The following is a 56412-nucleotide window of genomic DNA, read 5'->3' on the forward strand; positions in this document are numbered from 1 at the left end:
CGCGGCAGGCAGAGAACGGTGAAGTCGACATCGGGACGTGCAAAATGGAGTGTTGCGGTGCGCCTGGCACGTGCATAACGCTCAAGTCGACGACGGGACACTTGCTGGCGACTTGTTCAGACCATCCCTAGAAGAATTATGCCAGTCATGTCAAGTCATTGCGTAAGAAGCGATTAATGTGGTATTACTTAGCCTCCAAGTGTTCTGTCCTGCTTGTTATACCAATCGAGCGCTGTATCTATATGTTTTATATCAAAATCAGGCCAATATTCATCTCTGATATAGAAATCCGCATATACAGATTGAACGGGAAGAAAACCACTTAGTCTCCGCCCTCCTCCCCAACGCACGATCAGATCTATGCGTGAAACGTCACTTGAGCGCAGGCAGCCACAAACAAGGCCAGCCAAATCCCATTCCCAGCCATAGTTGACAAGAAAATTCACTTTCATCCCAGAACCGTGGCGCTGCCGGAATTCCCTTAATTCATCGGGAAATTGTACCGATGTCTCATCACCGACAACAAGTAACGCCGCGCCGCGCCGTGCAATTTCAAAGGCAAATTTAACGCATGCCTCTCTGAATGCCACCGTCTGGATTGCGACACGCTTAGTGTTGTCCTGGGTAAACCCGTAGATAGACACTTCGCTGATTCCATACTCTTTGCATCTCTCGAACAGCAGTAGCCCAGGGTTCACGCCGTGAGCATATCCAGCTTCTTTCCGTAGGCCTTGACTTGTGGCCCATCGGCGGTTCCCATCCGGGATGAATCCAATATGCTTCGGAATATTTCTTTTCATCATGAATTCTACCTTGTTTATCCGGTTAACACCCAGCATCTGTTATCACTCCACGATGGGCCAGATGTGCGCGGAAGACTGCATCAAGTGCCAGGAGTCCCGATTTGACGACTGATGTTTATCACGTAATTATCGTGTAACTATTCACGAGGGGTACTGTTATTCCAGCGTGGGCTGCGGAGCTTTACCATCTGAAAAGATTGGGCCAAGACGTGCGGCCGGTCGGCGGCCCTGCTTGCGTAGGATTTCCAGCTAGGGAGTGTAAGCCGGAACCTCAGAAAATTCCGTCACGCATACCCGGATTGTCGGGGGACAGCTGCTTTACGACAGGCGCCGTTCAGTCGCCAAAATCGTTCGTACACGCCGCGAAATATTGCGCGGAAAACGATACGGCTATGGTATAGCATAGGAAAATTATTGAGCCGCTGGTTTTCCGCACATGCTTGTCGTCTACGTGCGCGTATTCTTCGACCCCGATCAACAAAAGGCCCTGCGTACAGCACGATGCGCTGCTGGCCGCTGGCGTCGCTGCGCCCAACCTGTTCGAGGATCGCGCATCTGGCGCCAAGGATGATCGCGCTGGCCTGGCCTTGGTGCTGGCGTTCGTTCAATCTGGCGGCGTGCTGGTTGTCTGGAAGCTGGATCGGCTCGGCCGATCGCTGTCGTAGCTGCTGACCATCGTCAATACGTTGCGTGAGCGACATGTCGCGTTCCGATCTTTGACCGAAGGCATGGACACCACAACGCAATCGGGTGAACTGCTGTTCCACGTGTTCGGCGCGCTCGCACAGTATGAACGTGTCCTGACCCGAGAAAGGGCAATTGCCGGGCTTGCTGCCGCCAAACGGCACGGCCGACATGGCGGCCGGCCTCCTGCGATCACCGGTGAGAAGCTGGAGGCAGTCATCGCCGCGCTGGAAGCACGGCATGTCCAAGGCGGCTGTGGGGCGCAATTCCGGCGTCCAGCGCACCACGCTGATCGAAACGCTCGCGAGAGTAGGGTGGCCGGCCGCACGGGGTATGCCACAACGATGATCAGCAAGAAGAAGCTGTTAACCAATAGGGAGTTCCCCCGGCTCCCGGAGAGGCAGTAGAAATTTGACGTTTGCTGGAGTCCATCGGTGAAACTGCAGCTTGTGAGCCGCCAAGCACACGAGAGGAGAATCCGCCGATGGACGAGTACGAGAGCTTAAACCACACGCAATGGGAGTGCCTGTCCCATGGCGTGACAGAATTTTCTGGGGTTCCGGCTTACACACACCTCCAATACCGTTGTGGATGGTAGAGAATTCGGTGAGCAACGCCATTGATTCACCGGCCTAAATTTCACTGGTGAAATAATTTTCAACATTGTGTTGACGTGTCGTCAAGTGCGGTGCTCAGCGCGGATCGCTGGACAAGCCGAACAGACGGCAGGCGTTGTCACGCGTGGCGGCGGCGAGTTCTTCCGGGTCTTGTCCGCGCAGCGCGGCGATTTCCTCAAGGATGCGCGGCAGGCGCGCCGGTTCGTTGCGCTGTCCGCGCCAGTCGTTGTCGGGTTGATCGGGGCTGTCGGTTTCCAGCAGCAGGTACTGCAGCGGCATGCGCGCGACGATGCCACGCAGGCGTTGCGCGCGTGCATGGGTCACCGGACCGCCGATGCCGAGCATGAAGCCGCGATCCCACAGTTGCGCCGCTTGCTGCGCGCTGCCGGAGAAGCTGTGCACCACGCCGCGCAGACCGGGGTGGCGACGCAGGCTGGCGAGCACGGCATCCAGCGCGCGACGTGCATGCACGATCACCGGCAGATGTCGCTGCACGGCGATGGCGAGTTGCGCATCGAAAAAAAACTGCTGTCGTGCGCGGTCGAGACCGGGCATGAAATAGTCCAGTCCGCATTCGCCCACGGCCACGCAATGCGCGCCACTGGCGAGCAGCACTTCGAGCGCATCCAGATGCCGTGGTTCGTGCGCGGCGAGAAACATCGGGTGCAAGCCATAGGCCGGATGCAGCGACGGCTGCGCGGCGCACAGTACACGCAGTGCGGGCCAGCTCGCGGCGGTGATTGCCGGCACGATCTGCGCGATCACCCCTGCGGCGGTGGCGCGCGTCAGCACGTGCGCGCGATCAGCGTCGAATTCGCGGGCATCAAGATGGCTGTGGCTGTCGATCAGGCGCGGCATGGCGCGACGATAAGACACTTTGCACAGCCATACGTGCCGCGACGTGATGGACATGCGTGACAGGTGCGGCAGGGCGCCACGCATGTCATCCTCTAAGCTTGGATTCAGTCAGGCATTGCTGCAATTCGGTGAGGGGACGGTAGGCGCGCACGGCGCGCGCAGGCTGCGATACCCCGGTCAAGTGTTCGAGGAGTCGATCATGCGTGTGCGTATGCAAACAGTGGCAAGCCTGATGATGGTCGCAGCGCTGGGTGTGGGCCTGGCCGGTTGCGCGCAGCAGCCTTACCGCAATGGCTACGGTCCGCAGGGCTACGCGCAAGGGCAAGTGTGCGCGGATTGCGGCGTGGTGCAGCACGTCGAGCAGGTCTACGTCGAAAAGAACGACAGCACGCTGGGCACCGTGCTGGGGGCGGTGATCGGCGGTGCGTTGGGCAATCAGTTGGGGCATGGACGCGGACGCGCCGCGACGACGATCGTCGGTGCGGTGGCCGGTGGCGCGGTGGGCAACGCCATGTCGCAGCAGAACGGCAATCAGGTGCCGGCATGGCGCATCTGGATGCGCATGAGTGATGGTCGCGACGTGAGCTTGATCCAGCGCCAATATCCGAATGTGCGCCCTGGCGATGCGGTGGTCATCCACGACGGTCGCGTGTATCCGCGTTGGCGCGGCGAGCACTGAACCGCATGCGCGCGGATCACGCGCCGCGTGATCCGCTCATGCCGCAACGCTGCGCTGGGCGTGGCGTCTCTCTCGGTGGCTCAATTCACCGCGTAGAAACGGTGGTCGCCGATCACCGCCAGCGGTGATCCCGTGGCCCAGGACGGTGCCGGAATATCCGCGCTGTAAAAACTCATCGCGTGCGGCACCACGTAGCGACGCTTGTCGCGCGGTAGCGACCACGTGTGCAGCGCCTCGCCGGCGATATTCCATGCGAGTTGCCACGACTGCAGGTTGTCCAGCGACGTGCCGGGTGGCACCAGGCTCGGCGCGAACTGCTTCGGTGCGGTGACGACCTCGCACACATGCTTGCCCCATAGCCCCATCTCGCGACGACGCAAGGCAACTTCGGCGACCGCGGCCTGACCGATTTGCGGTTCGCCACGGGCTTCCAGATACACCGTGGTCGCCAGACAAGTCTGGCTGGCCAGATGCGGCGCAACGGGCGCCATCCACGACGCCATCCACAACAACCAGGCGAGTTTCATCGCACGACTCCTTGGTGGGCGCCCGTGATTGCGGCGCACGCATGGGGAGGAAGCCCGCTCGTCCCGGGCTTCCGTCAACGGCATCGCGTTCAGTCGCGGTGTCGCACATGGGGTACAGGCCAGCACCAGCGGGTGCGGCCGAGTGTCGGGGGCGCCTTGGGCGCCGCGCCCGACGCCTGCGTGATGCAGGCGGGCGTGTCGGTGGCCTTATGCAGGCCATGCACGCTGCGATGCGGAGCTTCCGGATCGCCGCGCGCAGGACCGCGGCTGTGATGCCGCTGTCCCGGAAAGGCTGGCGCAAGGTACGGATCGCGCGGGTCTTGCGCAAGTGCCCAGGTGATCTCGTTCAGTTTCGAGGGTTGTGCCTGACGCGCACGCCGCGCTTGCGCGCGCTGCGCGTCAGGCCGGATAGCGCGCGACGATCAGCGCTGTGTAGGCGCTTGCAGCAGCGCTGCTGGTGTTCAAGACGCCGAGCATCTCGATGCTGTCGTCGGCACGGTCGCGGTGCATGAGCAAAACTTGCAACGCCTCGGGCGTGGTGCGCAACAGTTCTTCGATTGCGTGTGTGGTGCCACGCAGGCGCACCAATTCGCGCTTGTTGCCGCCGCGAAAGTGCAGGCGCGCGGCGATTTCCTGCCCGGGATAGCAGCCCTTGTCGAAGCGCACGGCGCCGAGATGTTCCAGCCCCAGCGCAGGCGGCAACAGCGCATCCAGCGCGGCATCGGGTAACCACGGCCAGCCGGCGCGCAGTTCGTGCAGCCAGACAGTTGCGCGCGGCGCATCCTCAGTGGTGTTGGACGGCGGCGCGGATCCGGCCTGCGCATCGCTCAGCATCCAACTGTACGTGTCCATGCCCAGGACAATCGCGTGTTCCTGCAACTGCACTTCGTTCATGGCGAGCGCTGCGCCGGGCAGTAATCGCATCTGCTGTGCCGTCAGTCGCAGCTTGTCGCGCAACAGGAAACGGCCGAGTGCAGTGGCCAATGCGTGTGCATCACCGCCACGCAGCAGCGCGAGGAAGTGCGTGTCCGCGATGCGTGCCAGTTGCAGCAGTGCATGCACGCGACCCTGTGCATCGAGCCATGCGCTCCATTGCCAGCGCTGCACTGGCAGCGCACGCACGTCCGAGGCGAATTGCGCGTGCGTGAAACGCTCGGCATCGGCGCCCTGCAAATGCAGAACCGCAGCCTCGCGTGGCGCTTCGGAAAACACGTTTTGCATGCACGGATAGCGCGAAAATTCACGCTTGAGCTTGAGCCAAGGTGGGGCAAGGTTATATCCTTGTCTCTTGAAATTTATGTCTGACTCCCATCCGCCACGTTCTGCAACTGCGCCCGAGCCCGATCTTCACGGCAAGCCCTCGCCGCCGCAGACCCCATCGTCAGCCCCCCCTGTGTCGCGCCCGCCGCTGGATCCCACGCGTTACGGCGATTGGGAGAAGAACGGCCGCTGCATCGATTTTTGATCTGTTCTTTAAGTCTGCACTCAATCGATCCCTCGCCAGGAACCCGCCATGGATCATTTGCGACGCCCGCTTTCTCCGCACCTCGGTATTTATCGCTGGCAAGTGCAGATGGTCTCCTCGATCCTGCATCGCGCGACCGGCATCGCGCTTGCCGTGGGTACGCTGCTGCTGCTGGGCGGGCTGCTGACGCTGGCGGACGGAAGCGCGGCCTTCGCGGCCTATCGATCATTTCTGGCTATGCCCCTGCTGCAGATACTGCTGATTGGCTGGACATGGGCCTTTGCCTATCACTTGTGCAACGGCGTGCGCCATCTGCTGCAGGACGCCGGCTTCGGCTTCGCCAAGCCGGTGTTCGTGCGCAATAGCTGGATCGTGGTGCTGCTGTCGCTGCTGCTGACGATTCTGGCCTGGGCCTGGATCGCGCTGGCCGGAGGTGCGCCATGAACGACCTGCGCAATCCGCTGCAGCATGCCCTCGGACTGGGTTCGGCCAAGGAGGGCGTGAATCACTGGTGGCGGCAGCGCATCACCGCGGTGGCGCTGTTTTTTCTCGGACTGTGGTTCATGGCGCTGGTGCTGATGCTGATGCATGGCGACTACACGTCCGTGCGCGCGGCGCTGGCCGATCCACTCAATGCCGTGCTGATGCTGGTGTTCAGCATCGCGTTGTTCTGGCACATGCAGTTGGGGCTGCAGGTGGTGATCGAGGATTACGTGCACACGCGCTGGCTCGGGGTCGTGCTGCAGATCGCGGTGCGCTTCTACGCCGTGCTGGCCGCGTTGCTGGCGGCGCTCGCCGTGCTGCGCATCGCTTTGGGACGTTGAGACCATGGAAAGCTACAAGATCCAGCAACACCAGTTCGATGTCGTCGTCGTCGGCGCCGGGGGTTCGGGGCTGCGCGCCACATTTGGCATGGCCGCCAAGGGTTTGAACACGGCCTGCATCAGCAAGGTATTTCCAACGCGCTCGCACACCGTGGCGGCGCAGGGTGGCATCGCCTCGGCGCTGGGCAACATGGGCGAGGACGACTGGCGCTTTCATTTCTACGACACCATCAAGGGTTCCGACTGGCTGGCCGACCAGGACGCCGTCGAGTACATGTGTCGCGAGGCCATTCCCGCGGTGATCGAGCTGGAGCATTATGGTGTTCCGTTCTCGCGCACCGAGGACGGCAAGATCTATCAGCGTCCGTTCGGCGGCATGACCACGCATTACGGCAAGGGCACCGCGCAGCGTACCTGCGCCGCTGCCGACCGCACCGGCCACGCCATGCTGCACACGCTGTACCAGCAGGCGCTGAAGCATCAGGCGCAGTTCTTCGTCGAGTACTTCGCGCTGGATCTGGTGTTCGACAGCGAAGGCGTGTGCCGCGGCGTGCTGGCCTGGGATCTGAACGACGGCACGCTGCACCTGTTCCGCGGTCACGCCGTGGTGCTGGCCACCGGCGGCTATGGCCGCACCTATTTTTCCTGCACCTCGGCCCACACCTGCACCGGCGATGGCGGCGGCATGGTGCTGCGCGCGGGCCTCGCGCTGCAGGACATGGAGTTCGTGCAGTTCCATCCCACCGGAATTTATGGCGCGGGCTGCCTGATCACCGAGGGCGTGCGCGGCGAGGGCGGCTATCTGACCAACAGCAAGGGCGAGCGCTTCATGGAGCGCTACGCGCCCAGCGCCAAGGATCTGGCCTCGCGCGATGTGGTCAGCCGCGCCATGACGATCGAGATTCGCGAGGGCCGCGGCATCGGCGAGCACAAGGATCACATGCACCTGAACCTGCAGCACCTGGGTGCCGATGTGATCCACGAGCGCCTGCCCGGCATCGCCGAAACGGCGCGCATCTTTTCCGGCGTCGATGTGACCAAGCAGCCGATCCCGGTGCTGCCGACCGCGCACTACAACATGGGCGGCATTCCCACCAACTTCCATGGTGAGGTCGTGCAGAGGAAAGGCGACGACAACGACGCCGTGGTTCCGGGCCTGTTCGCCATCGGCGAGGCGGCCTGCGTGTCGGTGCATGGCGCCAACCGCCTGGGCTCGAACTCGCTACTGGATCTGGTCGTGTTCGGCCGCGCCGCGGCCAACCGCTGTGCTGAACTGATCGGGCCGCATACGCCGCATCCCGATCTGCCGGCCAGCAGGCTGGATACCGCGCTGGCACGCTTCGACGGCCTGCGCCACGCCAAGGGCGCCACGCCCACCGCCAAGCTGCGCGTTGACATGCAGCGCACCATGCAGCGCGACGCGGCGGTATTCCGCACTGGCGAGACGCTCAAGGAAGGCTGCGCCAACATCAGTCGCGTCAACGACAATTTTGCCGATGTCGGCGTCAGTGATCGCTCGTTGGTGTGGAACTCGGACCTGGTGGAAACGCTGGAGCTGTCCAACCTGCTCGGCCAGGCGGTGGCGACCATGCATTCCGCCGCGCAGCGCACCGAGAGCCGTGGCGGGCACGCGCGCGAGGATTTCCCAGATCGTGATGACGCCAACTGGCAAAAGCACACGCTGGTGTGGGTGGACGCCGCTGGCAAATCGCGCTTCGACTATCGCCCGGTGCACATGTACACGATGAGCAAGGATGTGGACGTGGTGCCGCCGAAAAAGCGCGTCTACTGAGTCGCCGGCAGGGCGTGAAAACACCCGCAACCTGCTCAATCAAGGAATCGTAGTCATGGCCGAATTCTCCCTGCCGAAGAACTCCAAGGTGCAGAAGGGCACGCACCATCCCGCGCCAGGTGGCGCGAAGAATGTGCGCACCTTCCGCATTTATCGCTGGACGCCGGACGATGGCCAGAACCCGCGCCTGGACAGCTTCGATCTCGACGTGTCCAACTGCCCGATGGTGCTGGACGCGCTGCTCAAGATCAAAAACGAGATCGATGCCACGCTGACCCTGCGCCGTTCCTGTCGCGAGGGCATCTGCGGCTCCTGCGCGATGAACATCAACGGCGTCAACACACTGGCCTGCACCACAGGTCTGGATGAGTGCAAGGGCGACATCAGCATCTACCCGCTGCCGCACATGCCGGTGGTCAAGGATCTGGTTCCGGACCTCACCCACTTCTATGCCCAGCACGCCGCGGTGCGGCCATGGTTGCGCACCGAAAGCGCGGCGCCGGACCGTGAGCGTCTGCAATCGCCCGAGGATCGCAAGCAGCTCGATGGTTTGTACGAGTGCATTCTGTGCGCGTGCTGCAGCACCTCGTGTCCGAGCTACTGGTGGAACGGCGACCGTTACCTCGGTCCGGCCATCTTGCTGCAGGCCTACCGCTGGATCGTGGACAGCCGCGACGAGGACACGGGCACGCGTCTGGACGAACTGGAAGACCCATTCCGCCTGTACCGCTGCCACACCATCATGAATTGCACGCGCACCTGTCCCAAGGGCCTCAACCCGGCGCTGGCCATCGCCGAGATCAAGAAGCTCATCGTCGCGCGGCGCGGCTGAGGTGGGTGATGCGGTGGCCGACGCTGCGCAACTCGGGCGCCTGCGCTGGCGCTGTCGGCGCGGCATGCGCGAGCTGGACGTGCTGCTTGGCGGCTGGCTGGATGCGCATTGGCTCAGCGCGAGCGCGTCGCAACGCGCGGCGTTCGCCGAACTGCTCGAGCAGCAGGACCCGGATTTGTGGGCGTGGTGCACGGGCCGCAGCCCGGTACCGCGGTGCGACTGGCAGGCGCTGATCGATGATTTCCGCGCCCGCGCTGCGCATTGAGTTGCGCGCATCGCCCAGCCTGCTGCTGGCGCTGGCGCTGATTGCGTCGCTGGCCGTGCTGTCGCTGCTGCTGGCGGATATTCCCGGGTCGCTGCGCGGCACCGGTATCGGGCTGATTGTGGTGCTGGCTGCGGTCGCTGCAAGGCGTTTGCTGAGGCCGCCAATCAGCGGCTTCGAGTTGAGCCGCGATGCCGCGCGCATCTGGCGCGGTGAAGATGCCGAGCCGGCGCAGTTGCGCCATACGCGCGTGTTCGGCCCGTTGCTGATGCTGCGCCTCGCCTGGAGCGATGGCCCGCGCCCGCATGCCGTCACGCTGTGGCTGCTGCCGGACAATCTCGACGAAGTGCAGCACCGGCGTCTGCGCATGCTGCTGTCGGCGCATGCCCACACGCGCTGAGGCCGCGCCGCGCTTGTCGGCGCCGCGGGCTTGGTGCACGCTGCGCGCCCTGCCGGCGCAATTTTCCGCATCCTCCGAGATACTCCGATGAGCCGTCCATGTTTCGTCCTCTGAGTCTGTTCATCGGCTTGCGCTACACGCGCGCCAAGCGCCGCAACCGCTTCATCTCCTTTATCTCGCTGGTGTCGATGCTGGGCATCGCGGTGGGCGTGACCGCGCTGATCGCGGTGATCTCGGTGATGAACGGTTTCGACCACGAGCTGCGTGACCGCATCCTCGGCATGGTCGCCGAGACCACGATTTCCGGCGTGGACGGAAGCGTGCGCGACTGGCCGCACGCGGTACGCGTGGCCGAGGCCATGCCGCATGTGATCGCCGCGGCGCCATACGTCGAACACGAGGCGTATCTGCGCGGCCAGCGTTCGCAGGGCGCGGTGATCCGCGGTATCGAGCCGGCGTATGAAAACAAGGTCACCAGCATCGGTCAGCGCATGGTACAGGGCAGCCTATCCAGCTTGACCCCGGGCAGTTGGAACATCGTGCTGGGGCGCGACCTGGCCTTGAACCTGGGTGTGACCGTGGGCGATCACGTGGTGGTGTTCGTGCCTGAGATCACCGCCACGCCAATCGGCGCGATCCCGCGCCTGCGCAGCTTTACCGTCAGCGGCATCTTCGGTGCGGGTATCGAGCAGTACGACGCCGGGCTGGCCGAGATCAACATGCAGGACGCGCAGAAGCTGTACCAGCAATCCGGGCCCACCGGCATCCGCCTGAAGTTGGATCATCCCTTTCTTGCCTACCAGGTTGGCCGCGAGCTTGCGCAAAAACTGGGCGGGCTGTACGCGGTGTCGACGTGGATGGACAGCCACTCCAACTTCTTCAAGGCCATCGCCATGGAGAAGAAAGTCATGTTCATCATTCTTTCGCTGATCGTCGCGGTGGCGGCGTTCAATCTGGTCTCGACGCTGGTGATGCTGGTCACCGACAAGCAGGCCGACATCGCCATCCTGCGTACCATGGGCGCCGCGCCGCGCACGGTGATGGGCGTGTTCGTGGTGCAGGGCATGATCAGCGGCCTGATCGGCATCGGTCTGGGTGTGCTCGGCGGCGTGTTGCTGGCGATCAACCTGCCGGCGATCGTGGACGGCATCCAGACCCTATTCCACGTGCAGTTCCTGTCGCCGGACGTGTACTACATCAGCAATCTGCCCTCGCGCCTGGAATGGCGCGACGTGGGTTGGATCGCGCTGCTGGCGTTCGTGTTCTCAGTGCTGGCCACGCTGTATCCGGCGTGGCGCGCCTCGCGCACGCAGCCGGCGGAGGCACTGCGCTATGAATGATCTCACTCGGGACTCGGGACTCGGGACTCGGGACTCGGCAACAGCCATCCAGGGCACGGTCGTGGATGCCGTGCTGCGTGCCGAAGGCCTGACCAAGACGTACCAGGATGGCAAGCTTCGCGCCGAAGTGCTGCTGGGCATCGATTTAGTCGTGCGCCGCGGCGAGAGTGTCGCCGTGATCGGCGCCTCGGGCGCGGGCAAGAGCACGCTGCTGCACCTGCTCGGCGGACTGGACACGCCCACTTCCGGCGAAGTGGTGCTGGCTGGGCGCAAGTTTTCCGCGCTGGGCGATGCCGCGCGCGGGCGCCTGCGCAACGAGGCGCTGGGTTTCATCTACCAGTTCCACCATCTGCTGCCCGAGTTCAGCGCGCTGGAGAACGTCGCGTTTCCGCTGCTGATTCGCGGCAACGCGGTCAGCGATGCGCGCGATCAGGCCGCGGCGCTGCTGCAGCGCGTGGGTCTGGGGCATCGCCTGCAGCACAAGCCGGGCGAGTTGTCCGGCGGCGAGCGTCAGCGCTGCGCGGTGGCGCGCGCGCTGGTCACCAAGCCGTTGTGCGTGCTCGGCGACGAGCCCACCGGCAATCTCGACGAGCGCACCGCGCGCGGCGTGTACGAGCTGATGCTGGAGTTGAATCGCGAATCGGGCACGGCGCTGGTGCTGGCCACGCACGACAGTCGCCTCGCCGCGCACATGGACCGCGTGCTGGAAATGAGCGGCGGACGCCTCGCCGAAACACGCACGGACTAGCGCCATGCTGCAGGGAGGCACCCGCGTCGCACGGATCACGACGATGGCAGCCGCCCGCGCGGCTTGGTGTTGCACATGGGGCGCATGGGCGCGCTGGGCGCGGACGCAGCACAGCGGTGGTATCGGCGCCACGCATGCCCTGGCGGCTCTGACCGGCGTGGTCGGTGCGGCGCTGTTGCCGCGCTTGCCGCCGCCGTGGATGTTGCTGGCCTGCGCACTGCTGGCGCTGGTGCTGCTGCTGCGCATTGCGCGACTGCGCTTGATCGGCGTGCTGCTGCTGGCTTTCGCCTGGACTGCCGGCATGGCCACGCAGGTGTTGCATGCGCGCCTGCCGCCGGCCTTGCAGGGACAGGATTTGCGCATCGAGGGTCGTGTCGTCGGTCTGCCCGAAGCCGGTGCCGATGCGCAACGTTTCGATTTCGCACTGGAGCGCGCCAGCCGCGACGGCCAGCCCCTGGCGCTGCGCGGGCAGGTGCGATTGAGCTGGTTCGGTGCCACACCGGTACTGGCGCCGTGTCAGCGCTGGCAGTTGACGGCACGGTTCAAGCGCCCGCACGGGCAGGTCAATCCGGGCGGTTACGACAGCGAACGTCAGGCGGCACTCAACGGGCTGATCGCCACCGGCTACGTGCGCGGTGCAAGCACGGCGCGCAGTTTGGGTACGTCGGCACCGTGTGTCGATGCGCTGCGTGCGCGCATCGCTCGCGCCATCGCCACCGCACTGCCAGCGAGCGATGCCGCCACGCCGCTGCTGCAGGCGCTGGCGGTGGGCGATCAGCGCGGCTTGAGCGAGGCGCACTGGCGCGTGCTGCGCGCCACCGGCGTCGGCCATCTGATCGCGATCTCGGGGCTGCATGTCGGCTTGGCCGGCATCGCTGGCGCGTTGCTGGTCTACGCGTTCACCTGGCTGTGGCCGCAGGTGTTGCTGCGTTGGCCGCGGCGCGTGCTGGCTGCACCGGTGGCGTTGGGCGCGGCCTGGGCCTATGGCGCGCTGGCCGGCTATGGCCTGCCCACAGTACGTACGCTGCTGATGATCGCCGTGGTGGCCTGGGCGAGCACGCGTCGGCGTGGCGTGGGCGGCATGCAGACACTGGCGCTGGCGCTGCTCGCGGTGCTGCTGTTCGATCCACTGGCCGTGCTGGGCGCCGGCTTCTGGCTGTCCTTCGCCGGGGTGGCGCTGCTGGTGTACGCGCTGCAGCCGGGGCGCGGCTGGCGCGCGTGGCTGGCCGAGTTGGGGCTGGCGCAGGGCGTGATGGCGTTGGCGCTGCTGCCGCTGACCGTGCTGCTGTTTGGCCAGGCCTCGCGCGTGGGCCCACTGGCCAATCTGGTGGCGGTGCCGCTGATGGGCTTCGTGATCGTGCCGCTGACCCTGCTGGCCAGCCTGATGCTGGTGGCAGGCCTGCCCGGTGGCGTGGCGGCGACGCGGTTCGCCGCGTGGTTGATGCGTGCGCAGTGGGATCTGCTGCAGCACATGGCGGCCTGGCCGTGGGCGCTGGCGTGGCTGCCGTGGGCGGGCGCGGCCGCATTCATGCTGGCTTGCGTTGGCGTGCTGTGGGTGCTGGCGCCGCGCGGCGTGCCGGCGCGACTGCTCGGGTTGCCGCTGCTGTTGCCGCTGCTGTGGCCGCAGCAACAGCGCCCCGCAGCGGGTGAGTTTCAGGCATGGGTGCTGGATGTGGGGCAGGGCTCGGCGGTGCTGGTGCGCACCGCGCGACATGCGCTGTTGTATGACGCCGGGCCGCGCTATCGCTCGGGTTTCGATCTGGGCGAGGCCGCGGTAGTGCCCAGCCTGCAGGCGCTGGGTGTGCGTCACCTCGATCGCCTGCTGCTGGGCCACGGTGATGCCGATCATGCCGGTGGCGCGGCAGCCGTGCTGGCGGCATATCCCGCCACGCTGCTGCAGGGCAGCGAGCCCGAACGCACTGGGCTGCCGCTGTTGCCGTGCGTACGCGGCCAACGCTGGTACTGGGATGGGGTCGAGTTCAGCGTGCTGCACCCGGGGATTGGCGATGCCGTCAGCGGCAACGAATCCTCGTGCGTGCTGGCGGTGCGCGGTCGCGGCGGCACGCTGCTGCTGAGCGGCGATATTGGCGCGCGCAGCGAGCGCGCCGTGGCCCGGGATTGGGCCGCGAATCATCAGGCCGGCGCGCAGCCGTTGGTGTTGCTGCTGGCGCACCACGGCAGTCGATTCAGCAGCAGCGATATGCTGCTGGACGCATTGCGCCCGCGTCTGGCGCTGGTATCGGCGGGTTACCGCAGCAGCTACGGACATCCGCATGCGGACGTGCTGGCGCGTCTGCAAGCACGCGGCGTGCCCTTGTTCAACACCGCGGATCATGGCGCCCTGCGCGTGGACATGCGCGGCAACGGCCCGCGCCTGACGCTGGGCCGCGAACAGGCGCCGCGCTGGTGGCGCGAGTGAGCGGCCCGCCACGGAAGCGCCGCGCCGCGCTGCTATCATCCGGCCCGCCTGTTGTTGCGCGAGAACCGCGAGCGTGTTCGATATCCTGATTGCCGGCGGCTGGCCGATGCTGCCGATCCTGCTGACCTCGGCGCTGGCCCTGGCCATCATCCTCGAGCGGTTCTGGACGCTGCGTCGTGGCGCCGTGCTGCCGCCCGATCTGGGCGCGCAGGTGCGCGTGTGGGCGCGCGCCAGCAAACTGGATCCGGCGCACATCGACGCGCTGGCCGCTGGCTCGCCGCTGGGCCAGTTGCTGGCCGCGGCGGTGCGCGTGCGCGGCAAGCCGCGCGAGCTGATCAAGGAGCGCCTGGAGGACACCGGGCGTCACGTCGTGCATCGCATGGGGCGTTATCTCAATACCCTGGGCACGATCGCGCTGATCGCGCCGCTGCTGGGCCTGCTGGGCACGGTCATCGGCCTGATCAGGATGTTTCTGGCGGTGATGGTGCATGGCGCCGGCGATCCGACCAAGATGGCCGGCGGCATCGGCGAGGCGCTGATTTGCACCGCCACCGGTCTGGTGGTGGCGATCCCGGCGTACGTGTTTCATCGCTATTTCCGCAGCCGCATCGATGGCTACGCGGTGAGCATGGAGCAGGAAGCCGCGCGTCTGCTCGATGAACTCGACTCACCCGGCGCGCCGCCTGCGGTCACGCCGTCGCCCACTGCGGCAGCCAGCGCCACGCACGCGCCCGCCAGGCCCGACGCGCGACCGCGTGCCATGCCCGCACCGGCGGAGCGCTAAGCGATGCGCATCACCGCGGCGCGCCGCCACGACGATTTCGAGATCAACGTGATCTCCCTGATCGACGTGCTGCTGACCTTGCTGATGTTCTTCGTGCTGACCACGACCTTCGTGCAGCAGACGCACATGAAGGTCAGCCTGCCCACGTCCAGCGCCACGCCCAGCGCACCCAGCGCGGATGCGCTGGTGATCGTGATCGATCGCGCCGGTCATTACGCCATCGGCAACACGCCGGTGCAGGGCGAGGGCGAGCGCGCGCTGCAGCAGGCCATCGTCGAGGCCGTGGGCAGCAACCGTTCGCGCAGCGTGATCCTGCGCGCCGACGCCGAATCGCCCAACCAGTCGGTGGTGACCGCCATGGATGCGCTGGGTCGCCTTGGCTTCAGCCATCTGGCGCTGGCCACCACGCCGCGCCAAGGCGCGCACTGAATGGCGCGGCAAGAATCCAGCAAGGCCACCGCGTGGCCTACTTATCGGCGCCTGCTCGGCTATCTCCGGCCTTACCGCCCGGTGGCGTTTGTGGTTGTTCTGGGCATGGTGATCGATGCGGCTGCGCTGGGCGCATTCGCATTCTTGGTGCGGCCACTCATCGACAAGGTTTTCATTACCCGCAGCGAAGAAGCCATCTTCTGGCTGCCGATCATCATCGTGGCGATCTTTCTGCTGCGCGCGGTGGCCACCTTTGTCACCAGTTACGGCATGGCCTATATCGGCCGCGGCGTGGTGCAAACCATGCGCGAGCAGGTGCTCGGCCGTTATCTGGCGCTGCCTGCGGTATTTTTCGGACGCGAGGCTTCGGGACATCAGGTTGCACGCATCACCTATACCGCGGATCAACTAGCACAAGCGACTACCGAGGCCGTGCGCGTGTCGATCATCGACAGTCTCACCGTCATGGCGCTGGTCGGGGTGATGCTGTGGAACAGTTGGCGATTGACCCTGGTGCTGCTGGTGATGGTACCGACGATCGCGGCGGTGGTGTATTTCGTCAGCAAGCGCTATCGACTCATCAGCCGCGGATTGCAGAGATCGATGGGCAACATCACCGGCGTGGTCGATGAAATCGTCAGCGCATGGCGCGAGGTGCGCATTTACGGCGGACAAAAGTACGAGTCCGGTCGCTTTCACGCGGTTGCTGACAACAACCGCTTGCTCAATGTGAAGATCAGCGCGACCAATGCGATCTCCACCGCGCTGGTGCAGCTCCTTGCCGCTTCGGCGTTGGCCGGCATCGTGTTCACGGCCACACGCCCCGCCTTCTTGAATAGCATGACGCCGGGCAAGTTCATGTCGATCTTCATTGCGATGGCCGGGATCCTGCCCCCGCTGAAGCGCATGACCAACGTGCAGTCGCTGCTGCAGCGGGGTATCGCCGCCGCGCAGGATGTGTTTGCAGTGCTCGATGAGCCGTGCGAGCCCGACCCAGGCGCACGCCCGCTGCAGGGCTTGCAGCAAGGCATCGAGTTTCGCGATGTCACCATGCGCTACGCGCCCGGCACGCCGCCGGCGCTGCGCGCGGCCAGCTTCACTTGTGCGGCCGGCAAGGTCACCGCCGTGGTGGGGCGTTCGGGCAGCGGCAAGACCACGGTGGCGCACCTGATTCCGCGCTTCTACGAACCCGAATCCGGCAGCATTCTTATCGACAACCATGCGCTGGGCGAGTATCAGTTGGCCAGCCTGCGCCGCCAAATCAGTTGGGTCGGCCAGGACGTGGTGATCTTCAATGGCAGCGTGGCCGAGAACATCGCCTATGGCGAGATGGCGGGCGCGCGCGAGGAAGACATCATCGCCGCGGCGCGCGCGGCCAACGCCTGGGATTTCATCTCGCAGATGCCGCGCGGTTTGCATAGTCCAATCGGGCAGCGCGGTTTCATGGTCTCCGGCGGCCAGCGTCAGCGTATCGCCATCGCGCGCGCGATCTTGAAGAACGCGCCAATCCTGATTCTGGACGAGGCCACCAGCGCGCTGGATACCGAGTCCGAGCGGCTGATCCAGGAAGCGTTGACGCGGCTGATGCGGGACCGCACCACGCTGGTCATCGCGCATCGCCTGTCCACCGTCGAGCACGCGCACCGCATCATCGTGCTCGATCAGGGCCGGGTACTGGAGCAGGGCAGTCACGAGGAATTGCTGACGCGCGCGGACGGCGCTTACGCACTGTTGCATCGGATGCAATTCAGCGCACCGCGCGGCGACTGAGCCGTGCCGCGCGGGCAGGCCCCGACATTCTGGCATGGCATGCAGCCGGTACCGCGCTGGGCACGGGTGCTGGTGCCGCTGTATCGCCTGCTGCGCCTGATCGATCGCGCGCGTTACGCGATTGGTTTGCGCCGCGTACAACACCTGCCGGTGCCGGTGATCGTGATCGGCAATCTCACGGTGGGCGGCAGCGGCAAGACACCGCTGACGCTGGCCCTGATCGAGGCGCTGCGCGCGGCCGGCTGGCACCCTGGCGTGGTCAGTCGCGGCTACGGCGGCACGCAGCGCGAGCCGGACCTGGTCACGACCGCTGACAGCGCGCTGCGCGTGGGCGATGAGCCAGTGCTGCTGCAGCGTCTGGGACAAGTGCCGGTGGCGGTAGGCGCGCATCGCGCGGATGCCGCGCGCCTGCTGCTGCCGCTGGGCGTGGACGTGATCCTCGGCGACGATGGCCTGCAGCACCGCGCGCTGGGGCGCGACATCGAGATTTGCGTGATCGACGGCGTGCGTCGTTTCGGCAACGGACGTCTGCTGCCAGCCGGCCCGCTGCGCGAGCCGCTCGCGCGGCTGGTCAGCGTCGATTTCGTGGTGTGCAATGGTGGCGTGGCGCGGCCGGGCGAAGTGCCGATGTCGTTGCAGCCGGGCGCACCGCGTGCGCTGGTCCCCGTCACGACTGCGCCGCCGCCAGCGCCCGGCGCCGAGGTGCATGCCGTCGCCGGCATTGGCGATCCGACGCGCTTTTTCGTCTCACTGCGTGCGCTGGGCTATCGCGTGCGCGAGCACGCCTTCGCCGACCATCACGCCTATACGCGCGCGGATTTTGCCTTTGATGACGCCACGCTGCCGCTGCTGATGACCGAAAAGGACGCGGTCAAGTGCGCTGCCCTCGCGCATCCGCATTGGTGGGCGCTGCCGGTGCGCGCGCAGTTGCCGCCGCAGTTCCTCGCCGCGCTGCAGGCGCGACTGAACGCTGCCGCATCGCCGTCGTTGCCTCGTACTGGCGCGCGTCGCTAAACTTCGCGCGCCTTGGTAGCAGAGCGTTCACACGCGTGGATCCTGGTAATCGGCTCACTTTCCTGTTGTTGTCCCCGCGCGATTGAGCCGGTTTCCGCCCGCCCTCCCGCACGGGATGAGTCATGGCGGAGTCAAAATCCTGACGACTCCGTAGCGCGGCTGTGTTGCAGCCGCGTGTTTGCGTATGCGGAGGCAGCATGTTTGCAAAGTGGTCTTTGCTCGGTCTGATCCCTGAGCGCAACGGCGCGCGAGGCAAGTCCTCCTCAGCGCAGAGCCAGGCTCAGGCGCGGCACCTGCTGGAACTGGCGCGGCTGGAAGTCGACGCCGCGCTGGCCGCCGGCGACAGCCGCATCGAGGGCCTCGACGCCGAGCAGGTCGAGGCGCGCCTGGAGACTTTCGGGCGCAACATCGTCGGTAGTGAAGCCAGGACACCGTGGTTTGTCGAGATCGCGCGGCGCGTGGTCAATCCGCTCAATCTGCTGCTGCTGGCACTGGCGGTGGTTTCGATCCTGACATCCGATCCCGTTGGCGCCAGCATCATGACGGTGATGGTCGCGGTGGCGGTGATCGTGGGCTACGTGCAGGAGAGCAAATCCTCGCGAGCGGTCGCGGCGCTGCGCAGCATGGTCAGCAACACCGCGCTGGTGCGCCGGCGTCAGCATGCCAACGGTCGTGGTGAGTTGCCGATCGAGGATCTGGTGCCGGGCGATGTGGTGCATCTCGCCGCGGGCGACATGATCCCCGCCGATCTGCGCCTGCTCGCGGCCAAGGATTTGTTCATCAACCAGTCCAGCCTCACCGGTGAATCGATGCCGGTGGAAAAGTTCTCCGGTCCCGATGCGCAATGCAGCGCGCCGATGGAGTCACGCAACCTGTGTTTCATGGGCTCGAACGTGATCAGCGGCAGCGCGCTGGGCCTGGTGGTCGCGACCGGACGCGACACTACTTTCGGCGCGCTGGCCAGTGCGCTGGCCACGCCGCGCGCGCCATCGACCAGCTTTGACCGCGGTCTGCGCCGTTTCGTCGGCCTGATGCTGCGTTTCATCGCGGTGATGGTGCCGCTGGTGTTCCTGATCAACGGCGTGCTCAAGGACGACTGGCTGGAGGCGTTGATGTTCTCGATCGCGGTCGCGGTCGGCTTGACGCCGGAAATGCTGCCAGCCATCGTCACCTTCAATCTCGCCAAGGGCGCGCTGGCGATGGCGCGCAAGGATGTCATCGTCAAGCGCCTGCCGGCGATCCAGAATTTCGGCGCCATCGACGTGCTGTGCACCGACAAGACCGGCACGCTCACCCAGGACAAGGTGATTCTCGAGCGCCATGTCGATGCCGCGGGCGGTGATGATGCGCGCGTGCTGGAGCTGGCCTTCCTCAACAGCCACTATCAGACCGGCTTGCGCAACCTGCTCGACAACGCCGTGCTGACCGCGGTGGACCCCGAGCAGACCCAGCGCCTCGCCGCAGAGTTCGCGCTGGTCGACGAGATGCCGTTCGATTTCGAGCGCCGACGCATGTCCGTGGTGGTGCGTGACATGGAGGGTCGCCACATGCTGATCAGCAAGGGCGCGGTGGCCGAGATGCTGGCGATGTGCACGCACGTGCAGACCGCGCAGGGTCCGCTTGAGTTCGATGCCGACCGCCAGGCCGAGGTGCGCCAAGTCGCGCACGATCTCAACGCCGACGGTTTTCGCGTGATCGCCGTGGGCATGCGCGAGATGACGCCGCCGCGCAGCCAGTATGCGCGCGAGGACGAGCGCGAACTGACCCTGTTCGGTTTCATGGCGTTCCTCGATCCGCCCAAGGAGAGCGCCGCCGAAGCCATCGCCGCGCTGACCCAGCACGGCATCGCGGTGAAAATCCTCACCGGCGACAACGACGTGGTCGCGCGCCATGTCTGCCGTCACGTCGGCATCGACCTCGAACACGTGCTCACCGGCCCCGAGCTGGACGCGCTGGACGACGCGCAGTTGACCGCCGCGCTGTCCGAGACGCAGTTGTTCGCGCGCCTCAATCCGCAGCAGAAGGTGCGCGTGATCGAGGCGCTGCGCGCGCAAGGCCACGTGGTGGGTTTTCTCGGCGACGGCATCAACGATGGTCCGGCGCTGCGCGCCGCCGATGTCGGCATCTCGGTGGACAGCGCCGTGGACATCGCCAAGGAGTCGGCCGACATCATCCTGCTGGAAAAAAGCCTGACCGTGCTGGAGGAGGGCGTGCAGGAAGGTCGCCGCGTGTTTGGCAACATTCTCAAGTACATCAAGATGACGGCCAGCTCCAACTTCGGCAATGTGTTCAGCGTGATTGGCGCCAGTGCTCTGCTGCCGTTCCTGCCGATGGCGCCGATCCAGTTGCTGATCAACAACCTGATGTACGACTTGTCGATGACCACTATTGCCACCGACAACGTGGACGATGATTTCGTCGCCACGCCGCGGCGCTGGGAGATGGGCAACATCGCGCGTTACATGTTCGTGTTCGGCCCGGTCAGTTCCCTGTTCGATTACGTCACTTTCGGCGTGATGTGGTTTTTTCTCGGCCTCTCGCAGCATCCGGTGCTGTTCCAGACCGGCTGGTTCGTTGAGTCCTTGCTGTCGCAGACGCTGATCGTGTACGTGATCCGCACCGCGCGCGTGCCGTTCCTGCAGTCCAATCCCAGCCTGCCGTTGCTGGTCAGCACGCTGGGCTTCTGCTTGCTCGGTATTCTCTTGCCGATTTCGCCACTGGCCGGGTTGTTCGGATTCGCCGCCCTGCCGCATCTGTACTGGCTCTATCTGATTGGCATACTCGTGGTTTACATGCTGCTGGCGCAGGGCGTGAAAATGATGCTGATCCGTCGCATCGGGCTGAATTGACCCGGTCTTGACGTTGGCGTCGCCACGACCGCGCCTGCGCGAGCACGGCATCGACCGGGGAGGTGACGGATGCGCAATCGGGTGGTGGTGTCGGGTGATCAGTTTGATCGTGGTGCGGCCGCGCCGCGCGATTGCGATCCCGTGCAAGATGCGCTGTGGATGGCCGAGGTGGGCACCTTGGCGCGCGCACTATCGCGCACTGGGCAAGCACGGTGCCGAGACGCTGGCAACCGCGCTCGCCTGCGATCTTGCCGTGCTGCGACCGCAGCGTTGATCCGGCAGCGTCCCGGCGAGTGGCGTGGGCGCACCGACCTTCTTCCGGCGGGAGAATGCCTCTCCCCTGCTTGTCATGCGCGCGGCTTGCGCGGGGCACTGAATCCGTCCTTGCGCGGCGCGGCGTCAGAACGCGCGCCGAAGGGTTTGCGTGGACGCGCGCTGTGCGCCGCCTCATTGTCATCGGCGCGGCGCAGTTGCAGGCGCTCGCCGCCGACACGCGCCTTGGCCAGTGCGTGCAACGTGGCCGCGGGCAGATCGGCGGGCAGATCAACGAAGCTGTGATCGCCCTGCAGCGCGATGCTGCCGATCTGGCTGTTGTCGAGGCCGCCCTCGTTGGCGATGGCGCCGACCAGATTGCCGACCTTGACCCCGTGGCGGCGGCCGACTTCGACGCGATACGTGACCAGCGGCCCGGATGTGCCGCCGCTGGTCGCGCGCGCGCCGCGTGCGGCGCCAGAGTGCGCAGGCCGCTCGCCACGCTCATGGCGCTCACCGCGCGCATCCGGTGCGAATTCGCGCGCGTGCGCGCTGGGCGCATCACTGAGCAGCAGCGGCTTGTCGCCCTGCACCATGCGCGCCAGCGCGGCGGCAATTTCAATCGCAGGCACGTTCTGTTCCTGTTCGTAGCGTTCCAGCAAACGCTGGAATTCATCGGTACCTTCGCGCGCGCGCGCCTCGGTGATGCGCTCCATGAAGCGCGCGATGCGGCGATCGTTGACCGCCTCGGCGCCCGGCAACTGCATCGGCGTGATCGGCTGGCGCGTGGAGCGTTCGATGGCGCGCAGCAGGTGACGCTCGCGTGGCGTCACGAACAGGATCGCATCGCCGCTGCGTCCGGCGCGGCCGGTACGGCCGATGCGATGCACGTAACTCTCTGTATCGGTGGGAATGTCGTAATTGAGCACGTGGCTGACGCGCTCCACATCCAGCCCGCGCGCGGCGACGTCGGTCGCCACCAGGATGTCGATTTGCGCATCCTTGAAGCGCTGCACGATGCGCTCACGCAGCGCCTGCGGCACATCGCCATTGAGCGCGGCGGCGGAAAAACCGCGCGCGGAGAGCTTCTCGGCCAATTCGTCGGTGGCCTGTTTGGTGCGCGCGAACACGATCATGCCGTCGAACGTTTCGACTTCGAGGATGCGCGTCAGCGCGTCGAGCTTGTGCAGGCCGCTGACCAGCCAGTAGCGCTGCTGCACTTCCGCGACAGTCGTGGTTTTTCCCTTGATGGTGATCTCGACCGGGTCGCGCAGATAAGTTTGCGCGATGCGCCGGATCGCCTGCGGCATGGTTGCCGAGAACAACGCGACCTGACGCCGCGGCGGGGTTTTCTTGAGGATGCTTTCAACATCGTCGATGAAGCCCATGCGCAGCATTTCATCGGCCTCATCCAGTACCAGATGCGCCAGCGCGTCGAGTTTCAGCGTGCCGCGCTCCAGATGATCGATCACGCGCCCCGGTGTGCCCACGATGACGTGCGCGCCGCGACGCAGCGCGTGCAACTGCGGGCCGTAGCCCTGACCGCCATAGATCGGCAGCACGTGGAAACCGGGCAATTGCGCCGCGTAGCGCGAAAACGCCTCGGCGACCTGGATCGCCAGCTCGCGCGTGGGCGCCAGCACCAGCGCCTGCGGCTCGGCGCGGGTCAGATCGATGCGCGCCAGGATCGGCAGCGCGAACGCGGCGGTCTTGCCGGTGCCGGTCTGCGCCTGACCGAGCAAGTCCTTGCCGGCCAGCAGCGGCGGGATGGTCGCGGCCTGGATGGGTGAGGGTGTTTCGTAGCCGACGGCTTGCAGCGCGCGCAGCAGCGGCTCAGGCAAGCCCAGCGCCGAGAAGTTGGCGAGGGTCGGCTCGGCAGCCGTGGAATGGGGATCGCTGTGGGACATGGAAAACCTCGGATCGCATCAGGCTGCGGACTCCGCTGCCGGGGAAAAGGAATGCGCATGAATGCACATGACGTACTGCTGCATGCAGCGCGCGGGTACGCAATGGCAGTGTGAATGAGCGCAGGCACGTCGCACGCGCGGGGCGCATCGGCGGATAGTGTAGCCGCGGCGCAGCATCGGCGTGGCCGCGCTCTGCGTCGGCGTTCAGACCGCCGTGTCGCGCCGCATACTGATCTGGCCCGCGAGTAGCGCGCCCAATCCCTGCCGGAACCCCGGCACGCGCGCGGCGGCGCGCAGCAAGGCGTGGCGTGCGATGCGCGCCGGCGCGCGCTCGCGCGTGTACAAATCGACAATACCCTGGGTAGCCAGATACAGCGGCAGGCAACGCGCGTGGTGCGCGCGCGCATAGCGTGCCAGCAGCGTTGCTGCACCGATGTCCGCACCGCGTGCGGCGGCGTTGCGCAGCAGCGCAGCCAGATGCGCCGCGCCAGCCAGTCCGAGATTGAAACCGTGCGCGGTGACCGGATGCATGCCCACCGCGGCATCGCCCAGCAAGGCGAATCGCGTGGTGCTGAAGCGCCGCGCATACACGCCAACCAGCGCATAGGCATGGCGCGTGCTGGTCAGATGCATCGCACCGACACGACCGTGGAAGCGCAGTTGCATCTGCGCATCGAAGTCGGTCACGGACATCTCCAGCAGCGGCGCGATTTGCATCTGCGGCAGGGTGAGCACCACCGAGGCCTGATCCGCATGCAGGGGCAGCAGCGCCAAGGTTTGATCGTGATCGAACCACTCCCAGGCCTGACCAGGACATGGCTGCTCGAGACGCATGCGGCACACCAGCATGCTGCGTCCGAAATCGCGCATATGCGCGCCGATGCCCACAGCGCGGCGCGTTTGCGAATGACGGCTGTCGGCGGCGATCAGCAAGCGGCTGCACAGGCGCCGGCCATCGTTCAGCACGACCTCGGCCCTTGCGGCATCGAGGCGCACGTCCTGCACGCGGCACCCATCCAGCACCGTGGCGGCGTGACTGGCCTGCAGGGCTTCCCATGACGCGCGGCGGATGGCGTGATTGGATGCCAGCCAGCCCAGCGGTTGCGCATCGCCCGACGCCGCGCGCACCTGCAGTGGCACAGTATCGGCGCCATCGAACACGAGGGCTTCGTGCAGCGGCGCGCGGTGCTCGATGGCGATGCGTGACCACACATCCTGCGTGCCCAGCAGCGCCACCGAGTGCCGCGTCAGCGCGATCTCACGGCCGTCGTAGTCTGGCGCGGACAGTTGCGTCGACGTCTGCGGCTCCACCAGCGCCACGCGCAAACCGCTGCCTGCCAGCCCATTCGCCATGGCCAGACCCGCCGGGCCCGCGCCCACAATCAGCACATCGAAGTCCATGGAATACCCGCTGACGATGAAGCAGCGCGCAGGCTAGCCTGGCGCCAGACGCATGGGCTTGATCTAGATCAGATGCATGGCATCGGCAATGAGCGGATGCCCGCTCGGCACAACCGGGCAGGCGTCGATGACGGTGTCCTGGCTGCGCTGGTGGACCCTCTGCGGCTTGATCGATTTCCGGGGCCAAGGCTCCAGTCCTTTATGGCGCGTCGCGGACTTGATTGCGCGATGCGCGCGAGCGCGCGCTGAAGATGGGATCGAGCACCAGCCTGATCAAACCCTGCCGCGTGCATCGGGCGCGACGATCAGGCTGATGTCGCCATCCACAAGCCGCGCGCGCAATGCTTGTCCGGGCTGCGGAGTGCGCGCCGTGCGCACGATGCCGCCTTCGGCATCGAACACGATGGCGTAGCCACGCTCCAGCGTGGCCAGTGGGCTGACCGCGTGCAAGGCGCGGCGCAGCACTTCAAGCTGTGCCTGGCGCTGGCGCAGAAGTGTACGCAGCGCCTGTTGCTGGCGTGCTTGCAGCGCGGCGAGGCGCGCGCGCTCGGTATCGAGGCGATTGCGCAACGTGACGCCATGCAGATGGCCGCGCAGTTGCTGCGCGCGGGCACGCAGCAGAGCCAGGCGCGCCGGCAGCAGCGCGTGCAGGCGCGCATGCAGGGCTTGCAGGCGTTCGCGCGCGCGCGCCAGACGTCGCGCCGGATGCTGGTTGTGCAACCGCGCCTGCCACGCATCCAGTCGCTGCGCCAGTTGTTGCAGTGCCTGCGCGACGCGGTGCTGCAATTGTGTGTGCAGGCGCGTCAAGCGCGTGCGCAGCAGGGCGGCATCGGGCACCAGCAGTTCGGCCGCGGCCGAAGGCGTCGGCGCGCGCAGATCGGCGGCAAAATCCACCAGGGTGAAGTCGATCTCGTGGCCGACCGCGGCGACCACCGGCACCGCGCACGCCGCCACGCCGCGCACCACGGCCTCGTCGTTGAACGCGGCAAGGTCTTCATTGGCGCCGCCGCCGCGCGTCAGCAGGAGTACGTCGTAACGGCCGCTGCGGCAGGCGCGCTGCAGCATCGCCGCGATCGCCGCGGGCGCTTCCTTGCCCTGCACCGGCACCGGCAGCAATTCGACCTCGATCAGTGCAAAGCGCCGCCGCAACACGCTCAGCACATCGCGGATGGCGGCGCCGCTGGCCGAGGTGATCACGCCGATGCGGCGCGGATACGCCGGCAGCGCGCGCTTGCGCGCGGCGTCGAACAAACCCTCGACGGCCAGTCGTGCCTTGAGTTCCTCCTGTGCGCGCGCCAGCGCGCCGGCGCCGGCGTCTTCCATGTGCTCGACGATGAGTTGGTAGTCGCCGCGCGGCTCGTACAGGGTCACGCGCGCGCGCAGCAGCACGCGCTGGCCGTCGCCGGGCACGAAACGCAGCGACTGGCTGCGCGGGCGAAACATGGCGCAGCGCACCTGCGCCTGCGCGTCCTTGAGCGTGAAATACACATGTCCTGAAGCGGGCCGCGCGAGGTTGGACAATTCACCCTCGACCCACAGCAGCGCCATGGCGTCTTCCAGCAGCCCGCGCACCAGGCGATTGAGACTGCTCGGGCTGAGCACGTCGCGCGTGGTCGGGGGCGGGACACTGGCGTTCATCGGTCGGCCAGACTAACAGACGCGGCGCGTGTTTCGCGGCTGGATCGGGGCGGTTCGTGAGCGGGTTGCAGAGCGTGCGCGTGGGCATGCGCTGCATGAACGGTTGCGAACCGCAATCGCTCAATGGGGTGCATCGGCGCGGACGCGGGGTTACGGTGCGTACGCAGCGCATCCACTGACCGTTACCGCCCACGGCGTGCGCTGGCGCTGGGGCGTGATCCGCACCGTACAAGGAGACTCGCCATGTTCCACCGAACGCCACGGGCCACATTGCTTGCCGCCAGCATCGCCACGCTCGTGCTTGGCGGCTGCGCCAACTACGTCACCAAATCGAACTTCGACAGCACCGTCGCGCAGTTGCGCGCCACCGATCAAAAGCAGCAGCAACAACTGGATAAGCAACAGCAGCAGATCGACCAGATCTCGCAGCAGATGAAATCCGCATTCAGCAAATACGACGCGCAGATCACGCAACTACAAGGGCGCATCCGCGTGGATACGGTCTCGCATTTCGCGTTCAACAGCGCGACGCTGAATGATCAGGATAAGCAGATGCTGGACGGCTTCGCGCGGGTGATTCGCGAGCACCATCCGGATGTGCTGATCACCGTCGAGGGTTTCGCCGATCCGGCCGGCACGCCGGCTTACAACAAGCATCTCGGCATGCGGCGCGCGGTGGCGGTGCGCAACTACCTGATCGCGCAAGGCATGACCGCCAGCGATCTGCGCACGGTCAGTTATGGTGCCGCGCGCAACCGGCAGGTGAAACCCGGTGCCTGGGGCGCCAAGGGCGAGGTCAACCGGCGTGTGGCGCTAGTGGTTGATTTTGCCGAACCGAGCGCGCAAGCGGGGACGCGAGTAGGAGGCGCAGTGCCCAGCGCGCAGGGCTGACTCGACATTGGCGTGAACGACACGGCGCAGGCTGTGCCCTCGCTGCGTCGCGCATGGCCCGATCGGTGAGCCTGATTAATGGCTCGCGCTCGCGTTTGCCCAGCGGCTGTCATTCTCGAATTTGCGTGCGAGCGTGGTGCTTCAGTCCGTAACGCAACGCGTAGTCCATGCATTGAAATCCAGCGGTGGCTGATTACCGGAAGGCATCGATCAGCGCGGCGGGTTGCAGCGCGAACGCATGGCGCGACAGCGGCATGCTGGCGTCTGCGCACGCCATCAGCGCGGCGTTGCCTCGCGGTTGCCCGAGTTGCGCGATTTACGACATCGCCGGTCTGAGCGGCAGCGTGGCGGCACGCATATCAAGCGCAGTCCGGCATGGCGTGTGCCGGAAGCACGATCAGCGGCTTATTCCGGATCGTAATCCAGCCACGTCGCCAGCCAGCGCTCGGCCTCGTCCTGCGTCCAGCCCTTGCGCCGCGCATAGTCCTCGATTTGATCACGCGCGAGGCGCCCGACCACGAAGTACTGGCTCTGCGGATGTGAAAAATACCAGCCCGAAACCGCCGCGGTCGGAACCATGGCAAAACTCTCGGTCAGCTCGATTCCGGTGGTCGCGGTGGCATCCAGCAGATTGAACAGCGCGCTCTTCTCGGTGTGATCGGGGCAGGCCGGATAACCGGGCGCGGGGCGGATGCCGCGATAGTGCTCCGCGATCAGCGCGTTGTTGTCCAGTGTTTCGTCCGCCGCGTAACCCCAAAACTCATGGCGCACGCGCTGATGCAGGCGCTCGGCGAAAGCCTCGGCGAGGCGATCCGCCAGCGCCTTGAGCAGAATCGACGAATAATCGTCGTGCTCGGCTTCGAAGCGCGCCAGATGCGGCTCGATACCGAGACCGGCGGTCACCGCGAAAGCGCCGATCCAATCCGGCACGCCGCTGTTCTGTGGCGCGATGAAATCAGCGAGACACAAATCCGGGCGCTCAGCGGGCTTCTCGGCTTGCTGGCGCAGGTGATGCAGCACGGCGATGGTTTCCCTTCTCCCCTCGGGAGAAGGTGCCCACAGGGCGGATGAAGGTTCGGGCTGCACGATCGTTGCGCAAGGCACCGAACCTTCACCCGCAACCCCTGTCCATGTGCGAGAGGGCAGTGCATACACCGCGATATCGTCGCCGACGCTGGCCGCGGGCCAGAAGCCGATCACGCCGCGCGCGCGCAGCCAGCGCTCGCGGATCAGCGTGTCGAGCATGGCTTGCGCATCGGCGAATAGTGCGCGCGCCTGTGTGCCGACGAGCTCATCGTCGAGGATCCGCGGATAGTGACCGGACAGTTCCCAGGCCTGAAAAAACGGTGTCCAATCGATGTAATCGCGCAGCTCGGTCAGGTCGTAATCGGCGAATACGGTCACGCCGAACTGGCGCGGCTGCGGTGGCGTGTAGTTGCTCCAGTCACCGTGGAAACCCTGCGCGCGCGCATGCTGCAGGGTGACCAGTGGTTTGTTGCCACCACGCTGGCGGTGGCGTTCGCGCACCTCGGCGTAATCGCTCCGAATCTTCGCCATGAATGCCTCGGTCAGATCCTTGCTGACCAGTGATTGCACCACGCCGACCGCGCGCGAGGCATCCTTCACCCACACCGTGGGTGACTTGTAGTGCGGCTCGATCTTCAGCGCGGTGTGCGCGCGCGAGGTGGTGGCGCCACCGATCAGCAGCGGGATGCAGAAATCCTGGCGCTGCATCTCGCGCGCGACGTGACTCATTTCCTCCAGTGAGGGCGTGATCAGGCCGGACAGGCCGATGAGGTCGGCGTTTTCCGCGCGCGCGGTGTCGAGTATTTTTTGCGCCGGCACCATCACGCCCAGGTCGATCACCTCGAAGTTGTTGCAGCGGAGCACCACGCCGACGATGTTCTTGCCGATGTCGTGCACATCGCCCTTGACTGTGGCCATCACGATCTTGCCGTTGGACTGGGCGGTATCACCGCTGCGCGCCTTCTCGGCCTCGATGTACGGCAACAGATGCGCCACGGCTTTTTTCATCACCCGCGCCGATTTCACCACCTGCGGCAGAAACATCTTGCCAGCGCCGAACAAATCACCGACCACGTTCATGCCATCCATCAGCGGGCCTTCGATCACGTCCAGCGGACGCGTGCTGAGCTGGCGCGCTTCCTCGGTGTCCGCAACCACGAACTGGTCGATGCCGTGCACCAGCGCGTGGCTGAGCCGCGCGCGCACCGGCTGCTCGCGCCAGGCCAGCACGTCGGCGACGATCTCGCCTTTTTTCGACTTGTAGCGATCGGCGATTTCCAGCAGACGCTCGGTGGAGTCGCTGCGGCGGTTGCGCACCACGTCCTCGACGCGCTCGCGCAATTCGGCATCGAGATCGTCGTACAGCGCCAGCGCGCCGGCGTTGACGATGCCCATGTCCATGCCGGCGCGGATGGCGTGGTACAGGAACACCGCATGGATCGCCTCGCGCATCGCGTTGTTGCCGCGAAACGAGAACGACACGTTGGATACGCCGCCGGAGATATGGCTGAGCGGAAACGCGTGCTTGAGTCCGCGCGCGGCCTCGATGAAATCCACCGCGTAGTTGGCATGTTCCTCGATGCCGGTGGCGATGGCGAAGATGTTGGGATCGAAGATGATGTCCTCGGGCGCATAGCCGGCCTTGCCGGTGAGCAGCTCGAATGCGCGCGCGCTGATCGCCAGCTTGCGCTCCAGCGTGTCGGCCTGGCCCTGCTCGTCGAAGGCCATCACCACCACCGCGGCGCCGTAGCGGCGCACGCGCGCGGCGTGTTCGAGGAAGGCCTGCTCGCCTTCCTTGAGCGAGATCGAATTGACGATGCCCTTGCCCTGCACACACTTGAGTCCGGCCTCGATCACGCTGAACTTGGACGAGTCGATCATCACCGGCACGCGCGCGATGTCCGGCTCGGCGGCGATCAGATCGAGAAAGCGCGCCATCGCCGCCTCGGCGTCGAGCAGGCCCTCGTCCATGTTGATATCGATGATCTGCGCGCCGTTCTCCACCTGCTGGCGCGCCACGATCAGCGCCTCGTCGTAGCGATCCTCCTTGATCAGCTTCTTGAACTGCGCCGAGCCGGTGACGTTGGTGCGCTCGCCGACGTTGACGAAGTTGCTCTCGGGGGTGATGACGAATGGCTCCAGTCCGGACAGACGCGTATACGGCGCCGGTTGCGCCAGCACACGCGGTGGGAATGGTTGCACGGCTGCGGCGATGGCGCTGATATGCGCGGGCGTTGTGCCGCAGCAGCCGCCGACGATGTTGAGCAGACCCGATTCAGCGAAGCCGCGTAGCGCCGCCGCCATCATCGCCGGGCTCTCGTCATACTCGCCGAAGGCATTGGGCAGGCCGGCGTTGGGGTGCGCGCTGACCTGGCACTCGGCGACTTGCGCGAGCACATCGACGTGCTGGCGCATCTCGCCGGCACCGAGCGCGCAGTTGAGCCCGATCGACAACGGCCGCGCGTGGCGCAGCGAATACCAGAATGCCTCGGCGGTCTGCCCGGACAAGGTGCGTCCGGAGCGGTCGGTGATGGTGCCGGAGATCATCACCGGCAGGCGCGCGCCGCGCTGCGCGAACAAATCCTCCAGCGCGAACAGCGCGGCCTTGGCGTTGAGCGTGTCGAACACGGTCTCGACCATGATGATCTCGGCGCCGCCGTCGAGCAGCCCGCGCGCGGCTTCCAGATAAGCCGTGGCGAGCGCATCGAAGCGCAGCGCGCGGTAGCCTGGGTTGTTCACGTCCGGGCTGATCGACAAGGTGCGGCTGGTCGGTCCGAGCACGCCGACGGCGAAGCGCGGGCGCTCGGGCGTGTCGTGTTCCATCGCCGCGCAGGCCTCGCGCGCCAGGCGCGCGCCCTCGTGGTTGAGCTCGTACACCAGATGTTCGAGATGGTAGTCGGCCTGCGACACCGCGGTCGAGTTGAAGGTGTTGGTTTCGATCAGATCGGCGCCGGCTTCGAGATAGGCGCGGTGCACGCCGCTGATGATCCGCGGCTGGGTCAGCGTGAGCAGGTCGTTGTTGCCCTTGAGATCGCAGCCGCAGCCGGCGCCGTGCGCGTGCTGGTACGTGGTGTCGCAACCGGCGGCGAAGCGTTCGCCGCGAAACGCGTTTTCATCGAGCGCATGCTGCTGCAGCATGGTGCCCATGGCGCCATCGAGAATGAGGATGCGGCGCGCCAGTACATCGTGCAGGCGCTCGACGCGCGCGGGATCAAGCCAGGGCAGGGTGGAGATCATGCGGGTTTGCGGGCCAGGAGACTGAGCACTTCGAAATGCGGCGCGCGGCGCTCGCGGCTGATGCCCTGGCAGGACTGCACGGCCAGTCCGGCGCGGCGTGCGTAACCGAGTAGATCCTCGCGGCGGAAGCCGAGATTGCAGTGCCCGAATGGCGCCACCGCAGCACGGTGTTCGTGGCGCGCCAGCGTGGTCAGCAGCAGGCGCCCGTTGGGGCGCAACAGGCGCGCGGTTTCGGCCACGGCGCGCGCCGGATGCTCGCTGTAGGTCAGCGCATGCAGCATCAATACCAGGTCGAAGCTGGTCGCGGGCAAGTCCAGCGCATGCATGTCGCCCTGGCGCACCTCGACGTTGGCATAGGGCTTGAGCCGCGCGCGCGCTGCTTCGACCACGCGCGCGCTCACGTCGACGCAGACGATGCGCCGCGCGTGCGGCGCCAGCAGCTCGGCCAGCACGCCGTCGCCGGAGGCGATGTCGAGCACCGCGCCGGTGTCCAGCAGTTGCATCATCGCGCGCGCCAGCGTCTCCCAGGTGCGCCCTGGCGAGTAATGGCGTTCCATGTCGCCGGCGACGCTGTCGGCCCAGCCGCCGGCGCCGCCGCGCGCGGCCAGCACCTGCGGCAGGCGCTCGCGATCGCCGGCCAGCAGGCTGTCGTCGAGACCTTCGCGCAGCCCGGCGAGCAGCGCATCGCGCTGCGGCGCGTGGCCGCTATCGGCGCGGTAATACACCGACACCCCGGCGCGGCGATCGCGCACCAGCCCGGCTTCACGCAGCTTGGCCAGGTGCGTGGACACGCGCGGCTGCGCCAGACGCAGCGCCGCGGCGATCTCGGCCACGGTCAATTCCTCCTGCTCCAGCAGCGCTAGCAGGCGCATGCGGGTAGGGTCGGCGAGCAGGCGCAGCAGCAGCGAAGTTTGTTGAAGGTTCACGGATAATCCATATATCGCGATGAAAGGATATTTCAGCGTGAACACTGGCAGCAAGCGCGGCGATCACGGCGCTAGTTGCGATTACTGTCCCCGCAATGGTCCTTGCCAGCGTTCACGCGGCTAAAATCGTGCCCTTTGGGTGGACTCCATGCGTGCTTGCGCTTTGCTGCTGTGTCTCTTTGCCGTGTCGGGCGCAGCGCGCGCGGCAGGCGTGATGCCGGCGGATTTTCTTGCCGCGCGCGCGCCGGGCGCGGCGGGTTTGCCGTATCGCATCTACGTGCCCACGCCGCTGCCAGCGGCCACGCGCCTGCCGTTGATCATGTTCCTGCACGGCTCCGATCAGGCCGGCGACGACAACGAGGCGCAGATCGACTACGACGCCAACGGCGCGCTCGAGCTGCTGGATAACGCCATCGATGCGCGCATCCCGGTGTTGTTCGTGGCGCCGCAATCGCCGACGGAAATCTGGAGCCCGCGCCAGGTGATGGGCGTGATCCGCGCCGTCGAGGTGCGCTGGCCGGTGGACCGGGATCGCGTGTATCTGACTGGACTGTCCTCGGGTGCCAGCGGCGTGTGGGCCACGGCCGAGGCGTATCCGCACGCTTTCGCGGCGCTGGTGCCGATGACTGGCGCCACGGAACTGAAAGGCCTGGCGCGCATCGCGCAGATTCCCGAGTGGGTGTTCGCCGCGGCCGATGACAACGACACCAACGTGGTCACCGGCTACGGCGGCAACAGGGCTGGTTCGCGCCCGGTGGTGGCGGCGCTGCGCGCGGCCGGCGGCAGGCCTTGCTATACCGAGTACCGCCACGGTCCGTGGCCGGCGACGCACGTGATCTGGCCCGAGGCCTACGACACGCCCGGCCTGCTGCACTGGCTGCTGGCGCAGCGCCGCGGCAAGCCCTCGCCGTTGCCTTGCCCGGCGGCGGCGCGTTCGCGCTGAACGGCGCCGTGTTTCGACGGCACTTGCACAATGCACCGTGACGGCAGGCGCTACAATTTCGCTTTTCAAACGCTGGTTTGCCGCGCGCGGCAGCGCACTCCGGAGGCTCCCATGGATTTTCGCTTTACCGACGACCAGCTCTCGATCCAGTCCATGGCGCGCGATTTCGCGCAGAAACGCATCGCGCCAGTGGCCGCGGAACTGGACCAGAAGGGCGAATTTCCGCTGGACAACATCCGCGAGATGGGGCAACTCGGGCTGATGGGCATCGAGGTGCCGGAACAGTATGGCGGCGCCGGCATGGATTCGATCTCCTACGTGCTGGCCATGATCGAGATCGCCGCCGCCGACTGCGCGCATTCCACCATCATGTCGGTCAACAACACGCTGTACTGCAACGGCTTGCTGAAGTTCGCCACCGAAGCGCAAAAGCATCAGTACGTGACGCCCATCGCCAGTGGACAGGCCATCGGCGCCTTCGCGCTGACCGAGCCGCAGTCGGGCTCGGACGCCACCGCCATGCGCTGTCGCGCGGTGAAGCAGGTCGATGGCGGCTTCGTCATCAACGGCAAGAAAAGCTGGATCACCTCGGGTCCGGTGGCCAGGTACATTCTGCTGTTCGCGATGACCGATCCAGACAAGGGCGCGCGCGGCGTGACTGCGTTCATGATCGACACCGCGCGCGAGGGTTTCCATCGCGGCAAGACCGAGCCCAAGCTGGGCATCCGCGCCTCGGCCACCTGCGAGATCGAGTTTGAGGATTACCGCGTGCCGGCCGCGGATGTGATCGGCGAGGAAGGCCACGGTTTCAAGATCGCCATGGGCGTGCTGGATGCCGGGCGCATCGGCATCGCCTCGCAGGCGGTGGGCCTGGCGCGTGCCGCCTACGAGGCCACGCTGAGCTACGCGCGCGAACGCAAGGCGTTTGGTCAGGCGATCGGCAGCTTCCAGATGATCCAGGCCAAGATCGCGGACATGAAGTGCAAACTCGAGGCCGCCTACTGGCTGACGCTGCGCGCGGCGTTCGCCAAGCAGCAGACCGAGAAGGGCGCCGCGGGCGGGCGCTTCAGCACCGAGGCCGCGGTGGCCAAGTTGACCGCGTCCGAGGCGGCGATGTGGATCACCCACCAGGCCGTGCAGGTGCATGGCGGCATGGGCTACTCGAAGGAGATGCCGCTGGAGCGCTACTTCCGCGACGCCAAGATCACCGAGATCTACGAGGGTACCAGTGAGATCCAGCGCCTGGTGATCGCGCGCAACGAAACCGGCTTGCGCTGAGTGTGCGGCGCGAAATCCTGATCTGATTCGGGGCCGGCGTTCCCGGTCGATTGGCGGCGCGCGCAAGGTTTTCCCATGCGCTGCGCGCGTGCCAGTTTCGCCGCGGCGCGAGATCAGATCTGGCCCAGCGCGCGCTGCACGATCAGGCTGCTGATGGCCACCGCGGCCCATACGCCGGTGCCCAGCAGGATCGGGCGCGCGCCGGTGGCGGCCATGCGGCGCAGATCGGCGGACAAGCCAATCGAGGTCAGCGCCATGACGATCATGAAGGTCGCCAGTTCGGCCACGTACGGCTGCCAGTCGTTGGGGATCAGCCCCGCCGTGCGGACGCCGGACGCCACTAGAAACCACACGATGAACCACGGGAAAATGCGCGCCAGATTGAAACCCTGCGCGCCGCTTTGCTTCTGGCGCCAGGCCTCGACCACGGCCAGCACCAGACATACCGGGATGATCAGCGTGGAGCGTGTCAGCTTGACGATGGTCGCGTAATTGCCGGCCGCATGCGAATAGCTGTAGGCCGCGGCCACTACGGATGACGTGTCGTTGATCGCGGTGCCAGCCCACATGCCGAAGCCGAAATTCGACAGGTGCATCAAGTGCCCCAGCGCCGGAAACAGCAGTACCGCGACCAGGTTGAACAGGAAGATCGTGGAAATGGCGAACGCGGTTTCGTGCTCGTCGGCGCGCACGATCGGCGTGACCGCGGCGATGGCCGAACCGCCGCAAATCGCGGTGCCCACGCCGATCAGGATTTTCAGATTGCCAGAGACGCGGAGCAGCTTGCCCAAGCCCCACGCGGTGAGGAACGCGGCGGTCATCGTCACCAGCGTGACCGACAGCGACGCTACCCCGGTGTGGGCCACCGTGCCCAGGCTGAGGCCGAAGCCCAGCACCACCACCGACCACTGCAGCACCTGGCGCGCGGCGAAGCGTATGCCAGAGTGAAACACGGCGCCGGGCGCGCGCAGGTTGCGCACGATGATGCCGAGCACGATGCCGATCACCGGGCCGCCGACCAGCGGCGCCAGATGTCCCAGCCACCATGCGATCAGCGCCATCACGAATACCAGGCCGAGACCGGGCAGCAGCGCGACCAGCGGATGCGGTGCCAATGGCTCGGGCGCGGTGAGCTCGATGTCGTCGGCCGGGAGGATGTGCTCGATCACGTCCTCGACCGGATCGATATGCTCGTGCTGCGTGCTGGACATTGCGCGGATTCCGCGAGAGGGGTCGCGAATGTATATAAGCAAATATCGAATAGGCACAGTCCGGTTTATTAATGGGCTCGATCAGTACGAATGATGGACGCGGGCGAGAGACCCGGCGACGAGGGGCTTGTCGCTGGTCATCGGGGGCCGAAATCGCTCATTCGCGCAGCACTTGCCAAGCGTGCGTGGCGAACGGTGAGCAAGTGCTGTGCCAGCGCCAATCCGGCACTGCACGCTGTCCTTCGGCAAGCCCGATACGGATTGTCCCGACGGGCGAGGGGAAAGCGCGTGCAGCCGGTCATCCAAGCCAAGCCAGTCCACGACGATTGCGGTAACGAAATGCCTCGCCGCTTGGCATGCCCGCCGGTTGCAGATCGCGGCATGGGCCGTGGATCGCGGACACAGCGGACCCAAGCCGGACCCGCCTGATGCTCATTGCGCGGTGCTGCTCAGTCGAACGGACGGATCACGTCGTCGCCACTGACCTCGGTACCGTCGCTCTGGTCGCCGGTGAGGCGGCGCACGACCACGTAGAACACCGGAATCAGCAACAGGCCGATCACCGTGGCGCCGAGCATGCCGCCGATCACGCCGGTGCCGATCGAGTGGCGGCTGTTGGCGCCAGCGCCGCTGCTGATCGCCAGTGGCAGCACGCCGAGGATGAAGGCGATCGAGGTCATCAGGATCGGGCGCAGGCGCAATCGCGCGGCTTCCAGCGTGGCCGCGATCAGGCCCATGCCCTTTTGCTGCAACTCGTGCGCGAACTGGATGATCAGAATCGCGTTCTTGGCCGAGAGGCCGATGATCGCGATCAATCCCACCTTGAAGTAGATGTCGTCCGGCAAGCCACGCAGCCATGTCAGCAGCAAGGAACCCAGCACGCCCATGGGCACCACCAGCAGCACGGCGATGGGAATCGACCAGCTCTCGTACAACGCCGCCAGCGCCAGAAACACCACGATCATCGACAGCGCGTAGAGGATCGGCGCCTGCTGCCCGGACAGAATCTCCTGATAGGACTGCCCGGTCCACTCATAGCCGATGCCTTTTGGCAGGTCGTGATTGACGATGTTCTGCATGGCGGTCATGGCTTGGCCGGAGCTGTAGCCGGGCGCGGCATTGCCGACGATTTCGATCGAGCCGTAGCCGTTGTAGCGTGTCAGCGTGGGCGAGCCCATCGTCCACTTGGTGTGCACCACCGTGGATAGCGGCACCATGGCGCCGGTGCTGCTGGCGGTATAGAAATCATCGAGATTCTGCGGACCCATGCGGAACGGCGCATCGGCTTCCATCAGCACGCGCAGCACGCGACCCTGGTAGTTGAAATCGTTGACGAACACGGGTGCCAGCATCAACTGCAGAGCCGTATAGACGCCGCCGACCGACAAGCCCATCGAGGCGGCCTGCACGCGGTCGACGCTTATCTGCAACTGCGGCGCCGGCGGCAGCATGTTGGGCCGCACCCCGGTGACCGCGGGATCCCGATGGGCCTTGGCCAGCAGCGTGGCCATGGCCTGCATCAGCTTGTCATGGCCGAGACCGGCGCGATCCTCCAGCTCCATGTCGAAGCCACCGAACTGGCTGAGGCCGCGGATGGTGGGCAGATTCACCACGAAGATCTGCGCGCCCTTGATGCCGCTGAGCGCATGATTGGCCCAGGCCATGAACGGGCCGATCTGCTCATCGGGCTTGGTGCGTTCGCTCCACGGCTTGAGGCGGATGAAGCCCATGCCGGTGTTCTCACCCGAGCCGACAAAGCTGAAGCCGGCGATTTCCATCATGCCGGTCACCGCCGGATTCTTGATCACGATGTTCTTGATCTGACCCATCACGCCGATGGTGCGATCAATCGTGGCGCCGGGCGGCAACTGCACGATGGCCAGCGCATAACCCTGATCCTCCTCAGGCAGGAAGCTCGAGGGCAGACGCGTGAACAGCCACGCCGCCCCCAGGATCAGCACCAGGTAAAGCAGCATCCACCGTGGCGTATGGCGTACGGAGTGACGCATGCGCGTCATGTAGCCGCGCTGGGTACGCGCGAACAATCGATTGAACCAGCCCAGCATGCGGTTTTCATGCTGGTTGGGTTTGATGATGCTGGCGCACAGGGCCGGCGTGAAGCTCAGCGCCATGAATGCCGAGAGCAGCATGGCGATGGCGATGGTCAGCGAGAACTGGCGGTAAATCACGCCCACGCTGCCGGACAGCAAGCCCGCAGGAATGAACACCGCGGCCAGCACCAGGGTAATGGCCACGATCGCGCCGGTGATCTGCTCCATGGCGATGAGGGTGGCCTCGCGCGGCGCAAGGCCTTCCTCGGAAATATGCCGCTCGACGTTCTCCACCACCACGATGGCGTCATCCACCACCAGGCCGATGGCCAGCACCATCGCGAACAAGGTGAGGATGTTGATCGAGAACCCGGCGACATACAGCCCGGCAAAAGTGCCCAGCAGCGCCACCGGCACCACCAGCGAAGGAATCAGCGTGGCGCGCAGGTTCTGCAGGAACAGGTAGATCACCAGAAACACCAGCAGCATCGCCTCGAACAGCGTTTTCACCACTTCGTCAATCGAAACCTTGACGAAGGTCGTGCTGTCGTACGGCGTGAACCAGGTGACACCCTGCGGGAAACTCTGCTGCAACTGGTCCATCTTGGCGCGCACCGCCTTGGCTACGTTCAAAGCGTTGGCGCCGGGCAGCAGTTGCAGGCCCATGCCGGCCACGGGCTTGCCGTTGTACAGGCTCATGAAGCCGTAGCTGTAGGGCGCCAGCTCGACACGCGCGACGTCCTTCAGGCGCACCGTGGTGCCGTTGCTGTTGGTGCGCAGGATGATGTTCTCGAACTGCTGCGGCGTGCTGAAGCGGCTCGCGCCGTTGACCGTGACCGTCAGCGCCTGCCCCGGCACGGCGGGCGCAGCGCCCAGCGAACCGGCGGCGGTCTGGATGTTCTGGCCTGCGACGGCGTTGAGCACGTCCGTGGCGGACAATCCGTAACCCTGCAGCTTGAGCGGGTTCAGCCAGATGCGCATCGCGTATTCGGAACCGAACTGTCTGGCGCTGCCGATGCCGGGGATGCGCTCGATCGGATCCAGCACCTGCGAGGCGAGCAAATTGTTGAGCGCGTAGGTATTGATGTTGGGATTGGTCGAGCGCAGCGCCACGACTTCGAGAAAACCGGCATTGGCCTTGTTCACCTGCACGCCCAGTGCTTGCACTTGTGAGGGCAGTTGCGGCTCGGCCACGGCCACGCGGTTTTGCACCTGCACCGCTGCGATGTCGAGGTTGGTGCCGTTCTGGAACGTGACGGTGATGCTGGCGCTGCCGTTGTCGCTGGAACTGGAGCTGAAATACAGCAGGTGGTCCAGGCCGGTGAGCTGTTGCTCGATCACCTGCGTGACCGACTGCTGCACCACCTGCGCGCTGGCGCCCGGATAGCTGGCGCTGATCACCACGCTGGGCGGCGCGATGTTGGGATAGTCCTCGATGGGCAGACGCAGGATCGAGGCGACGCCCGCGAGGCAAATCAGGATGGCGATCACCCAGGCGAAGACCGGGCGATCGATGAAAAATTTGGGCATGACGTGGGCTCCTCAGCGCGCCGCGCCGGGCGCGGCCCCGGCTTGCGGCGGCGCCACCTCGGCGATCGCGCCGGGATGCACTTTCTGCACGCCGTTGACGATCACGCGGTCCCCATTGGCCAGGCCGTGGGTTACCACCCAGTCGGTGCCGTGCATCTCGCCCAGCGTGAGCTGCTTCTGCTCGACCTTGTTGCCGGCACCCACCACGAACACGTAAGCACCCTGCGGGTCGCGCTGCACCGCTGCTTGCGGAATCAGGAACACATTCTTCATCACGCCGGCGCTGAGCTTGACGGTAACGAACAGGCCTGGCAGCAGCAGGCGCTGCGGGTTGGGGAAGATCGCACGCAACTGCACCGCGCCGGTCTGCGGGTCGACCGCCATGTCGGTGAAATCGAGCCTGCCGGTATCGGCATAGGTACTGCCATCAGGCAGGATGATGCGCACGCTGGGCGCCGTGCCGGGTGCCTTGAACGCGCCGGAGGCCTCGGCCTGCTGCAATGGCGCGACCTGCGCATAGGGGGCGCTGAACAAGACATAGATCGGATCGAGACGCTCGATCGTGGTCATCGGCGTGGCCGAGGTGGCGCTGACCAGCGCGCCAACGGTGACGTTGGCGATGCCGGCGCGGCCGCTGATGGGCGCGGTGACGTGGGCATAGGACAGATTGAGCCGCGCGGCCTCGACGTTGGCCGCGGCCTGCTGTACCGCGGCGGCCGTGGTGCGTGCCGTGGCGGCGTCGGTGTCATAGGTCTGCCTGGCGATCAGGCCGCGGCCCACCAGTGTCTTGTCGCGCTCGGCGATCAGCTGCGCGTTGGTGGCGCTGGCACGCGCCTGGGCCAGCGCGGCGAGTTGCGCATCGAGCGCGGCCTTGAGCGGCGCCGGATCGATCTGGAACAGCAATTGGCCGGCCTTGACCTCGCCACCTTCCTTGTAATCCTTGCTCAGCACATTGCCGGTGACGCGCGCATTGACCTGCGCGGTCAGCGTCGGCGCGAGACGCCCGACCATGGTGCGCACGATGGGCAGATCGACTGCCTTGGCGGTGATCACATCCACCTGCGGCGGCGCTGGGGTCGGGGCAGGTGCCTTGCTGCAGGCGGCAAGCAGAACGATGACGACCAGTGGCGCGGCAAGACGCGCAGTGGTGAGTTTCATGCAGGAACTCCTGGGCCGCGTCGGGGCAGTCGCGGCAATTGCACTGGTGAGTTTAGTTATTGACAGGCGCCGGGGTCAATTGCCGCAGAGTCATTTTCTTGCGATGCACGCGTGCAACCGCGTGCCGGGGCGGCGCATGATTTCCGGTCCATGTGACGAAACGCTGCGGTGTATCAGGACTACACAACACCAATCTACCGAGCCTTTCCCCATGGCCCGCCATGCTTCGCCGCCGGTTTCCCGCATTCTCGATCGCGCGCTCGCGCTGGCCGTCATCCCCCTGCTCGGAGGAACCCCGAACAAGCCGTCGAGAGTGTCAATCGTCGACCTGAACGTGATGCGCGCGCCCAGCATGTTCCATCGATCCAGTTTGGCCATCCATACGGCCACTTCAATCCCGAAAGCGGCTCCTCGACCGCGTCATGATCGTCCCTTGCGCGGCTGTCGATAGCGCGGTTCGCGGCACAAGTCGGTGTGCGAACGCGCGTACACCATGTCGCGGCATGGAGCAGTTGCACGGCGAGGATCGCGCCGATGCCGGGCGCTTGAAAAGTCGCGGTCAGCGCCAACACGCGCGTTACTCATCGCGGCGTCAGCACCGCATCTCGTGCTGGTAGGTCTCGAGATCGGATTGATAGCAGGAGCACGCGGCGGCCTCGAGGCGTTGACGATTGAGGATCGTGACCTTGCCGCGCTTGTAGCGAATCAGCTTGCGCAACTGCAGGAGGCCAGCGGCCTTGGTGACGCCGACGCGACGTACTCCGAGCATGAATGCCAGAAACTCCTGCGTCACATCGAACGAATCCGCATGCGCGCGGTCCTGGCTCATCAGCAGCCATCGCGCGAGCCGCTTCTCGACGACATGAAATCGCGTGCACGCGGAAGTCTGTGCCATCTGACTGAGAAGGACGATCAGGTAGCGGTGCAACAGCGGACGCAGCGCCGGCATGTCATCCAGTCGGTCACGGAAGGTCATGGCCTTCATGCGCCAGGTCGCACCCGCGCCCTGCGTCAACGCGCGCAACGGCGCGATGTTGCTGCCCAGGATCAGTGAATGCCCATACATGCCTTCACTGCCGACCATGCTGACTTCCAGCGTGGAGTGCCCATCAACGCAGGCCAGGATGGAGATGAAGCTCTCGATCGGAAAATAGACGTGGCGAATGCGATCACCCTGCTCGTGGAGGACGCTGCCCAGAACCAGATCGACCAAGGTGCAATCGGCGAGGAAGCGGTCACGTTCCCGGGTCGGCAGGCCGTCGAGCAATTGATTGGTCAAGACAACATGCTGCTTGGTTGACATCGGACTCTCCGGATTGCCGGCTGGGATCCAGCTTTCGGCGCAAGAAGAAATATCAACTTCGCCCGGTTTCGATCTTGCTGGAGTGAAAGCTGCTCGGTCAGGCCCGAGCACACCAAGTTTGCGGTTGAATGCGTCTGTGGTCTGTACCCAAGCGCACGTTGCATCAACCCTGCTATCGCCGGGCGCGCGGTTGCACGGGGACGGCTCTCGCGGCACCCCCTTGCATGGCGCCCGGGACCCAGACGTACTCTTTGCGGGCGAGTCCACGCTTGTGACGATCACTGCGGTGGTGGCCTCGCAGCAGTATGCGTGTGGCCACATCACGGTGCTCGACCGTCAGGCACTCGAAGAGCACTCCTGCGAGCTATGCCGTGGTAATCAGGAAGGAATGCGGTCGCCTGCTCCCGGCAACGATAGCTGTTTGATCGCAGGCGACGCAGCCAGATCCTGGCCAGATCTGCTGCAGGAATCCTGTCTGGACGGGACATGCCTGAAAAGGGCATGGCCCAGCCGATGTCGCTTGGCCCAGAACATGGCCTTGTCCGCACTTTCGAGCAATGCTTCGACGGTGCTCCCATCTCTGGGATAGAGAGCGATGCCGATGCTCGGCCTCACGCAGAGCGTGAGGAACCCAATCTGGCAAGGCGCAGACACGGTGTCGATGAGCTTGCGGGCGATCGACGCGACCTGTTGCTCGCTTTGAACATCCAGTAGCAGGCACAGGAACTCGTCGCCGCCATGGCGGCTGATCGAATCCCGCGTGCGCACGGCATGGGTGAGTCTCGAACCGATCACCTTGAGCAGTTCGTCGCCGACCGCATGCCCATGCAGGTCATTGATGGACTTGAATCCGTCGAGGTCGAGGTACATCAAACCGAATTCCCGCGCCAGCGGTCGATGCTGAGCCAAAGCGCGGCTGGAGCACTCCTCGAAAGAGAAGCGATTCGGCAGTCCGGTCAGGGTGTCGTGGAACGCCTTGTGCCGTGCCCGCTCCTCGTGGACTTGGCTTTCCAGAAGTTGCTGACGCGCCTGCTGCAGTTCGCCACGCACCTCCTGCAGTTCAAGCTCGAGGCGATTGGCGAGGCGAATCTCCTCATCCAGTAGCGCCACCGATTTCTGCAATTGGGCTGCGCAGGCGATTACACTGGACTCGGCCAGACGCGCCACAGTCAGGGATTGCTCACGCGTCCCCGGGGGTGTCTGTCCCGACGGGATCAGGCGCAATTGCATGGCCAGCGTCAACAGCACGTCTGAGCAGTCATCGACGCCACGCCTGATCTGAAGCGCCATGGCACGTGACCACTCGCCGCGCGGCCGCTGTTCGCTTGCGGGGTCGATATCGCGCGCTTCCCGGTGGCATGGCGGAGGATTTGCCGAATCAGGCGCAGTGGCGGGGGTGTCCCACTCATTCGCGATACGCCGCGCCGCCAACGGGTCGCTCGCTGTGCTGGTCATTGCTGAAAGCGCGTCACTGGAGAAACGATGAGCGACGGCGATCAAGGTCGCCGCACGGCGGAGCGTTGCGGCACGAGGAGGCGTGCGGCGGACCGGTGGTCGTTTCCCGGCATCTGGTCAAGCGCCTTCATATGCGGCCCATGAACAGCAGCACGATCACGATGATCAAGACGATGCCCAAACCTCCACTGGGTGCATAACCCCACCCTCTGCTGTGCGGCCAGCTTGGAATCGCGCCGATCAAGAGCACTATCAGAACAATCAGCAGTATCAGGCCCAACATTTCAATTCTCCTCGAATGATGGTTTGCATTTCACGCTGCACTGCAGCCCCCGCACTGCCGTTGAGTCGGCAGTCCGAACGATCAAATTCGATCAATACTCACGGCGATAGATGAGTCGCTCCCGTGCCCAACAGCCCGGTCAATCCGATGACAATCAAGATCAGGACGAGAATGCCAGCGATCAGCGAAACCAGTGGGTCGATACTCAGGTGCAAATTCATGTTTGTTGTCCCTTGTAAGGTGAACGGGCTGTGCGCGACCGTTGGGGGGGCCGGGCGTTGGCGCACGCCATTGCTCCTTTTGTCATTCGCCAAGACGCTTGTCAGTCTGGTTGCTGACTCGCAACGACACGCGCATAACGCGAGTGGCCATGGAGTCGCGTCACTGCTTCGCGGAACGCTGACAGGCGACGCTGCCTGCACGGTATCGCGGTGGCGTCGTCACTTTCCGTGCTGTATCGCACATAAGATGGCGTTTCCGCGGGGTTCGAATGGCGCGGACCCGGGCTGGAATTGATGCGGTTCTAGGCGCGCGGTCAGGCTTGTCCCCGCGCATTCGTCGCTATGTACGGTGGCGTACATACTTGCATGCGGTCCGCGGCGCAGCCTTGCAGGTGCGCGGGCAGGGAAGCTCGCGCTGCATTTACCGGTTGCCATGGGGTTGATGCCGCGACAGTTCAGAACACCGAACGGATGCCATAAAGTCCCCTGCTCTTTTCGGGCCGACCTTTCCGTCTCCACTTGCGACGGATGGCTGCACGGGCGGGGCACGCGCCGCATCGGCCGTGATGCTCAGGCCCCCAGCACTTTCGCCAGTGCGCTCCACGCCGGCACGCGCTCGGCGACGATCCTCACGCAGGTCAGCAGCGGCATGGCCAGCAGCAAACCGGTTACGCCCCACAGCCAGCCGAACAGCATGAGCGCGAGGAACACCATCACCGGATCGAGCGCCAGCCGACGCCCGACGATCAAGGGCGTCACCAGCTGCCCCTCGAGCAAATGCAGCACCAGGAACACACCGGGCACGCTGAGTGCGGCCCATGGCGTCGCGAAGCGTGAAAAGCCGACCACGATGAGCAACATCACCGCCAGCATCGGCCCCACGAAGGGCGCGAAATTGAGAATGGCAACGACGCCGCCCCAGAGCAGCGGATCGTCCACACCCAAATACCATAGCGCCGCGGCGGTGAGCAGGCCGAGCACGGTGTTGATTGCGGCGATGGTGATGATGTACCTCGACAGTTCGTGCTGGGCACTGCGCGTGGCGATCACGATGTCCTTTTTCATGCGCAGCGCCGGCGCCAGTTCGACGAACTTGCGCAACAAGGCGTCGCCGTGCAGCAGGAAGATGAAGACCAGAAACAGGGTTGCGACCATGCTGACGAGCACGGCGGGCGTCGCGCTCAGCATCTGCGTGACGCGGCTCGGCCCAGTGTCCACGACTTGCCGTGACTTGCTTGCACCGCCAATGGTGCCGAGCCTGGCGATCTGCTCGCCGGCATGGCTTGCCGCCGACAACGGCCGGCGCAGATCGCTCAGTGCCAGCTCGATGCGGCCGATCGATTTCGGCAACTGCGCCATCCACACGCGCGCTGGGGCGACCAGACTTGCCAGCAGCGATCCGGTCACCACGAGCGCGCAAAGCAGGACCAGCAAGGCGGCCAGCACCCGCGGCATGTGCCAACGGCACAGCAGGCGCACCGCAGGCGCAAGCATCAGGCTGAGCAAGATCGCCAGCAGCAACGGCACGATCAGGACCGCGGCCACGGCACAGGTGTACAGCACGAGCAATGCGAGGATTCCGGCCAGCAAGCGGTTGCGCGTCGGATGTTCGGCGGTGGGTCCGATATCCTCGGGATCCGGCGCTGCGCTCATGGCTCGCACCCCGAAGGCGCAGGACTGGCGTGCGCCTCAGCGGCGAACCATGCGTGCAGAGTCCTTGGCGATGCCATAGCGCTCCTGCACCTTGCCCACCAAATATTCGCGATGACCATCGAGCAGGTTTACATCGTCGTCGGTGAGCTTGTTCCACTGCTCCTTGAGTTTGCCGTGCATCTGCGCCCACTTGCCCTTGATGATGTCGTTGTTCATGTTTTGCCCCAGAGCATTGATGCGATTGGACGGCCATAGAATCTCGTGCCAGCCACCGTTGAGACCGCTGGCGTCGATCGTGCTTGCGTCGCAGGAATCGGAGCCGCATGCAATACGCGCTTGTTCACATGCAGCGAATGTCGCCGCGACATGGCCAGGTAAAGCCAGCCGCATCCCCGGTTGCGAGATCGAAACGGGCGACATCGCGCATGCGTTCAAGCGAAGGCTTCATCCGCCGGGCGCTTGATGCAGACATCAAGATACGCGCTACGAACCATGGACTCGGTACGCCAACGTACATTGAAGATGTGGCGCGCCGCGTTCGATGCGATGCGCGAGCAACTTGCGTGGCCGGCGCCACCGATCTCGCGCACGGGGTTGGCGGCCCGGATCAATGGGATCGCGGGCACGCTGCCGCCAGTGGGCTCCTGCCATCGGTCTTCACGGCCTGATGCACCATCGCGCCCAGCCAGGCGCTCATGGTGAGTATTCCCGGCCACCGCCGCACCCAGGCAACCAGCATCGCAGTGGTGCGAGGGCGCGAACTCGCGATCAGCATGGCTGCACCGGCGAACAATCCGACGCTGCGGAGTTCCGGCCCTGCCAGATCATCGAACTGCTGCCCGATGCCGAGCCGATCGAGCAGGGACAGATTCGTCGCTGCGATGCATTCCCCGCAGACCTTGCGGCGGGGGAAGGTGCTTTTTTCGATGACAGCGACAGACCAGCCTGCCTGCGCCAGCAGGATTGCCGCGGTCGACCCCGCGGGCCCTGCGCCGACAATGATGGCGTCGTAATCGGTTTTTCGGCGTGAGAACTCGTTCAAGGCCGTTTCGCCTCGGCCAGGAATCGATGGCTGAACAGGCCGGCCGCGCACTCTCGCAAAATCCAGGCATCCGGCTCCGGCCACAGGGCCGAGAGCTCCTGCGCATTGAAGCCCGCCCGCACGCTCACCATCGCGTCATGCCGCGTGATCTCGTTGCATCCGATCACACCGAGCAACCGACTGAATGCCAGTGCGGTCCGCGAGCGACGTGGTTCGCAACACAAGAAAGCGCTTGTGCGTGCCGCGATTCCCTGCACCAGCGCACGCAGCCGCTCGCCTTCGAAATGGTGCATGAAGAGATTCGCGACGATCACGGGCGCTGCGCCCGATGCGGGCCGGGCAAGCCAGTCGAACACGTCAGCACGAATGACCTCGACGTCCCAGCCGAGATCACGGTAATTCGCCAGTGTCCGGGCGCTGACCACCGGCTGCATGTCGAGCAACTCGAGCCTGACCCTGGGCCAGTTGCGGCCCTGATGACGGGCCAGTTGCAACAGCGTCAGTCCGTCGCCGGCGCCCAGATCCACAATCCGGATGCTGGTCGCGCCGCACAGGATCCGGTCGAGCGGTGCGCGCAGCAGCGCATGGGTCGCGATCAGTCGATTGATGCGGCGTATATCCCTGCGCGAGCCGATTGCCAGCGGATCGCCCGGTGCGAGCGAGTCCAGCCATTCGGCATGCACCTGGCGCAGCTCGATCATGTGTCACCATATCGTCGCGGGCCCGGATCGCGGCAGGTCATTCCACTTCCAGAAGTGCACCGTGACTGCTGAAGCCCGCACCGAATGAAGCCAGCCACCAGTGACCGCCGGGAGCTTCCTCGGTCAACGCCATCTGCATCACAAAGTACACAAATGCGCTGCTCAGATTGCCGAATTCGCGCAGCACCGTGGCGCTGTATCGCAAATCCTCGAGCGCCAAGCCGATCTGGTCGCGCAGGGCGGCCAGTACGTCACGCCCGCCGGCGTGCCAAATCCAGCCCGTGATGTCCGATTGTCGCAATCCTTCTGCAGCGAGGACCCCATCGAGCACCTGTTGCGCGCGGGTTGCGGCTATCTTCGGTACCGCCAGGGTGAGGACATTGCGCAGCAGCCCTCCGCGCTGCTCGAATCGCAGTGCGTCGCGTTCGGCGGGACAGACCAGCGACGCCGCGGCCTTCCAGTGGATTCGGCGTTTGTCCGGGTGCGGTTGCACCGACAACACCGCCGCGCCAGCCCCGTCGCCGAAGAGGCATGCACTGATCAGCACGCCCGGGTCGTTGTCCAGATACATCGCGGCGCTGCAGACCTCGACGCAAACGGACAAGACCCGCGCACAACGGCCGGACGCAAGCAGCGCATCGGCCATGCGCAGATTGGGGAGGGCTGCGCCACAACCCTGTCCGACCAGATCCAGCGCCTGGACATCCGGGCGCAGTCCAAGCGTTTCGATCACGTAACCGGAAAGGCCCGGGCAAAGATAGCCCGTGCAGGTGCTTACGATCACGCTGTCGATATCCGTCGCGAGAATGCCGGCATCGTCCAGCGCGCGCCTGGCGGCGCGTGTGGCCAGCGCGGGTGCGTTGGCGAGGAAACGCGCATGGAGCGTATCGGGATCGATCGCAAAAACGTCCTGCAGAGAATCCACCGCCAGTCGGCGTGCGTCGATGCCGTTGTCGTGCAGCAGCACCCTTTCGGCAATCATGCGAGCTCGGCGATCAAGCCTCGCAAACCAGGGCGAAGCCTCGAACGCTTTCCAGCAGTCCGCCTTGGTGTAACGCTGCTCCGGAAGCGCCGTACCGAGTCCCACAATATACATACAGCTCCTAGGCGTTTGCGAAGTGTGTGTCTGGCGATAATCAACCCGGATTAAGCGTTCGCGATGAAGGCGGAGCGCGCGAGTGTCACGCAAGCGGAAGATGCGAAGTGTACGTGTGGCGGCATGCCGTTCTGCGTGCGCTGGCGTACATAGCTAGCCATTCCATCAATCCGTGCTGCGAGGCGCGCGCCGTGGATCTCCGAATGGCGATCGTCGGGAGCACCGTACCGTGTGATGGTGCATCCACCATGCACGACACGGCTGCGCATGCCGATGCAGACTGTTCTCGCCGTCCCGTCGCGGGCCTGACGGGCGGCGGCATTCTGTTGGAGCCGGCAGCGCAGCGCAGTCCCCGAGTGCAAACTCGTGATGATCGCGGCGACGGCGCCGCACCTTCGTGTTGCCTCGGTGGTGCCACGGTCGTCGATGCAACAGATCGGCACGGAGCGCAAGACGACATCCAGCGGATCGTGGCAAGCCATCCCGCTGCGTAAGAACTCATGGCCCATCGCTTGTCGACCCGGTCATGGGCTATGGAAACAAGTGGATTTCAAGGTGGTTGCAGTCCCCCGCATGTGGTCGTGGACGCGGTCTCAACGGATACCAGGGCGCCCTGTCGTACCCAAGCGGAGAGGAATTGCAGCGCCTCGGCCCAGTGGTCATGCGCAAGCCCCGGAGTTTGTGAACACGGTGTCCGGAAGGCGCATGCTCATCGCACCAATCTCAAACGATGGTGGAAGGAATGCCCATCTTGATCGTTGCCGCCACGGTGCTGGTGACCCTGTTCGTCGTCGTCGTGGCGATGAATTTGCATACGCCGGAAAAAAAGATCCAGCACAGAGTGAAGCACCTTTATGGCATTGCCGATCCCCAGTTGAAACGAGAGATGGGTGCGTTGCTCGGACCCGCCATCGTGGCGGGCAACCGGATCACGACCCTGCAGAACGGAGACGAAATCTTTCCAGCGATGCTGGAGGCCATTCGCCGGGCACAGCGGACGATCACCTTCGAGACGTACATCTATTGGTCGGGGACCATCGGCGAGCAGTTCGCCGATGCGCTGATCGAGCGAGCGCGCGCAGGAATCAAGACGCACGTGATGCTGGACTGGCTGGGCAGCAAAAAGATGGAATCGCAGCTCCTCGGCAAAATGATGGACTCAGAGATCGAGGTCGAACGCTATCACGCGCTGCGTTGGTACAGCCTTGGAAAAATGAACAATCGCACGCATCGCAAGGTGCTGATCGTCGACGGAACGACGGGCTTCACCGGCGGCGTGGGCATCGCCGATCAATGGACCGGCCACGCGCAGGACCCGAAGCACTGGCGCGATATGCATTTTCGGGTAGAAGGGCCCGTCGTCGCGCAAATGCAGGCAGCCTTCCTGGACAACTGGATCAAGACCACGGGCAGCGTTCTGCACGGCGACGCCTACTTCCCCGCATTGACCGCCCGCGGTGAGCAGGAAATGCACCTGTTCACGAGCTCTCCTGCGGGCGGCAGCGCGAGCATGCGCCTGATGTATCTGACCGCGATCACCGCCGCCGAGCAAACGATCGACATCGAGTCCGCCTATTTCGTTCCCGATATGCTGATGAGCGAGGAGCTCATCAGGGCGCGTGCGCGTGGTGTGCGGATACGCATCCTGCTGCCCGGCCCGCACATCGATTCCGAAGCGGTGCGCATCGCGTCCAAGCGCGCATGGGGGCCCCTGCTCGATTGCGGCGTGGAGGTCCATGAATACGAACCCACCATGCTCCACTGCAAGATGCTGATCTTCGATCAGCACCTGGTGTCCGTGGGCTCGACCAATTTCGACATGCGCTCGTTCGAGCTCAACGACGAAGCCAGCCTGAATGTCTATGACTCGAAATTCGCGCGACAGATGACTGCGGTCTTCGAACAGGATCTCAAGTTGTCGACGCCCTACACCATTCAGCGTTGGCGGAATCGATCCTGGAAGCAGAGGGTGGCCGAGGTTGTCGTGGTTCCGATCACGTCGCAGCTCTAGCAACAAGTCCATCGTGGACTTGTCAGAGGGCGCCGAGTCCGGCGCAGGCCCGGATTCGGCTACGCGCGGCAAGCCATCCTTGGCCTGCGGAAGGTCTGAACTTATTCGGACATTCCCTAGCGTGATGTCGCAAATGCCATGAAAGTTGTTCGACGCCCGGTTGCGTCGATCGAAGCCGTTCGAGCTCCCACCTCAGACGGCGGCGCGTCAAGGTGCGCTGTGTGCACCTCCGCACAGAGGCCGTGCGCGCATCTGCGCATGATGCGCTGACGCGCGGGTTCGATGTGCCCGCTCGCCATGGCCATGGCCATGGCATCGCGGTCGCGTCCATCTGCAGCGTCGCTGACAATGGCCTGAATCAGGCATTCGCAGCGCTTGATCCGCACGAGGTGCATGCGAGCGTGAGGACGCCGGCGCAGTCATCGTCCCGCGCTGTCGACGCAACCTGCGCCGACAGCGGATGCTTCGCAGGAGACCTGCATGTCAAACCGTTCCTACGATCTGATCGTGATCGGCTCCGGCACCGCCGCGACGGTGGTCGCCATGGGCTGCCGCAAGGCCGGCTGGACGGTGGCGCTGATCGATCACCGGCCGTTCGGCGGTACCTGCGCGTTGCGCGGCTGTGACCCGAAGAAGGTGCTGGTGGCGGCGGCCGAGGTGATGGACGGCGTCCGCCGCATGGGTGAGAAGGGCGTCATCCATGGCGATGCGCATATCGACTGGCCGGCGCTGCAGCGTTTCAAGCGTTCCTTCACCGACCCGGTGCCGGACAAGCGCGAACAGGCCTACTCCCGATCGGGTATCGATGCCTTCCACGGCCGCGCCCGTTTCACCGGGCCTGACATGGTCATGGTGGAGGGTCATGCAGAACTGCAAGGCCGGCATCTGGTCATCGCCGCTGGCGCGGAGCCGGTCAGGCTGCCGATCGACGGCGCGGAGCATCTGGCCGTGAGCGACGATTTTCTGGCCCTGGAGCACCTGCCGAAGCGCCTGCTGCTGGTCGGCGGGGGTTACATCGGTTTTGAATTCGCGCACATCGCCGCGCGCGCGGGCGCGAAGGTCACGATCCTGCATCGCGGCAAACATCCGTTGGCGGGCTTCGATCCGGATCTGGTCGCCATGCTCGTGGAGCGCACCCGTGCGCTGGGCGTGGATATCCGCCTCGATCATGAGGTCAAAGCCGTACGCAAGAGCGGCAGCGGCTTTGCGGTCGAGGTCCGTGGACCGAAGACGACTGTCACGCTCGAGACCGATCTCGCGGTGCACAGTGCGGGGCGGGTTCCGGCGCTGGCCGCACTGGATCTCGCCGCCGCCGGCATCGCCCATGATCGTGGCCGGCTCACACTCGATGAAACCTTTCGCAGTGTGTCCAACGCGGCGATCTACGCCGCCGGCGACGCGGCCGGAGGGCCGCTGCCATTGACCCCGGTTGCCGGGCTGCAGGCCCATGCCGTGGTCGCCAACCTGCTCGAAGGCAAGCGGGCTGGCGTCGACTACACCGGCATTCCGAGCACCGTATTCACATTGCCGCCGCTGGCGCGCGTGGGTCTGCTGGAAGCGGAGGCGCGCGCGCAGGGCCTGCGCTTTCGCGTCAAGTATCAGAGCGTAGCCGACTGGTATACTGCGCGCCGCGTCAATGAACCCTGCTACGCCTTCAAGGTGTTGGTGGAAGAAGGCAGCGAGCGCATTCTCGGCGCGCATCTGCTTGGTCCGGAGGCCGGTGAAGTGATCAACCTGTTCGGCTTCGCGATGCGCAGCGGACTGACCGCCGCCTCCATCAAGCATGCGACCTTCGCCTACCCGAGCGCGGCCTCGGATATCGAATCCATGTTGCCGTGAGCGAAGCGGCGGCCGATCCACGGCAGCGAGTCGCTAGGGCATCGGCGCCAGATACTGCACGCTGAAGCGCTGCGCGGCATCGGTCCAGCAGCGTTCGACCCGCAGCCCGGCCATGGTGGCGAGGCGGGCAAATTCTTCCGCGGTGTACTTGCAGCTGTACTCGACCAGCATCGCCTCGTCGGCCGCGAAGTGGAAGCACTCGCCGCCGATGTGCACATCCTGGGCGGTGCGGCTGACGATGAAGGTTTCGATGCGTCCGGCCAGACTGTTGTAGATCGCCCGATGCCGGAATCGGGCAAGATCGAAATCGGCGCCGAGTTCGCGGTTGAAGCGCGCGAGCATGTTCAGGGTGAAGGCGGCGGTGATGCCCGCGACATCGTTGTACGCGGCCTCGAGCGCAGCGCGGTCCTTCTGCAAGTCGATGCCGATCAGCGCCGCGCCCGCGCTGCCAACGACTTCGCGTATCTGCCGCAGCAGCCGTACCGAACCGCGCGCATCGAAATTGCCCAGGGTCGAACCGGGAAAATACACCGCCCTGCGTCGAGCGGGCCGACGCGTGCTCGGCAGCGTCACCCGCGTCGTGAAGTCGGCGCAGATCGGCAGGATCTCGAGATCGGGGAACTCCAGCGCCATGGCCGCCCCGCTGGCCGAAAGCGCCGCGGGTGCGATATCCACCGGCACGTAGGCCACCGGGCTGTCCAGAGCGTGCAGCAGATGGCGCGTTTTCTGTCCGCTGCCGCTGCCGTATTCGATCAGCAGAACATCAAGGCCGAGGCAGGCCGCCATCGCCGCGACATGTTCACGCATGATCGCCAGTTCGCTGCGGGTGAGGTAGTACTCGGGCTGCGCACAGATGCGCTCGAACAGCGCCGAACCTGCCGCGTCGTAAAAGTACTTGGAAGGCAGACGCCTGGGTCGCTGCCGCAGTCCGTGACACACCTCGTCGAGAATCGCGTCCGTTTCCGGTCGCTGGTCCAGGATACGGATGCGCGGCATCGACGCGCTCATGTCTCCCGCCCCAGGCGCAGGCCCATGAACTGCCAGCGATCGGCAGGATGGAAGAAGTTGCGATAGCTGGCCCGGATGTGATCGCTGGGTGTGGCGCAGGAGCCGCCGCGCAGCACCCACTGCTCGCACATGAACTTGCCATTGTACTCGCCCAGCGCTCCCGGCGACGCGCGGAAACCGGGATAGCCGAGATACGCGCTGGACGTCCATTCCCAGACGTCGCCGAACAACTGCCGCATGCCGACACCCTCGGCATCCGCGCGCGGATGCAGCCAACCCGATTCCTGGAAATTGCCGTCGGGCGAGCCTTGTTCCGCGGCCATGCTTTCCCACTCGGCCTCGGTGGGCAGTCGCGCACCGGACCAGCGCGCGAAGGCATCGGCCTCGTAATAGCTGACGTGGCACACCGGCGCATGCGGATCGAGCTCGCGCCGACCGCCCAGGGTGAGCTCGCTCTGCAAGTCGTGCGCCCAGTACAACGGATGCTGCCAGCCGCGCTCCTGCACACTGGTCCACCCCTCCGCCAGCCACAGTGTCGGCGTGCGGTAGCCGCCGTCGCGGATGAATTCACGGTATTCGGCGTTGCTCACCGGACGCACGGCCAGCGCATGCGGATGCAGCCACTGGCTATGTCGCGGCAGTTCGTTGTCGTATGCAAAACCGGCACCGCTGTGGCCGATTTCGACGCGGCCTTCGCGGCCGCGCACGTAGGCCATCTCGGTTGCGGTACCCGCCGGCGGTTTCGGCAGTGCCGCATCGTAGACGGGCTCCTCGGGGTTGAGCGAAAACAGGTGCTTGATGTCGGTCAGCAGCAACTCCTGGTGCTGCTGTTCATGCTGCAGGCCCAGAACGACCCGGTCGCGCAACTCGGAATCGTCGTTGCGCGCCAGCAGCGCCTGCATGCGCTCGTCGATGCGCGCCCGGTAGGCGAGCACCTCCGCCCAGGTCGGGCGCGAGAGCAGGCCGCGCGCTGCACGTCCATGCATCGGCCCGACGGACTGGTAGTAGGAGTTGAACAGGAATCGCCAGGACGGGTGCAGCGGCCGATAGGCCGTGTCGTGTCCCAGCACGAACTGCTCGAAAAACCAGGTGGTGTGCCCGAGATGCCACTTGCTGGGACTGGCGTCGGGCATGGATTGCACGACCGTGTCCTCGGGCTGCAGCGTGCGACACAGGTGCACCGTCTGCGTGCGGACGCGCTGGTAGTGCTCGGCCAGACGGGCCGGCGCCGCAGCGGCAATCGAGATGGCTGACATCGACATCAAACCCGTTCGGCGCCCGTGGCGTTACGTCCGCCCGGCACCACAACAGTTCCCGTGCGACCGAGCCTCAGTCGCCGCCAAGGCAAGGCCGCGACAGCACGCGCCAAGCCCGATCCGGCACGCTGACCGGTGCCGGTCGTGTCAGCCAGCGCCCGCCGGCGGGGATCCCGGAAAACGATAGTCATTGGCCCCAATGCCGGCTGCGCCTCATGGATTAAGTATACGCGTTGAACATGGGCCTATTTGTGTGCGCTGACGTACATAGTTGCGGAAATATTGCGCGTAAGCTTCTTCATGCTCTCCGCGCAATCATGCAATCGAGCATGACGCTGCGCGACGATCGAAGCGGAACAGGCAGGGCAAATGCGGGCAGTGGTTGCTGATTCTGATATTCAGCCGTGACTTCTGTCCGATCCGAAGATTCATCTTTCAGAGGCAGCATTTTCATGAACATGACATCGAAGCTGATCGTTGCCGGTTTGGTGGTCGCGCTTGCAGCATGCAGCAAGACCCCCCAAAGCGACGTGAATCAGGCAGCGCGCGATCGTGCGGCGAATGTGGCGAAGGCCGCACAGAACGCACAGCCGTCGGTCGACGCTGCCAATCGCAATCTTGCAACTGCACAGCAGGATGCGAACGCGAAAGTCGCGAACGCCCAGTCGTCCGCGAATAACGAGGTCAACAAGGCTGCCGTGAAACAGTCCAAGCAGCAGGCCAAGGCCGACTACAACGTCGCAATGGCCCGAATCGATGGTGATCTGAGGGTCGCCCTCGCAAAGTGCGGCATGCAGTCCGCCGCTACGCAGAGTATGTGCAAGCAGAATGCCAACGCAGTACATGATCAGGCGGCCAGTGCAGCCAAGGCACAACTGGATCTGGTCAATCAGCAAACCAGCGGATCCGCCGCGTGGCCGGCAAGTGCATCAACCCCGGCAAGCGCATCAACCTGATCGGTTTGCTCGTTCTGATCAGCCACGTCGATGGCTCGGCAACAGGCGAAGTTTCTCGATGCCTTCGCGGCGTGGGTTGCCGTGCACCGCAAGCCGGCGTGAGGGCCATGCTTTCCACGACAGGCTGTTTGCCGACAGCCCCATCCGATGCGCTTAGCCATTGATCAGAGGACACTCGACATGAACGCAAAGAAGCCAATCGCCTCCTGTACCCGCCTGCTCGCAGGAGTCCTGGTGCTTGGGCTGTGCGCGCCCGCTGCCTGGGCCAAGGGGCCGGACCCGCTGCACGCAGCGATCGAAAGCGGCAGTCACCTCTTCACGACCGATACCTTCGGCGGCAGGGGCATGACTTGCCAGAGCTGCCACTCGGGCGGCGGCAAGATCGCGGGCCAACTCGCCAATGGCAGCAAGATTCCGAGCCTGAGCAATGCCGCCGCCATTTTCCCCCGTTTCAGTCCGAAATTCGGCAAGGTCATCACCCTCGAAGACCAGATCCGCGGGTGCATTGCCGGCGGACTCGGCGGCAAGCCGCCAGCCTACGGCAGCCAGAAACTGAACGATTTGGTGAGCTACCTGACCTTCCTGTCCAACGGCAAGCCGATCGACATGGGCGGCAAACCGAAATAGGCGGGTGTCGCGGTGCGATCCAGAGCGGGTACCCCCAAGCTGCGCGTCATCGCACCCTACCACCAACATGGAAGGTTGATCTGATCCTTGAATGCGCGGTTGTCTATCAGTCGTGCTTCACGGAGTTCTCGACATCGATCACGGCATCATTCACCACCACGCCGACTGTCACGGTGAGACGCCGAGCTGTAACCGCGACCGAGAGATCGAGTCGGTCTGCAGCGCGGACCTGTCGGATGGGAGGTACATAAGCCAAACCGCACCATATGCCGCAGGCTTGCTGCTGCGGTCCGGCACGATCGTGGATGCCACGATCATCCACGCGCCGTCCTCGACCAAGAACCGGGATCACGCGCGTGATGCCGAGATGCATCAGACCAGGAAAGGCCAGCAGTGGTACTTCGGCATGAAGGCGC

At 65.1% G+C, this 56412-nt stretch carries 49 protein-coding genes and 1 pseudogene; 25 read left to right on the forward strand and 25 right to left on the reverse strand.

The features are described from left to right. Positions 1-188 precede the first annotated feature (188 nt). Positions 189-839: an undecaprenyl diphosphate synthase family protein gene (locus tag ACYDAT_RS07335; protein ID WP_461449301.1), complete on the reverse strand. Its 651-nt coding sequence runs from the start codon at positions 837-839 to the stop codon at positions 189-191. Positions 840-1087: 248 nt separating this feature from the next. Continuing rightward, a complete protein-coding gene (locus tag ACYDAT_RS07340; RefSeq protein ID WP_461449302.1) occupies positions 1088-1504 on the reverse strand; it encodes a hypothetical protein in 417 nt (138 codons plus the stop codon). Positions 1505-1519: 15 nt separating this feature from the next. Between ACYDAT_RS07340 and ACYDAT_RS07345 the strand changes: the two genes are divergently transcribed. Further along, a complete protein-coding gene (locus ACYDAT_RS07345) occupies positions 1520-1894 on the forward strand; it encodes a recombinase family protein (RefSeq protein ID WP_461449304.1) in 375 nt (124 codons plus the stop codon). A gap of 285 nt (positions 1895-2179) precedes the next feature. Here ACYDAT_RS07345 and ACYDAT_RS07350 read toward each other — a convergent pair whose 3' ends face one another. Further along, positions 2180-2962 carry a TatD family hydrolase gene (locus tag ACYDAT_RS07350; protein ID WP_461449371.1) on the reverse strand — a complete coding sequence of 261 codons (783 nt, stop codon included), beginning with the start codon at positions 2960-2962 and terminating at the stop codon, positions 2180-2182. Positions 2963-3161: 199 nt separating this feature from the next. Between ACYDAT_RS07350 and ACYDAT_RS07355 the strand changes: the two genes are divergently transcribed. Further along, complete coding sequence (locus tag ACYDAT_RS07355) at positions 3162-3641, forward strand: outer membrane lipoprotein (protein WP_461438880.1); 480 nt, start codon at positions 3162-3164, stop codon at positions 3639-3641. Positions 3642-3721: 80 nt separating this feature from the next. Here ACYDAT_RS07355 and ACYDAT_RS07360 read toward each other — a convergent pair whose 3' ends face one another. Together ACYDAT_RS07360 and ygfZ are read right to left on the reverse strand one after the other, a co-directional pair. Beyond that, positions 3722-4168: a cell wall hydrolase gene (locus ACYDAT_RS07360; protein ID WP_461438881.1), complete on the reverse strand. Its 447-nt coding sequence runs from the start codon at positions 4166-4168 to the stop codon at positions 3722-3724. Between the two features lie 399 nt (positions 4169-4567). Continuing rightward, positions 4568-5389, reverse strand: a complete 822-nt coding sequence (ygfZ, locus tag ACYDAT_RS07365) for a CAF17-like 4Fe-4S cluster assembly/insertion protein YgfZ (RefSeq protein WP_461449306.1) — start codon at positions 5387-5389, stop codon at positions 4568-4570. Between the two features lie 76 nt (positions 5390-5465). Here ygfZ and ACYDAT_RS07370 point away from each other — a divergent pair, with 76 nt between their 5' ends. From ACYDAT_RS07370 to mgtA, 15 genes are all read left to right on the forward strand, one after another. Further along, the gene (locus ACYDAT_RS07370) at positions 5466-5633 is read left to right on the forward strand and encodes a DUF1674 domain-containing protein (RefSeq protein WP_461438904.1); all 168 of its coding nucleotides are present in this window, start codon (positions 5466-5468) and stop codon (positions 5631-5633) included. A 48-nt stretch (positions 5634-5681) separates the two neighbouring features. Further along, complete coding sequence (gene sdhC, locus ACYDAT_RS07375; RefSeq protein ID WP_461449308.1) at positions 5682-6077, forward strand: succinate dehydrogenase, cytochrome b556 subunit; 396 nt, start codon at positions 5682-5684, stop codon at positions 6075-6077. Next, on the forward strand, positions 6074-6457 hold the full coding sequence (gene sdhD, locus ACYDAT_RS07380) for a succinate dehydrogenase, hydrophobic membrane anchor protein (protein ID WP_461449310.1): 384 nt from the start codon (positions 6074-6076) through the stop codon (positions 6455-6457). The genes sdhC and sdhD overlap by 4 nt, the downstream gene beginning before the upstream one ends. Before the next feature lie 4 nt (positions 6458-6461). Continuing rightward, the gene (gene sdhA, locus ACYDAT_RS07385; protein ID WP_461449312.1) at positions 6462-8249 is read left to right on the forward strand and encodes a succinate dehydrogenase flavoprotein subunit; all 1788 of its coding nucleotides are present in this window, start codon (positions 6462-6464) and stop codon (positions 8247-8249) included. A 55-nt stretch (positions 8250-8304) separates the two neighbouring features. Next, positions 8305-9081 carry a succinate dehydrogenase iron-sulfur subunit gene (locus ACYDAT_RS07390; RefSeq protein ID WP_461441360.1) on the forward strand — a complete coding sequence of 259 codons (777 nt, stop codon included), beginning with the start codon at positions 8305-8307 and terminating at the stop codon, positions 9079-9081. Between the two features lie 13 nt (positions 9082-9094). Then, positions 9095-9346, forward strand: a complete 252-nt coding sequence (locus tag ACYDAT_RS07395; RefSeq protein ID WP_461449314.1) for an FAD assembly factor SdhE — start codon at positions 9095-9097, stop codon at positions 9344-9346. Further along, a complete protein-coding gene (locus ACYDAT_RS07400) occupies positions 9318-9743 on the forward strand; it encodes a protein YgfX (protein ID WP_461449316.1) in 426 nt (141 codons plus the stop codon). The genes ACYDAT_RS07395 and ACYDAT_RS07400 overlap by 29 nt, the downstream gene beginning before the upstream one ends. A gap of 98 nt (positions 9744-9841) precedes the next feature. Then, on the forward strand, positions 9842-11083 hold the full coding sequence (locus ACYDAT_RS07405; protein ID WP_461441358.1) for a lipoprotein-releasing ABC transporter permease subunit: 1242 nt from the start codon (positions 9842-9844) through the stop codon (positions 11081-11083). Beyond that, positions 11076-11831: a lipoprotein-releasing ABC transporter ATP-binding protein LolD gene (lolD, locus tag ACYDAT_RS07410; RefSeq protein WP_461449318.1), complete on the forward strand. Its 756-nt coding sequence runs from the start codon at positions 11076-11078 to the stop codon at positions 11829-11831. The genes ACYDAT_RS07405 and lolD overlap by 8 nt, the downstream gene beginning before the upstream one ends. A gap of 43 nt (positions 11832-11874) precedes the next feature. Then, a complete protein-coding gene (locus ACYDAT_RS07415; RefSeq protein WP_461449320.1) occupies positions 11875-14250 on the forward strand; it encodes a DNA internalization-related competence protein ComEC/Rec2 in 2376 nt (791 codons plus the stop codon). A 73-nt stretch (positions 14251-14323) separates the two neighbouring features. Beyond that, positions 14324-15034: a MotA/TolQ/ExbB proton channel family protein gene (locus ACYDAT_RS07420; protein ID WP_461438892.1), complete on the forward strand. Its 711-nt coding sequence runs from the start codon at positions 14324-14326 to the stop codon at positions 15032-15034. Between the two features lie 3 nt (positions 15035-15037). After that, a complete protein-coding gene (locus ACYDAT_RS07425; protein ID WP_461438893.1) occupies positions 15038-15463 on the forward strand; it encodes an ExbD/TolR family protein in 426 nt (141 codons plus the stop codon). Further along, on the forward strand, positions 15464-17233 hold the full coding sequence (msbA, locus tag ACYDAT_RS07430; RefSeq protein ID WP_461449322.1) for a lipid A export permease/ATP-binding protein MsbA: 1770 nt from the start codon (positions 15464-15466) through the stop codon (positions 17231-17233). Between the two features lie 39 nt (positions 17234-17272). After that, positions 17273-18247 (forward strand): tetraacyldisaccharide 4'-kinase, encoded by a 975-nt coding sequence (gene lpxK, locus ACYDAT_RS07435; protein ID WP_461449324.1) that lies wholly within the window; start codon positions 17273-17275, stop codon positions 18245-18247. Between the two features lie 197 nt (positions 18248-18444). Continuing rightward, positions 18445-21096 (forward strand): magnesium-translocating P-type ATPase, encoded by a 2652-nt coding sequence (gene mgtA / locus ACYDAT_RS07440; RefSeq protein ID WP_461449326.1) that lies wholly within the window; start codon positions 18445-18447, stop codon positions 21094-21096. Positions 21097-21443: 347 nt separating this feature from the next. Here the strand turns inward: mgtA and ACYDAT_RS07445 are convergent, their stop codons facing one another. From ACYDAT_RS07445 to xseA, 3 genes are all read right to left on the reverse strand, one after another. Further along, complete coding sequence (locus ACYDAT_RS07445; protein ID WP_461438897.1) at positions 21444-23255, reverse strand: DEAD/DEAH box helicase; 1812 nt, start codon at positions 23253-23255, stop codon at positions 21444-21446. 204 nt (positions 23256-23459) lie between these two features. Next, positions 23460-24656 (reverse strand): 5-demethoxyubiquinol-8 5-hydroxylase UbiM, encoded by a 1197-nt coding sequence (gene ubiM, locus ACYDAT_RS07450; RefSeq protein ID WP_461449328.1) that lies wholly within the window; start codon positions 24654-24656, stop codon positions 23460-23462. Between the two features lie 273 nt (positions 24657-24929). Continuing rightward, positions 24930-26294, reverse strand: a complete 1365-nt coding sequence (gene xseA / locus ACYDAT_RS07455; protein WP_461449330.1) for an exodeoxyribonuclease VII large subunit — start codon at positions 26292-26294, stop codon at positions 24930-24932. 243 nt (positions 26295-26537) lie between these two features. Between xseA and ACYDAT_RS07460 the strand changes: the two genes are divergently transcribed. Beyond that, positions 26538-27185 (forward strand): OmpA family protein, encoded by a 648-nt coding sequence (locus tag ACYDAT_RS07460; RefSeq protein ID WP_461449332.1) that lies wholly within the window; start codon positions 26538-26540, stop codon positions 27183-27185. A 405-nt stretch (positions 27186-27590) separates the two neighbouring features. Here ACYDAT_RS07460 and metH read toward each other — a convergent pair whose 3' ends face one another. After that, the gene (gene metH, locus ACYDAT_RS07465; RefSeq protein ID WP_461449373.1) at positions 27591-31445 is read right to left on the reverse strand and encodes a methionine synthase; all 3855 of its coding nucleotides are present in this window, start codon (positions 31443-31445) and stop codon (positions 27591-27593) included. Further along, complete coding sequence (locus tag ACYDAT_RS07470) at positions 31445-32374, reverse strand: ArsR/SmtB family transcription factor (RefSeq protein WP_461449334.1); 930 nt, start codon at positions 32372-32374, stop codon at positions 31445-31447. Before ACYDAT_RS07470 ends, metH begins: the two co-directional genes overlap by 1 nt. 148 nt (positions 32375-32522) lie before the next feature. Here ACYDAT_RS07470 and ACYDAT_RS07475 point away from each other — a divergent pair, with 148 nt between their 5' ends. Both ACYDAT_RS07475 and ACYDAT_RS07480 read left to right on the forward strand, forming a co-directional pair. Next, positions 32523-33317 carry a carboxylesterase family protein gene (locus ACYDAT_RS07475; RefSeq protein ID WP_461449337.1) on the forward strand — a complete coding sequence of 265 codons (795 nt, stop codon included), beginning with the start codon at positions 32523-32525 and terminating at the stop codon, positions 33315-33317. Positions 33318-33428: 111 nt separating this feature from the next. Further along, entirely contained in the window at positions 33429-34595 is a 1167-nt protein-coding gene (locus ACYDAT_RS07480) for an acyl-CoA dehydrogenase family protein (RefSeq protein WP_461449339.1), read from the forward strand. A gap of 113 nt (positions 34596-34708) precedes the next feature. Here ACYDAT_RS07480 and ACYDAT_RS07485 read toward each other — a convergent pair whose 3' ends face one another. The 12 genes from ACYDAT_RS07485 to ACYDAT_RS07540 form a co-directional block, all read right to left on the reverse strand. Further along, on the reverse strand, positions 34709-35806 hold the full coding sequence (locus ACYDAT_RS07485; RefSeq protein ID WP_461440420.1) for a YeiH family protein: 1098 nt from the start codon (positions 35804-35806) through the stop codon (positions 34709-34711). Between the two features lie 449 nt (positions 35807-36255). Next, positions 36256-39387: a multidrug efflux RND transporter permease subunit gene (locus ACYDAT_RS07490; RefSeq protein WP_461449341.1), complete on the reverse strand. Its 3132-nt coding sequence runs from the start codon at positions 39385-39387 to the stop codon at positions 36256-36258. 12 nt (positions 39388-39399) lie between these two features. After that, entirely contained in the window at positions 39400-40545 is a 1146-nt protein-coding gene (locus ACYDAT_RS07495) for an efflux RND transporter periplasmic adaptor subunit (RefSeq protein ID WP_461449343.1), read from the reverse strand. A gap of 592 nt (positions 40546-41137) precedes the next feature. Next, positions 41138-41959 (reverse strand): Crp/Fnr family transcriptional regulator, encoded by an 822-nt coding sequence (locus ACYDAT_RS07500; protein ID WP_461449345.1) that lies wholly within the window; start codon positions 41957-41959, stop codon positions 41138-41140. Between the two features lie 267 nt (positions 41960-42226). Continuing rightward, on the reverse strand, positions 42227-43348 hold the full coding sequence (locus ACYDAT_RS07505) for a diguanylate cyclase domain-containing protein (RefSeq protein WP_461449347.1): 1122 nt from the start codon (positions 43346-43348) through the stop codon (positions 42227-42229). A gap of 82 nt (positions 43349-43430) precedes the next feature. Beyond that, on the reverse strand, positions 43431-43586 hold the full coding sequence (locus ACYDAT_RS07510) for a DUF3309 family protein (protein WP_461449349.1): 156 nt from the start codon (positions 43584-43586) through the stop codon (positions 43431-43433). Positions 43587-43684: 98 nt separating this feature from the next. After that, on the reverse strand, positions 43685-43807 hold the full coding sequence (locus ACYDAT_RS07515) for a DUF3096 domain-containing protein (protein ID WP_461449351.1): 123 nt from the start codon (positions 43805-43807) through the stop codon (positions 43685-43687). A gap of 570 nt (positions 43808-44377) precedes the next feature. Continuing rightward, complete coding sequence (locus ACYDAT_RS07520; RefSeq protein ID WP_461449353.1) at positions 44378-45460, reverse strand: AI-2E family transporter; 1083 nt, start codon at positions 45458-45460, stop codon at positions 44378-44380. A gap of 36 nt (positions 45461-45496) precedes the next feature. Beyond that, on the reverse strand, positions 45497-45880 hold the full coding sequence (locus ACYDAT_RS07525; RefSeq protein WP_461449355.1) for a CsbD family protein: 384 nt from the start codon (positions 45878-45880) through the stop codon (positions 45497-45499). Positions 45881-46067: 187 nt separating this feature from the next. After that, positions 46068-46502: an FAD-dependent oxidoreductase gene (locus tag ACYDAT_RS07530; RefSeq protein ID WP_461449357.1), complete on the reverse strand. Its 435-nt coding sequence runs from the start codon at positions 46500-46502 to the stop codon at positions 46068-46070. Beyond that, positions 46499-47203: a methyltransferase domain-containing protein gene (locus ACYDAT_RS07535; protein ID WP_461449359.1), complete on the reverse strand. Its 705-nt coding sequence runs from the start codon at positions 47201-47203 to the stop codon at positions 46499-46501. The genes ACYDAT_RS07530 and ACYDAT_RS07535 overlap by 4 nt, the downstream gene beginning before the upstream one ends. A gap of 37 nt (positions 47204-47240) precedes the next feature. Then, positions 47241-48290, reverse strand: coding sequence for a 3-oxoacyl-[acyl-carrier-protein] synthase III C-terminal domain-containing protein (locus ACYDAT_RS07540; protein ID WP_461449361.1), 1050 nt, complete (start codon positions 48288-48290; stop codon positions 47241-47243). An 811-nt stretch (positions 48291-49101) separates the two neighbouring features. Here ACYDAT_RS07540 and ACYDAT_RS07545 point away from each other — a divergent pair. Next, positions 49102-50310, forward strand: a complete 1209-nt coding sequence (locus ACYDAT_RS07545; RefSeq protein WP_461449375.1) for a phospholipase D-like domain-containing protein — start codon at positions 49102-49104, stop codon at positions 50308-50310. Positions 50311-50790: 480 nt separating this feature from the next. Then, entirely contained in the window at positions 50791-52149 is a 1359-nt protein-coding gene (locus ACYDAT_RS07550) for a dihydrolipoyl dehydrogenase family protein (protein WP_461449363.1), read from the forward strand. A 33-nt stretch (positions 52150-52182) separates the two neighbouring features. Here ACYDAT_RS07550 and egtD read toward each other — a convergent pair whose 3' ends face one another. The 3 genes from egtD to ACYDAT_RS07565 form a co-directional block, all read right to left on the reverse strand. Further along, positions 52183-53145 carry an L-histidine N(alpha)-methyltransferase gene (gene egtD / locus ACYDAT_RS07555; RefSeq protein WP_461449365.1) on the reverse strand — a complete coding sequence of 321 codons (963 nt, stop codon included), beginning with the start codon at positions 53143-53145 and terminating at the stop codon, positions 52183-52185. 8 nt (positions 53146-53153) lie between these two features. Next, positions 53154-54413 carry an ergothioneine biosynthesis protein EgtB gene (gene egtB / locus ACYDAT_RS07560; RefSeq protein ID WP_461449377.1) on the reverse strand — a complete coding sequence of 420 codons (1260 nt, stop codon included), beginning with the start codon at positions 54411-54413 and terminating at the stop codon, positions 53154-53156. Positions 54414-54711: 298 nt separating this feature from the next. Then, positions 54712-54867: a hypothetical protein gene (locus ACYDAT_RS07565; RefSeq protein WP_461449367.1), complete on the reverse strand. Its 156-nt coding sequence runs from the start codon at positions 54865-54867 to the stop codon at positions 54712-54714. Here ACYDAT_RS07565 and ACYDAT_RS07570 point away from each other — a divergent pair. The 3 genes and pseudogenes from ACYDAT_RS07570 to ACYDAT_RS07580 form a co-directional block, all read left to right on the forward strand. Further along, on the forward strand, positions 54866-55369 hold the full coding sequence (locus tag ACYDAT_RS07570) for a hypothetical protein (protein WP_461449369.1): 504 nt from the start codon (positions 54866-54868) through the stop codon (positions 55367-55369). The genes ACYDAT_RS07565 and ACYDAT_RS07570 overlap by 2 nt on opposite strands. Positions 55370-55549: 180 nt before the next feature. Then, positions 55550-55996, forward strand: a complete 447-nt coding sequence (locus ACYDAT_RS07575; RefSeq protein ID WP_461438781.1) for a c-type cytochrome — start codon at positions 55550-55552, stop codon at positions 55994-55996. Between the two features lie 274 nt (positions 55997-56270). Further along, a pseudogene (locus ACYDAT_RS07580) lies at positions 56271-56412 on the forward strand (IS5/IS1182 family transposase); the annotation flags it as partial.

The sequence above is a fragment of the Metallibacterium sp. genome (assembly GCF_054637675.1).

Excerpts from the sequence above, each read along its gene's own strand:
- ACYDAT_RS07335 (WP_461449301.1), bottom strand. The coding sequence starts at position 839 with ATGCTGGGTGTTAACCGGATAAACAAGGTAGAATTCATGATGAAAAGA.
- ACYDAT_RS07340 (WP_461449302.1), bottom strand. The coding sequence starts at position 1,504 with ATGTCGCTCACGCAACGTATTGACGATGGTCAGCAGCTACGACAGCGA.
- ACYDAT_RS07350 (WP_461449371.1), bottom strand. The coding sequence starts at position 2,962 with ATGCCGCGCCTGATCGACAGCCACAGCCATCTTGATGCCCGCGAATTC.
- ACYDAT_RS07355 (WP_461438880.1), top strand. The coding sequence starts at position 3,162 with ATGCGTGTGCGTATGCAAACAGTGGCAAGCCTGATGATGGTCGCAGCG.
- ACYDAT_RS07360 (WP_461438881.1), bottom strand. The coding sequence starts at position 4,168 with ATGAAACTCGCCTGGTTGTTGTGGATGGCGTCGTGGATGGCGCCCGTT.
- ygfZ (WP_461449306.1), bottom strand. The coding sequence starts at position 5,389 with ATGCAAAACGTGTTTTCCGAAGCGCCACGCGAGGCTGCGGTTCTGCAT.
- ACYDAT_RS07370 (WP_461438904.1), top strand. The coding sequence starts at position 5,466 with ATGTCTGACTCCCATCCGCCACGTTCTGCAACTGCGCCCGAGCCCGAT.
- sdhC (WP_461449308.1), top strand. The coding sequence starts at position 5,682 with ATGGATCATTTGCGACGCCCGCTTTCTCCGCACCTCGGTATTTATCGC.
- sdhD (WP_461449310.1), top strand. The coding sequence starts at position 6,074 with ATGAACGACCTGCGCAATCCGCTGCAGCATGCCCTCGGACTGGGTTCG.
- sdhA (WP_461449312.1), top strand. The coding sequence starts at position 6,462 with ATGGAAAGCTACAAGATCCAGCAACACCAGTTCGATGTCGTCGTCGTC.
- ACYDAT_RS07390 (WP_461441360.1), top strand. The coding sequence starts at position 8,305 with ATGGCCGAATTCTCCCTGCCGAAGAACTCCAAGGTGCAGAAGGGCACG.
- ACYDAT_RS07400 (WP_461449316.1), top strand. The coding sequence starts at position 9,318 with ATGATTTCCGCGCCCGCGCTGCGCATTGAGTTGCGCGCATCGCCCAGC.
- ACYDAT_RS07405 (WP_461441358.1), top strand. The coding sequence starts at position 9,842 with ATGTTTCGTCCTCTGAGTCTGTTCATCGGCTTGCGCTACACGCGCGCC.
- lolD (WP_461449318.1), top strand. The coding sequence starts at position 11,076 with ATGAATGATCTCACTCGGGACTCGGGACTCGGGACTCGGGACTCGGCA.
- ACYDAT_RS07415 (WP_461449320.1), top strand. The coding sequence starts at position 11,875 with ATGGCAGCCGCCCGCGCGGCTTGGTGTTGCACATGGGGCGCATGGGCG.
- ACYDAT_RS07425 (WP_461438893.1), top strand. The coding sequence starts at position 15,038 with ATGCGCATCACCGCGGCGCGCCGCCACGACGATTTCGAGATCAACGTG.
- msbA (WP_461449322.1), top strand. The coding sequence starts at position 15,464 with ATGGCGCGGCAAGAATCCAGCAAGGCCACCGCGTGGCCTACTTATCGG.
- lpxK (WP_461449324.1), top strand. The coding sequence starts at position 17,273 with ATGCAGCCGGTACCGCGCTGGGCACGGGTGCTGGTGCCGCTGTATCGC.
- mgtA (WP_461449326.1), top strand. The coding sequence starts at position 18,445 with ATGTTTGCAAAGTGGTCTTTGCTCGGTCTGATCCCTGAGCGCAACGGC.
- ACYDAT_RS07445 (WP_461438897.1), bottom strand. The coding sequence starts at position 23,255 with ATGTCCCACAGCGATCCCCATTCCACGGCTGCCGAGCCGACCCTCGCC.
- ubiM (WP_461449328.1), bottom strand. The coding sequence starts at position 24,656 with ATGGACTTCGATGTGCTGATTGTGGGCGCGGGCCCGGCGGGTCTGGCC.
- xseA (WP_461449330.1), bottom strand. The coding sequence starts at position 26,294 with ATGAACGCCAGTGTCCCGCCCCCGACCACGCGCGACGTGCTCAGCCCG.
- ACYDAT_RS07460 (WP_461449332.1), top strand. The coding sequence starts at position 26,538 with ATGTTCCACCGAACGCCACGGGCCACATTGCTTGCCGCCAGCATCGCC.
- ACYDAT_RS07475 (WP_461449337.1), top strand. The coding sequence starts at position 32,523 with ATGCGTGCTTGCGCTTTGCTGCTGTGTCTCTTTGCCGTGTCGGGCGCA.
- ACYDAT_RS07480 (WP_461449339.1), top strand. The coding sequence starts at position 33,429 with ATGGATTTTCGCTTTACCGACGACCAGCTCTCGATCCAGTCCATGGCG.
- ACYDAT_RS07485 (WP_461440420.1), bottom strand. The coding sequence starts at position 35,806 with ATGTCCAGCACGCAGCACGAGCATATCGATCCGGTCGAGGACGTGATC.
- ACYDAT_RS07490 (WP_461449341.1), bottom strand. The coding sequence starts at position 39,387 with ATGCCCAAATTTTTCATCGATCGCCCGGTCTTCGCCTGGGTGATCGCC.
- ACYDAT_RS07495 (WP_461449343.1), bottom strand. The coding sequence starts at position 40,545 with ATGAAACTCACCACTGCGCGTCTTGCCGCGCCACTGGTCGTCATCGTT.
- ACYDAT_RS07510 (WP_461449349.1), bottom strand. The coding sequence starts at position 43,586 with ATGTTGGGCCTGATACTGCTGATTGTTCTGATAGTGCTCTTGATCGGC.
- ACYDAT_RS07515 (WP_461449351.1), bottom strand. The coding sequence starts at position 43,807 with ATGAATTTGCACCTGAGTATCGACCCACTGGTTTCGCTGATCGCTGGC.
- ACYDAT_RS07520 (WP_461449353.1), bottom strand. The coding sequence starts at position 45,460 with ATGAGCGCAGCGCCGGATCCCGAGGATATCGGACCCACCGCCGAACAT.
- ACYDAT_RS07525 (WP_461449355.1), bottom strand. The coding sequence starts at position 45,880 with ATGTCGCCCGTTTCGATCTCGCAACCGGGGATGCGGCTGGCTTTACCT.
- ACYDAT_RS07535 (WP_461449359.1), bottom strand. The coding sequence starts at position 47,203 with ATGATCGAGCTGCGCCAGGTGCATGCCGAATGGCTGGACTCGCTCGCA.
- ACYDAT_RS07545 (WP_461449375.1), top strand. The coding sequence starts at position 49,102 with ATGAATTTGCATACGCCGGAAAAAAAGATCCAGCACAGAGTGAAGCAC.
- ACYDAT_RS07550 (WP_461449363.1), top strand. The coding sequence starts at position 50,791 with ATGTCAAACCGTTCCTACGATCTGATCGTGATCGGCTCCGGCACCGCC.
- egtD (WP_461449365.1), bottom strand. The coding sequence starts at position 53,145 with ATGCCGCGCATCCGTATCCTGGACCAGCGACCGGAAACGGACGCGATT.
- egtB (WP_461449377.1), bottom strand. The coding sequence starts at position 54,413 with ATGTCAGCCATCTCGATTGCCGCTGCGGCGCCGGCCCGTCTGGCCGAG.
- ACYDAT_RS07570 (WP_461449369.1), top strand. The coding sequence starts at position 54,866 with ATGAACATGACATCGAAGCTGATCGTTGCCGGTTTGGTGGTCGCGCTT.
- ACYDAT_RS07565 (WP_461449367.1), bottom strand. The coding sequence starts at position 54,867 with ATGAAAATGCTGCCTCTGAAAGATGAATCTTCGGATCGGACAGAAGTC.
- ACYDAT_RS07575 (WP_461438781.1), top strand. The coding sequence starts at position 55,550 with ATGAACGCAAAGAAGCCAATCGCCTCCTGTACCCGCCTGCTCGCAGGA.